Annotated in this window: 54 protein-coding genes and 1 tRNA gene (1 of these 55 running past the window's edge); 48 read left to right on the top strand and 7 right to left on the bottom strand. The window is 46.2% G+C overall.

Going from position 1 to position 57,671, the window contains the following annotated elements; genetic code table 11:
- Nucleotides 1-718, bottom strand: partial view of a chromosomal replication initiator protein DnaA gene (gene dnaA / locus A6049_RS25860; protein WP_024629513.1) — the 5' portion only. The gene continues 629 nt to the left of window position 1, outside the view; the window shows 718 of its 1,347 coding nt (coding positions 1-718); its start codon is at nt 716-718; its stop codon lies beyond the left edge, outside the window.
- Between the two features lie 590 nt (nt 719-1,308).
- Here dnaA and A6049_RS25855 point away from each other — a divergent pair.
- Nucleotides 1,309-1,506, top strand: a complete 198-nt coding sequence (locus A6049_RS25855; RefSeq protein WP_063567392.1) for a hypothetical protein — start codon at nt 1,309-1,311, stop codon at nt 1,504-1,506.
- Here A6049_RS25855 and gntK read toward each other — a convergent pair.
- The 3 genes from gntK to A6049_RS25840 all read right to left on the bottom strand — a co-directional run bounded on the left by gntK (nt 1,494) and on the right by A6049_RS25840 (nt 5,416).
- Nucleotides 1,494-3,029: a gluconokinase gene (gene gntK / locus A6049_RS25850; protein WP_063567403.1), complete on the bottom strand. Its 1,536-nt coding sequence runs from the start codon at nt 3,027-3,029 to the stop codon at nt 1,494-1,496. The genes A6049_RS25855 and gntK overlap by 13 nt on opposite strands.
- Nucleotides 3,030-3,128: 99 nt before the next feature.
- Entirely contained in the window at nt 3,129-4,490 is a 1,362-nt protein-coding gene (locus tag A6049_RS25845; RefSeq protein WP_063567391.1) for a GntP family permease, read from the bottom strand.
- Between the two features lie 251 nt (nt 4,491-4,741).
- Entirely contained in the window at nt 4,742-5,416 is a 675-nt protein-coding gene (locus tag A6049_RS25840; RefSeq protein WP_063567390.1) for a GntR family transcriptional regulator, read from the bottom strand.
- Between the two features lie 783 nt (nt 5,417-6,199).
- On the opposite strand from A6049_RS25840, the gene rpmH reads away from it, so the two are divergent.
- The 12 genes from rpmH (at nt 6,200) to A6049_RS25780 (ending at nt 18,437) form a co-directional block, all read left to right on the top strand.
- A complete protein-coding gene (gene rpmH, locus A6049_RS25835; RefSeq protein WP_024629517.1) occupies nt 6,200-6,334 on the top strand; it encodes a 50S ribosomal protein L34 in 135 nt (44 codons plus the stop codon).
- A gap of 316 nt (nt 6,335-6,650) precedes the next feature.
- Nucleotides 6,651-7,001, top strand: coding sequence for a ribonuclease P protein component (rnpA, locus tag A6049_RS25830; RefSeq protein WP_024629518.1), 351 nt, complete (start codon nt 6,651-6,653; stop codon nt 6,999-7,001).
- A 74-nt stretch (nt 7,002-7,075) separates the two neighbouring features.
- On the top strand, nt 7,076-7,957 hold the full coding sequence (locus A6049_RS25825) for a YidC/Oxa1 family membrane protein insertase (protein ID WP_063567389.1): 882 nt from the start codon (nt 7,076-7,078) through the stop codon (nt 7,955-7,957).
- A complete protein-coding gene (gene jag, locus A6049_RS25820; protein WP_063567388.1) occupies nt 7,954-8,655 on the top strand; it encodes an RNA-binding cell elongation regulator Jag/EloR in 702 nt (233 codons plus the stop codon). The genes A6049_RS25825 and jag overlap by 4 nt, the downstream gene beginning before the upstream one ends.
- A gap of 223 nt (nt 8,656-8,878) precedes the next feature.
- A complete protein-coding gene (gene mnmE, locus A6049_RS25815; protein WP_063567387.1) occupies nt 8,879-10,255 on the top strand; it encodes a tRNA uridine-5-carboxymethylaminomethyl(34) synthesis GTPase MnmE in 1,377 nt (458 codons plus the stop codon).
- Nucleotides 10,256-10,479: 224 nt separating this feature from the next.
- Nucleotides 10,480-12,369 carry a tRNA uridine-5-carboxymethylaminomethyl(34) synthesis enzyme MnmG gene (gene mnmG, locus A6049_RS25810; protein WP_063567386.1) on the top strand — a complete coding sequence of 630 codons (1,890 nt, stop codon included), beginning with the start codon at nt 10,480-10,482 and terminating at the stop codon, nt 12,367-12,369.
- A complete protein-coding gene (gene rsmG, locus A6049_RS25805; protein WP_063567385.1) occupies nt 12,369-13,091 on the top strand; it encodes a 16S rRNA (guanine(527)-N(7))-methyltransferase RsmG in 723 nt (240 codons plus the stop codon). The genes mnmG and rsmG overlap by 1 nt, the downstream gene beginning before the upstream one ends.
- Before the next feature lie 692 nt (nt 13,092-13,783).
- Nucleotides 13,784-14,602, top strand: a complete 819-nt coding sequence (noc, locus tag A6049_RS25800; RefSeq protein ID WP_063567384.1) for a nucleoid occlusion protein — start codon at nt 13,784-13,786, stop codon at nt 14,600-14,602.
- A gap of 185 nt (nt 14,603-14,787) precedes the next feature.
- Complete coding sequence (locus A6049_RS25795; protein ID WP_024629525.1) at nt 14,788-15,549, top strand: ParA family protein; 762 nt, start codon at nt 14,788-14,790, stop codon at nt 15,547-15,549.
- The gene (locus A6049_RS25790; protein WP_024629526.1) at nt 15,542-16,387 is read left to right on the top strand and encodes a ParB/RepB/Spo0J family partition protein; all 846 of its coding nucleotides are present in this window, start codon (nt 15,542-15,544) and stop codon (nt 16,385-16,387) included. The genes A6049_RS25795 and A6049_RS25790 overlap by 8 nt, the downstream gene beginning before the upstream one ends.
- Nucleotides 16,388-16,539: 152 nt before the next feature.
- Nucleotides 16,540-17,700: an aminotransferase class V-fold PLP-dependent enzyme gene (locus A6049_RS25785; RefSeq protein WP_063567402.1), complete on the top strand. Its 1,161-nt coding sequence runs from the start codon at nt 16,540-16,542 to the stop codon at nt 17,698-17,700.
- Nucleotides 17,701-17,936: 236 nt separating this feature from the next.
- Complete coding sequence (locus A6049_RS25780; protein ID WP_063567383.1) at nt 17,937-18,437, top strand: DUF4446 family protein; 501 nt, start codon at nt 17,937-17,939, stop codon at nt 18,435-18,437.
- On the opposite strand, the gene yyaC is transcribed toward A6049_RS25780, so the two are convergent.
- Entirely contained in the window at nt 18,412-19,017 is a 606-nt protein-coding gene (gene yyaC, locus A6049_RS25775; RefSeq protein ID WP_024629529.1) for a spore protease YyaC, read from the bottom strand. The two genes, A6049_RS25780 and yyaC, sit on opposite strands and share 26 nt — an antisense overlap.
- 116 nt (nt 19,018-19,133) lie before the next feature.
- On the opposite strand from yyaC, the gene A6049_RS25770 reads away from it, so the two are divergent.
- The 4 genes from A6049_RS25770 (at nt 19,134) to A6049_RS25755 (ending at nt 20,749) form a co-directional block, all read left to right on the top strand.
- A complete protein-coding gene (locus A6049_RS25770) occupies nt 19,134-19,397 on the top strand; it encodes a putative Se/S carrier protein (RefSeq protein WP_029880815.1) in 264 nt (87 codons plus the stop codon).
- A gap of 14 nt (nt 19,398-19,411) precedes the next feature.
- Complete coding sequence (locus A6049_RS25765; protein WP_063567382.1) at nt 19,412-20,347, top strand: mechanosensitive ion channel family protein; 936 nt, start codon at nt 19,412-19,414, stop codon at nt 20,345-20,347.
- Nucleotides 20,337-20,546, top strand: a complete 210-nt coding sequence (locus A6049_RS25760) for a DUF951 domain-containing protein (RefSeq protein WP_063567381.1) — start codon at nt 20,337-20,339, stop codon at nt 20,544-20,546. The genes A6049_RS25765 and A6049_RS25760 overlap by 11 nt, the downstream gene beginning before the upstream one ends.
- 112 nt (nt 20,547-20,658) lie before the next feature.
- Nucleotides 20,659-20,749 (top strand) — tRNA-Ser (locus A6049_RS25755).
- Between the two features lie 418 nt (nt 20,750-21,167).
- Here A6049_RS25755 and A6049_RS25750 read toward each other — a convergent pair.
- Nucleotides 21,168-21,362 (bottom strand): YjzC family protein, encoded by a 195-nt coding sequence (locus A6049_RS25750; protein ID WP_063567380.1) that lies wholly within the window; start codon nt 21,360-21,362, stop codon nt 21,168-21,170.
- Between the two features lie 201 nt (nt 21,363-21,563).
- On the opposite strand from A6049_RS25750, the gene rpsF reads away from it, so the two are divergent.
- The 27 genes from rpsF (at nt 21,564) to A6049_RS25615 (ending at nt 53,482) form a co-directional block, all read left to right on the top strand.
- On the top strand, nt 21,564-21,857 hold the full coding sequence (rpsF, locus tag A6049_RS25745) for a 30S ribosomal protein S6 (RefSeq protein ID WP_024629534.1): 294 nt from the start codon (nt 21,564-21,566) through the stop codon (nt 21,855-21,857).
- A 48-nt stretch (nt 21,858-21,905) separates the two neighbouring features.
- Nucleotides 21,906-22,394, top strand: coding sequence for a single-stranded DNA-binding protein (gene ssb / locus A6049_RS25740; RefSeq protein WP_063567379.1), 489 nt, complete (start codon nt 21,906-21,908; stop codon nt 22,392-22,394).
- A 56-nt stretch (nt 22,395-22,450) separates the two neighbouring features.
- Nucleotides 22,451-22,723 carry a 30S ribosomal protein S18 gene (gene rpsR, locus A6049_RS25735; protein WP_017691433.1) on the top strand — a complete coding sequence of 91 codons (273 nt, stop codon included), beginning with the start codon at nt 22,451-22,453 and terminating at the stop codon, nt 22,721-22,723.
- A gap of 219 nt (nt 22,724-22,942) precedes the next feature.
- Nucleotides 22,943-23,536: a M15 family metallopeptidase gene (locus A6049_RS25730; RefSeq protein WP_063567378.1), complete on the top strand. Its 594-nt coding sequence runs from the start codon at nt 22,943-22,945 to the stop codon at nt 23,534-23,536.
- A gap of 731 nt (nt 23,537-24,267) precedes the next feature.
- Complete coding sequence (locus tag A6049_RS25725) at nt 24,268-25,266, top strand: ABC transporter ATP-binding protein (protein ID WP_063567401.1); 999 nt, start codon at nt 24,268-24,270, stop codon at nt 25,264-25,266.
- Nucleotides 25,267-25,270: 4 nt separating this feature from the next.
- Nucleotides 25,271-26,203, top strand: coding sequence for an ABC transporter ATP-binding protein (locus tag A6049_RS25720; RefSeq protein WP_063567377.1), 933 nt, complete (start codon nt 25,271-25,273; stop codon nt 26,201-26,203).
- 7 nt (nt 26,204-26,210) lie between these two features.
- Nucleotides 26,211-27,173, top strand: coding sequence for an oligopeptide ABC transporter permease (gene opp4B / locus A6049_RS25715; RefSeq protein ID WP_063567376.1), 963 nt, complete (start codon nt 26,211-26,213; stop codon nt 27,171-27,173).
- A 29-nt stretch (nt 27,174-27,202) separates the two neighbouring features.
- Nucleotides 27,203-28,108: an ABC transporter permease gene (locus A6049_RS25710; RefSeq protein ID WP_063567375.1), complete on the top strand. Its 906-nt coding sequence runs from the start codon at nt 27,203-27,205 to the stop codon at nt 28,106-28,108.
- 19 nt (nt 28,109-28,127) lie between these two features.
- Entirely contained in the window at nt 28,128-29,954 is a 1,827-nt protein-coding gene (locus A6049_RS25705; protein ID WP_063567374.1) for an oligopeptide ABC transporter substrate-binding protein, read from the top strand.
- A gap of 253 nt (nt 29,955-30,207) precedes the next feature.
- Nucleotides 30,208-31,098 (top strand): D-alanyl-D-alanine carboxypeptidase family protein, encoded by an 891-nt coding sequence (locus A6049_RS25700; RefSeq protein WP_063567373.1) that lies wholly within the window; start codon nt 30,208-30,210, stop codon nt 31,096-31,098.
- Nucleotides 31,099-31,219: 121 nt separating this feature from the next.
- Nucleotides 31,220-33,640: a S9 family peptidase gene (locus A6049_RS25695; RefSeq protein ID WP_240321549.1), complete on the top strand. Its 2,421-nt coding sequence runs from the start codon at nt 31,220-31,222 to the stop codon at nt 33,638-33,640.
- Between the two features lie 234 nt (nt 33,641-33,874).
- Nucleotides 33,875-35,467 (top strand): MFS transporter, encoded by a 1,593-nt coding sequence (locus A6049_RS25690; RefSeq protein WP_063567371.1) that lies wholly within the window; start codon nt 33,875-33,877, stop codon nt 35,465-35,467.
- A 320-nt stretch (nt 35,468-35,787) separates the two neighbouring features.
- Nucleotides 35,788-36,822 carry an LCP family protein gene (locus A6049_RS25685; RefSeq protein ID WP_063567370.1) on the top strand — a complete coding sequence of 345 codons (1,035 nt, stop codon included), beginning with the start codon at nt 35,788-35,790 and terminating at the stop codon, nt 36,820-36,822.
- A 185-nt stretch (nt 36,823-37,007) separates the two neighbouring features.
- Nucleotides 37,008-37,433: a CBS domain-containing protein gene (locus A6049_RS25680; protein ID WP_063567369.1), complete on the top strand. Its 426-nt coding sequence runs from the start codon at nt 37,008-37,010 to the stop codon at nt 37,431-37,433.
- Nucleotides 37,434-37,697: 264 nt separating this feature from the next.
- On the top strand, nt 37,698-38,000 hold the full coding sequence (locus A6049_RS25675) for a MazG-like family protein (protein ID WP_024629547.1): 303 nt from the start codon (nt 37,698-37,700) through the stop codon (nt 37,998-38,000).
- Nucleotides 38,001-38,005: 5 nt separating this feature from the next.
- Entirely contained in the window at nt 38,006-38,917 is a 912-nt protein-coding gene (locus A6049_RS25670; protein ID WP_063567400.1) for a DUF2232 domain-containing protein, read from the top strand.
- An 11-nt stretch (nt 38,918-38,928) separates the two neighbouring features.
- Nucleotides 38,929-40,917 (top strand): DHH family phosphoesterase, encoded by a 1,989-nt coding sequence (locus A6049_RS25665; protein WP_063567368.1) that lies wholly within the window; start codon nt 38,929-38,931, stop codon nt 40,915-40,917.
- Nucleotides 40,914-41,357, top strand: coding sequence for a 50S ribosomal protein L9 (gene rplI / locus A6049_RS25660; protein WP_024629550.1), 444 nt, complete (start codon nt 40,914-40,916; stop codon nt 41,355-41,357). Before A6049_RS25665 ends, rplI begins: the two co-directional genes overlap by 4 nt.
- A 1-nt stretch (nt 41,358) precedes the next feature.
- The gene (dnaB, locus tag A6049_RS25655; protein WP_024629551.1) at nt 41,359-42,720 is read left to right on the top strand and encodes a replicative DNA helicase; all 1,362 of its coding nucleotides are present in this window, start codon (nt 41,359-41,361) and stop codon (nt 42,718-42,720) included.
- A gap of 444 nt (nt 42,721-43,164) precedes the next feature.
- Nucleotides 43,165-44,451, top strand: a complete 1,287-nt coding sequence (locus tag A6049_RS25650) for an adenylosuccinate synthase (protein ID WP_063567367.1) — start codon at nt 43,165-43,167, stop codon at nt 44,449-44,451.
- 226 nt (nt 44,452-44,677) lie between these two features.
- Nucleotides 44,678-45,463, top strand: a complete 786-nt coding sequence (locus tag A6049_RS25645) for a hypothetical protein (RefSeq protein ID WP_063567366.1) — start codon at nt 44,678-44,680, stop codon at nt 45,461-45,463.
- 606 nt (nt 45,464-46,069) lie between these two features.
- Nucleotides 46,070-47,602, top strand: a complete 1,533-nt coding sequence (locus tag A6049_RS25640) for a peptidoglycan DD-metalloendopeptidase family protein (RefSeq protein WP_063567365.1) — start codon at nt 46,070-46,072, stop codon at nt 47,600-47,602.
- Nucleotides 47,603-47,865: 263 nt separating this feature from the next.
- On the top strand, nt 47,866-48,588 hold the full coding sequence (gene yycF / locus A6049_RS25635) for a response regulator YycF (RefSeq protein ID WP_062327757.1): 723 nt from the start codon (nt 47,866-47,868) through the stop codon (nt 48,586-48,588).
- Nucleotides 48,588-50,438, top strand: coding sequence for a cell wall metabolism sensor histidine kinase WalK (gene walK / locus A6049_RS25630; protein ID WP_063567364.1), 1,851 nt, complete (start codon nt 48,588-48,590; stop codon nt 50,436-50,438). The genes yycF and walK overlap by 1 nt, the downstream gene beginning before the upstream one ends.
- Nucleotides 50,422-51,702 carry a YycH family regulatory protein gene (locus A6049_RS25625; RefSeq protein WP_063567363.1) on the top strand — a complete coding sequence of 427 codons (1,281 nt, stop codon included), beginning with the start codon at nt 50,422-50,424 and terminating at the stop codon, nt 51,700-51,702. Before walK ends, A6049_RS25625 begins: the two co-directional genes overlap by 17 nt.
- 223 nt (nt 51,703-51,925) lie before the next feature.
- On the top strand, nt 51,926-52,669 hold the full coding sequence (gene yycI / locus A6049_RS25620) for a two-component system regulatory protein YycI (protein ID WP_063567362.1): 744 nt from the start codon (nt 51,926-51,928) through the stop codon (nt 52,667-52,669).
- 6 nt (nt 52,670-52,675) lie between these two features.
- Nucleotides 52,676-53,482 carry an MBL fold metallo-hydrolase gene (locus tag A6049_RS25615; protein WP_062327768.1) on the top strand — a complete coding sequence of 269 codons (807 nt, stop codon included), beginning with the start codon at nt 52,676-52,678 and terminating at the stop codon, nt 53,480-53,482.
- On the opposite strand, the gene A6049_RS25610 is transcribed toward A6049_RS25615, so the two are convergent.
- Nucleotides 53,451-53,663, bottom strand: a complete 213-nt coding sequence (locus tag A6049_RS25610) for a hypothetical protein (protein WP_053781978.1) — start codon at nt 53,661-53,663, stop codon at nt 53,451-53,453. The genes A6049_RS25615 and A6049_RS25610 overlap by 32 nt on opposite strands.
- 737 nt (nt 53,664-54,400) lie before the next feature.
- Here A6049_RS25610 and A6049_RS25605 point away from each other — a divergent pair.
- The 4 genes from A6049_RS25605 to A6049_RS25595 form a co-directional block, all read left to right on the top strand.
- On the top strand, nt 54,401-55,678 hold the full coding sequence (locus A6049_RS25605; RefSeq protein ID WP_063567361.1) for a S1C family serine protease: 1,278 nt from the start codon (nt 54,401-54,403) through the stop codon (nt 55,676-55,678).
- A gap of 298 nt (nt 55,679-55,976) precedes the next feature.
- Nucleotides 55,977-56,498: a hypothetical protein gene (locus A6049_RS34220; RefSeq protein ID WP_240321547.1), complete on the top strand. Its 522-nt coding sequence runs from the start codon at nt 55,977-55,979 to the stop codon at nt 56,496-56,498.
- A gap of 325 nt (nt 56,499-56,823) precedes the next feature.
- A complete protein-coding gene (locus tag A6049_RS32400; protein WP_063870633.1) occupies nt 56,824-56,991 on the top strand; it encodes a CxxH/CxxC protein in 168 nt (55 codons plus the stop codon).
- A 295-nt stretch (nt 56,992-57,286) separates the two neighbouring features.
- On the top strand, nt 57,287-57,671 hold a 385-nt coding region (locus A6049_RS25595), incomplete at its 3' end, for a 23S rRNA (pseudouridine(1915)-N(3))-methyltransferase RlmH (RefSeq protein ID WP_063567360.1).

Here is a 57,671-nt window from a genome sequence, read left to right as displayed (position 1 = left end):
TCCGTTCCTCATGCAGCGCATTAAACGTATGGAAAAATTCCTCTTGCGTCGATTCTTTTCCAGCCAAGAACTGAATATCATCAATGAGCAGAATATCGACACTACGGTATTTGTTACGGAAGCTCTCCCCGCGGTTGTCACGGATCGAGTTAATGAATTCGTTCGTGAATTTCTCAGATGACAAATAAACAACTTTGCTGCCCGGATCATGCTCCAGGACGTAATGTCCGATCGCATGCATCAAGTGAGTTTTGCCGAGACCTACCCCTCCATAAAGAAACAGAGGATTGTATGCTTTGGCGGGCGCTTCAGCGACCGCCAGCGATGCGGCGTGGGCAAAACGGTTGCCCGGCCCAATGACAAATGTATCGAATGTATATTTCGGATTGAGCATGCTGAGTACCGCTTCTTCCTGAACAACTGTAGGCGTTGGCGCTGGCAGTTGAGGGTCCGGTTCAGCAGGCTTGTTCTCCTCGATGACAAATTTCACATCGACCTGTTTGCCAAGCAGCTCATATACCGTCGATCCGACCAGTTTGGTGTAACGGCTCTCCAGCCATTCGACGGCAAACGTGGTTGGTGCGGATATGACGATCGAACGATCATTCAGCTTGGTAGCTTTGGTTGCTTTGAACCAAGTGTCAAAGCTGGGTTTGCTGAGCTTGTTTTGTATGATTGATAAAATTTGCTGCCATAAATCAGAAGTATGGCTGTCCACAGACTGTCACTCCTTTTACATGTTCCAAGTGTGGCTTAAGCCATGATGCAGTGTCGAAATACGAGATATATTGTTGAATTTATCCCCAAACCCCCGCAGGTCGAAAACAAAAAAAGAATGAACAACGGAAAATTGTTCACAACTTTATCCACAGGCTGTTGATAATATTATGGGTCAGATCACATATTCACATCCAAAAGTAATACAATCATAGCAAAAGAAGCCCGGCATTTCAATGTATCACGTGATTTTATCCACAAATTCAATAACTTGTGTATAATTTTTAATCACAACACAATATATTGTTTATAAATTGTTTAACTTTCGACAAGATGACCCAAAAACCCAAATTATTTTATACACAGGTTATTCGTCAAATGATGCTGAATTGTGTGTAAAAGTATTCTCTGTTTGTGAATAACCTCTCTGTGGATAACCGTAAAGTGAAAATGCCCGTTTTGGGGATTTTCAGGAGAGTGACTCTTCATGCCCGTTTTCCTTTTTCGAAGAGAGGAATTGAGGAAATGACAAAATCAAAGGCAGAGGAGATCAAGAAGAGGGCCTGTTGAACGGAAGGAGCGTTTACTGATTTGTATGAAATGAACGTAGAATTTATTCCTAAAAGAGGTAGGATGGATATGCGCGCAAACCTTGGAGATGGATGTGACTTCATTGCAGCAGATTTGTTTTATGCCAAAAAGAGGTTGTTCTTTAAGACCGGAATGGTGGTCAAAGAGAACAACCTCTTTTTGGTTGGTGGTTATAAAGGGATGATTTACTCGTTATGAGCGGAAAATTTACGTTGGAATTCCGCGATATCTGCATATTCTTCTTCCAATTTTCGCGAAATGCGAATAAAGATGGGGAGCAGCTCCTGGTAGATCGATGCATGTTCTTTGATAGGGGTATGCTTGTGCGTTGTACCTACCATAGATGAAACAGCATGAAGCGACTGAATTCGCCCTGTAGCATAAAGACCGAGCACGACGGCCCCCAGACAGGAACTTTCGAAGCTCTCGGGCACAATGACTTCCTGGTTGAATATATCGGACATCATCTGACGCCAGAGCGGGGAACGAGCGAAACCACCCGTTGCCTGAATGGAGGTAGGTTGTCCGATCTGTTCTTCCATGGCCAGCAGTACCGTATATAGATTGAAAATAACCCCTTCCAAAACGGAACGGATCATATGCTCTTTCTGGTGGTGAAGGGTCAAACCAAAGAAGGAACCTCGGGCGTCCGGATTCCATAAAGGGGCGCGTTCCCCTGAAAGGTACGGATGGAATAGAAGCCCTTCCGAACCGGGGCTGACGCGTTCAGCAATCTTGGTGAGTACATCATAGGAATTGATACCGAGCCGTTTGGCTGTTTCCACTTCGGAGGCAGCGAATTCGTCCCTTACCCAGCGGAAAAGCATGCCACCGTTATTCACAGGTCCGCCGATAACCCAAAGATTCTCGGTGAGGGCATAACAGAACGTTCTACCTTTTGGATCGGTAACAGGACGGTCAACGACGGTGCGAATCGCGCCGCTGGTGCCGATCGTTGCTGCAACAACGCCAGGCTCAATGGCGTTCACACCGAGATTGGATAATACCCCGTCACTTGCACCGATGACGAAGGGAGTAGAGAGGGAGAGAGCCATTTTTTCAGCCCATGTACGATCCATTCCCTCTATAGTATGTGTGGTCGGTACGAGCTGCGATAGATGGTCAGGTGTAATGCCTGCAACCTCAAGTGCTTCGGCATCCCAATCCAGTTGTTCCAGATTAAGCAGACCGGTACAGGATGCGATGGAGTGATCCACGACATATTGACCGAACAGACGGAAGAACAAATATTCTTTGATAGATATAAATTTGGCGGTACGTTGAAAAAGTTCAGGTTCATCATGGCGCAGCCACATTAATTTGGTCAGTGGCGACATGGGGTGGATCGGTGTACCTGTTCGCAAATAGATACGATGCCCGATTCCGTTCTCTTGCAGTTTGGCGGCCCAGGCGGCGCTCCGGTTGTCAGCCCAAGTGATGCAGCGAGTGAGGGGCATACCATCTTGTCCCATCGCAATAACACTGTGCATGGCAGAGCTGCAGGACACGAACATAATTTGTTCCGCAGCTACGCCACTTTGCTCCATCACGCCACGTACGGAGCGAAGGGCAGCTTGAACAATTTGTTCTGGATCCTGCTCAGCGACATCCGGAGCTGGGGTGTATAAAGGATATTCCTGAGTCGAAGTGCTTACAACTTCACCCTGTTCCGTAAAGAGTACGGATTTGGTACTGGTTGTACCGATATCCATACCAATCATATAGTTGTTCACTTTACATAAACCTTCTTTCTTTTGAACCCATAAAATTAAAACTCTAATGGTGTGGATTTATTTTCTTCTTCTATATAGGTAGTCAATTTATACGACTGTACTCAGCAGCAAAATAAAGATCAGTCCAACAACAGATAATAGTGTTTCCATAACGGTCCACGTCTTCAGCGTCTGAGAGACACTCATATTGAAGAATTCTTTGATCATCCAGAAGCCTGCGTCGTTCACATGAGAAAGTACAAGTGAACCTGCACCGGTAGCGAGTACGACCAGCTCAATATTGGCACCTGGCGTTAGTGCAAGAACCGGAGCTACAATACCAGCTGCTGTCGTCATGGCCACAGTTGCTGAACCGGTAGCAACCCGAATGAGTGCGGCTACAAGCCAGGCGAACAGGATCACGTTAATGTTGGCATGTGTGGCGACCTCAGCAATGGCATTACCTACGCCACTATTGATCAACACCTGTTTGAACGCACCGCCACCGCCAATGATGAGAATGATGGTCGCTGTAGGCGCCAGACATTCACTGGTGAAGCGGGAGATGTCATGTTTGTTGAACCCGCGTGAGAATCCGAGTGAAAAGAGGGCGAACACGACGGAGATCAGCAGGGCTATAATTTCATGGCCGATAAATTCACAGAATACGGTAAATCCGCTTGTGGCGTCAGGATCTACGATATTGGCGATGGAGCCAATGAGCATCAAAATGACCGGCAGCAAAATGGTAAACAAGGTTATGCCGAAACCGGGCAAGTTGTTACTTTTTTTCGTAGCGAATTGTTCAGCCAGCTCTGCAGGTGGTTCGGTATGTATTCTTTTACCGATAAATTTACCAAACAGAGGTCCAGCGATAATAGCAGTCGGAATACCTACAATAAGGGAATACAAGATCGTCTTACCCAAATCGGCGCTGTACGCTTCGATGGCAATCATGGGAGCCGGGTGAGGTGGAACCAGACCATGTACAGTAGAGAGACCTGCCAAAATCGGAATACCGATCTGCAGCAGCGACATATTGGTTTTACGTGCAACGGTGAAAATGATCGGAATCAGTAGAATAACGCCGACTTCGAAGAAAACTGGAATACCGACAATAAATCCAACAATCATCATCGCCCAGTGCACACGTTTCACACCGAAACGATCTACCAGTGTGGTAGCAATACGCTCGGCTCCGCCGGATTCAGCCATCATCTTACCAAGCATGGTACCAAGGCTGATGACGATGGCAATCGTTCCGAGTGTGCCGCCAAGTCCTCCCGTAATGGAAGTAATTACGTCCGCGGGTTTCATGCCTGTAAGTAAACCAAGCATTAATGCAGATATTAAAAGGGTAATGAAAGGATTCCATTTATATTTGGAGATCAACACGATCAGGAATACAATCGCAATTAATGTCCAGACCAATAACGTTGCATTATGGGATAGCCCAAAAAGAGTGCTCATGAGGTATGCTCCTTTTTTTCTGATATATAACGCTTACAACTGATCCATGACCAGGTGGAGGGAAGACACTTTACAATTCATGTAGCGCGGGCGGCTTAATCCCTCTTAATATGCCCCAAAAAATTGAAACAAATCGCATTTTGTATACTTGTCGACAAGTTGGAGGGCAATCATTCACAACGGATATGATTGCGAACCCCTGCACAGATATTCCATGAAGTGATGAATGAATGAAATTCCATTACATGTCATTAGGAATCAAAGCTTTCGTGCAGCGTCTTGCCTGAATCCTGAAAATACGTGCGAACTCCAGATTGAATGCGTGTTTTATCACCCGATTCAAGTGCCTCAATCAGCAAGCGGTGTTTACCTATTACAGCGCTTACTTTCTGCTCGCCCTGAATAAAAACCCTGCGGGTGGTGAGCAGCATAACCGTCATGACAACATAACGAATGCTTTTCCATAGATGTAAAATACGCGAATGCTGGGCGGCTTCGATAATAGTCTCGTGAAAGGTAAGATCCTGATACGCAAATTCAACAGCATCTTGGTGACGTCCAGCCAAGTCCATTTTGTCTATCACATTGCTTAACTGGGTAATCAATTGTTCTGGTACATCCCCCGCAAGTCGCTGCTGCACAAAACTTTCAATCAGGAAACGTACGTCATATAATTCCTCGACATCTTTAATTTTCAATCCAATGACAACCACGCCCATACGCTCCAACCGAATGAGCCCTTCATTCGACAGTGTTCTTAACGCTTCACGTACAGGTGATCGACTGCTGTCAAAATCAGCGGCAATCCGATTTTCTGACAAAATTTCGCCAGGACGAAGGGTTCCGCTAATGATCCGTAGTCTTAATTCGCAGGCAATGGCTTCCCCGCGGGAAGCTCCCTGAAGCCAGGATGAAGGAAACAGCATAATGGCTAACGCTCCTATTATAAGTAATCAGTTCAATACTGATCATAGCACAACTATTTTGCTGATTGAGCGTTTTACACCAATCCTTATAACGAGAATAAATGGCTGTATGCCCTGTGCGTATGCTGAATTTAGGAACGTCATATTGCTTCAAATGGATTTTTCAAAGAGCTAGAGGAATAATTATCTTCCTTATAAATGAGTTTGGATCGGTACTGTGCTTCCCATAAGTATACTTGTATACAAGATGTGATTTTTTTATCCTACACCTTTCTCGAAAACTTGTAAACCATAGAATAAAGCGGATACATTAAATTTAAAGTATGTCATTTTAAAAGCCAAAAAATATTGGTTATCTAATGGATTGCTGCTCCACTGAAGTTCTTCAGAAACGTAGGAATATTAACCAAAAGCAGAGCCAATGAAACAGTCTGTCATCGATAAATATTCCTTATCCACATGTGAATAACTTGAAATGGTAATTAAAAAAAGAATTAAGGGGTTTGAGGGGTGTGGATAACCGTAAAAACTGATTTTTGATGAATGAATCGGAACTGGGGATAACTTTTTGAGCTTCTAAGTGATGCTTTAAAAAGGTAGTAAACAGGAGTACGAATCCATGGCCGTTTAGGTAGGGTGGAATAGGCATTAAAAAGGAGAAAGGAGGCAAGAGGCTCGCAGTTGACTTTTCCAGGTGTTCATGGTTAAATATATAAAGGTGTTTTCTGTGAAGATGAAAGTGATTCATCACATAAGTATTTCCTTGTGAGGAGGTGCAATACATTGAGACCTACATTCAAACCGAACGTTAGCAAACGTAAAAAAGTTCATGGTTTCCGGAAAAGAATGAGCACGAGCAACGGACGTAAAGTTCTGGCTGCACGTCGCCTTAAAGGCCGTAAAGTCCTGAGTGCTTAAATGCATGTGAAGACCACCGAGGTGGTCTTTTTTTTCTTAAATAGGTCATTTCAGACTGGATGCTGGTAAAGGTCAGGTCTGAATTGGCTGCGCAAAAGCATAAGTACACATTTATGTTCAATGAATGAGATGTCCGTTTTTTCGAAAACGTTCCTTATATAAGGATGAATGTTTGCTCAGTTGAAATGACTGATCAACAATCATCCCAAATGAAGTTGCCGCCAAGACGGTTTATCGTTATTCAAGAAAGCCTATACTAAATCAGTAATGAGGCCTTCGTCAATAATGTTGGTGGAAAACAGCAAGGAGAAGCGCCGTGTATAAAAGACTGCGTTTACGAAACCGGGCGGACTTTAGCCGCGTATACCGGTATGGGAAATCGTTTGCCAATCATCAGTTTGTGGTGTATGGCTGTCGTCGTAAAGATACAGAACAATTCCGAGTGGGTGTATCCTGCAGCAAGAAAATCGGAAACGCTGTCGTACGCAACCGGATGAGACGAATGATTAAGGAAATTGTACGTCATCATGAGAAAGAGATTGTCACGCAGATGGATCTGATCTTTATCGTCAGAAAAGGTGCATTGGACATGTCCTATAAGGATATGGAAAAAAGCCTGCTGCATGCAATGCGCAAGGGCTCTCTTTTGAAGTCGGGCAAGCGGTAAGCTTCGGTTTATTTGTCCTCCTAATTATGGTATGATTTACGGTGGAATGGAATGGTTAAGAGAGGGGTTATGAAGTGTCGCGATTGAAGACATCAAAGGGGAAGTGGATTCTCCTCATTGCAGTCATTGCAATGGTCACTGTACTCGCCGGATGTACTCCACAAGGAGCCGGGGTTACTACGGAAGATCTAAAAAACGGATCATTCTGGCAAAGCAATGTTATTTATTGGTTCTCACTGGCGCTCGACACATTTGCCAACTGGTTTAACGGTGAATATGGACTGGCCGTCCTTGTGATGGTGTTAATTGTACGGACGTTAATCTTGCCGCTGACAATGAAGCAGGTTCGCAGCTCCAAGGCGATGCAAGCTATTCAGCCGCAGTTGAAAGAAATTCAAGCCAAGTATAAAGATACACCTGAGAAAGTTCAGCAAGAAACAATGAAGTTGTTTCAGGAGAACAAAGTTAATCCGATGGCGGGTTGCCTACCACTTCTGATTCAGATGCCGATTTACATCGCACTTTATAACTCAATTTACGGAAACTCGAGTCTGAGAACACATGATTTCTTGTGGCTTCAACTCGGAGCGCCGGATCACCTGTTTATTTTGCCAGTGCTGGCTGCCATCACTACATTCGTTCAAACGTGGATGATGATGCGCATGAACCCTGCACAACAGGTTGGACCGATGCAATTCATGCTGTGGGTGTACCCGATATTGATCTTCGTTATGTCGTATCAGTTCCCGGCTGCATTGCCACTGTACTGGTTCTACAGTAACATCTACACGATCGTGCAAAACTATTTCCTTTACCGGAATAATGATAAAGTCGTGGCTGAGGTCAACGTGAAGCAGAGCAGCTCTTCCAAAAATGGAAATGGAGCTAAACGCAAAAACGGTGGCAAGGCAACTGTCTCTGGAAAAGGTTCGAAAGGGGCCAAAAAATCGAAATGACCAAAGTCATTGCGTCAGGAAAAACCGTTGAAGATGCTGTAAACCAAGGATTGGCTGAGCTTGGCGTGAGCCGGGACAAGGTCGAGATACAAGTGTTAGAGCAGCCGTCAAAAGGATTCCTGGGTTTGATCGGGGTTAAGGCCGCTAAAGTGGAAGTGAAACTTCTGCCTGTGCCTGAACCTGTTTTACAACCGATCAAGCCGGCCGCACATATACCTCAGGTTGAAGCAACACTTGAGGGTGTGGCTGCTAAAAATCCCTATGAGGAAGCGGCTGCTTTCTTAAAAGAAGTGGCAGCAGGTATGGGACTGGATGTTGAAGTGCATATCAAAAAACAGCGTGATGGACATATCTTCAATATTGCCGGTGAAGACCTGGGCATGATTATTGGCAGACGTGGACAGACGCTGGATGCCCTTCAATATTTGACGAACATTGTAGCAAATCGTTATTCGGAAAGCTTCGTTCGCATCGTACTCGATGCAGAGAATTTCCGTCAACGTCGACGCAAGACACTGGAGGATCTGGCTGAACGTCTGGCTGGGCAGGCCATTCGCACTGGCAAGGAAGTTGTGCTGGAGCCAATGCCGCCACTCGAACGCAAAGTCATTCATGCGAAATTGCAAAATCACTCGCAGATTAAGACTTACAGCAAGGGCGAGGAGCCCAATCGGCGCGTAGTCATTACGACGAAATAACACGAAATTGAAGACGCAATGGCTTCCTGCCCGGTGCAGAAGCCATTGCTTTTTTCGTACAGAAGTACTTTTCCAAAACGGAAGAGCGACTTCATTAAGAGCCATATCAAGATATGAATGATGCGAAAAGAAGCGTTTTGCAACTGAACAACTGAACTATATATTGAAATTAATATAGCGTCCTGAGGGGCGCAATTTTAAAATAGAGCAAGGAGAGATAACGATGATTAGTGATACGATTACAGCGATATCAACAGCGGTCGGAGAAGCGGGTATCGCTGTAATCCGGGTGAGCGGCCCGGATGCGGTGTCGGAGACGGAGAAGATTTTTCGCAGCAAAACCCCACTAACACAGGCAGCATCCCACACGGTTCATTACGGTCATATTATAGATCCGGGGACTGGTGAGAAGATCGAGGAAGTATTGGTTACGGTGATGCGTGCGCCACGTTCTTTCACAACAGAGGATGTCGTGGAGATTAGCGCTCATGGCGGAGTGGTTTCGGTTAAGCGTGTAATGGATCTGTTGTTGCAGCTCGATATTCGTCTCGCTGAACCTGGCGAGTTCACAAAGCGTGCTTTTCTCAATGGACGGATTGATCTATCCCAGGCGGAAGGGGTTATGGATCTCATTCGTTCCAAATCCGATCGGGCGTTCTCCGTTGCACTCAAGCAAGTAGAGGGCAAATTGTCGTCCAAGCTGCGCGAACTAAGATACACGCTGGTGGAGACACTTGCTCACATCGAAGTAAATATCGATTATCCTGAGCATGATGTAGAGTCACTAACCTCTGAATTTATTAAAGAAAAATCCAGTCAGGTGATGACTGAAATCGATAAATTGCTGGTAACAGCAGAGCAAGGAAAGATACTGCGTGAAGGAATCACAACAGCTATCGTAGGCCGGCCAAACGTAGGGAAATCTTCATTGCTCAATACGTTGGCCCAGGACAACCGGGCAATTGTAACGGACATACCAGGTACAACGCGTGACGTCATTGAGGAGTTTGTTACGATTAACAATATACCGCTCAAGCTGCTCGATACGGCAGGTATTCGGGAAACGATGGATGTCGTGGAAAGAATCGGGGTGGAGCGTTCTCGCTCTGCTGTGAATGAGGCGGATCTGTTATTGATGGTTATCAATGCTGCCGAGCCACTACATCAGGACGAGATTGAATTATTGGAACAAATCCGCGGTAGACAATCAATTATTATTATGAATAAAATGGACTTAGCGCCGCAGGCGGACCGCGAAGTGCTGCTTCGTTATATCCCTGAGGAACGGCTTGTTCCGATGTCGGTGAAAGATGATCTGGGCGTGGACCGATTGGAAGATGCCATCTCGACGTTGTTCTTCAGTGGCAAGCTGGAGTCGGCCGACCTGACCTATGTCAGCAATGTGCGTCATATTGCTTTGCTCAAAAAAGCGAAGCAGTCGCTCATTGATGCCTATGAAGCAGCAGAGCAGCTGATTCCTATTGATATGATCCAGATTGATGTTCGTCTGGCATGGGAGCAACTGGGTGAGATCGTGGGCGATACAGCGCATGATGCGTTGATTGATCAAATTTTCTCTCAATTCTGCCTCGGAAAATAACACCTGACAAACATACTGGCTCTGAAAAGTAGTATGATAATAAAGTCCATCTGTGGGTGGTCAAAGAATCCGCGAATATGTCTGAAGTACCTATAGACTTGATGGCTTAATATAGATCGAAATGCATTCCGTAGAGTGCGGAGCGTGTTTCATCATGATTTTTACTGAAAATAGATCGTTTGCATGAATTTAGGCGTGCAGCGGCAAAAAGGAGGTAAACTGGAATGGCTTTTGATGGCGGCAGTTATGATGTAATCGTCGTTGGGGCAGGACATGCTGGTGTGGAATCGGCACTGGCTGCAGCCCGTATGGGTTCGAAAACACTGATGATTACCATCAATCTGGATATGGTGGCTTTCATGCCTTGTAACCCATCTATTGGGGGACCGGCAAAAGGACATGTGGTACGTGAGATTGATGCACTTGGTGGAGAGATGGGACGGAACATCGATAAGACCTTTATTCAGATGCGAATGCTCAACACAGGTAAAGGACCTGCTGTGCATGCGCTTCGTGCTCAGGCCGATAAGTTCTCTTATCAGCATACGATGAAAGAAACGATGGAGAATGAACGCAACCTGACGATGCGTCAAGGTATGGTTGATCGCCTGATCGTTGAAGACGGACAGTGTGTAGGTGTGGTTACTCAGACGGGTACAGAGTACCGGGCCAAAGCTGTTGTTTTGACAACAGGTACGTATCTGCGCGGTAAAGTAATTATGGGTGAGTTGATGTACGAGAGTGGCCCGAATAATCAACAGCCTTCCCTTAAGTTATCCGAACATCTGCGTGAGCTTGGTTTTGACCTGGTTCGTTTTAAAACAGGTACACCACCGCGTGTTCATAAGGATACGATTGATTTTAGCAAAACGGAAATTCAGCCAGGTGATGATAAACCGAAGTTCTTTTCTTATGAAACGGAATCTTCCGATAATGAGCAGCTGCCTTGCTGGTTGACGTATACGTCTGTGGAAACACACCAGATTATTAACGATAATCTCCACCGTGCACCTATGTTCTCAGGCGTTATTGAAGGTACCGGACCGCGTTATTGCCCTTCGATCGAGGATAAAATTGTGCGTTTCAGCGACAAGCCGAAGCATCAGATTTTCCTGGAGCCAGAAGGCAAAAACACATCGGAATACTATGTACAAGGTCTATCTACCAGTCTGCCAGAAGATGTTCAATTGGCGGTCCTTCGCTCAATTCCGGGCATGGAAAAAGTAGAAATGATGCGTAACGGCTACGCTATTGAATATGATGCGATGGTGCCTACACAGCTGTGGCCTTCACTTGAAACGAAACGTCTGCCAGGTCTGTTCACAGCAGGGCAGATTAATGGTACCTCCGGGTACGAAGAAGCGGCAGGACAAGGCGTAATGGCCGGTATCAACGCTGCACGTAAAGTACAGGATAAAGAGCCTGTCGTATTGGATCGCTCCCAAGGGTACATTGGTGTACTGATTGATGATCTCGTAACAAAAGGTACGAATGAACCTTATCGTCTGCTGACTTCCCGTGCAGAATACCGTTTGTTGCTTCGTCATGATAATGCCGATATGCGTTTGACGGAAATTGGCCACGATATTGGGTTGATTCCTGATGAGCGTTACGCTAAATTCCTGGACAAAAAGGCAAAAGTTGAACAGGAAGTAGCTCGTTTGAAGGCAGCTAAAGTTCGCCCTGTCGAAGTAAATTCGAAGCTGGAAGAGATCGGTTCCACACCGATTCAGGATGGCAGCACACTTCTTACATTGATGCGCCGCCCAGAGATCGGGTATGACTGGATTGAGCAGATCTCACCTTCTGAGGTGGAACTGACTGCTGACATGAAAGAGCAAGTAGAAATTCAAATTAAATATGCGGGTTATATTGAGAAACAATTGATCCACGTGGAACGTTTGCAAAAAATGGAGAAGAAAAAAATTCCGGACACGATTATATATGACGAAATTCATGGCCTTGCTATGGAAGCAAAGCAGAAGCTCGCTAAGATTCGTCCAATCTCGATAGGACAGGCGTCCCGTATTGCCGGGGTTACTCCTGCGGATATCTCCATTCTGCTGGTTTACCTGGAGCATTATAACCGTGTAACCGCAGCAAGGGGACAATAATGGACGATATTCAACAGCAGCTACAACGGCGCCTGAAGAAACATGGACTGGAGCTAGATGAACGCCAGTTGGAGCAATTCGAGTTGTATTTTCAGGAGCTGGTAGCTTGGAATGAAAAGATGAATTTAACCGGGATCACCGAACGTGAACAAGTATATACAAAGCATTTCTATGATTCGGTATCGCTGGCGTTTTATACAGATATGTCTAAGGTAAACAAACTCGCAGATATTGGTTCAGGGGCAGGTTTCCCAGGACTACCTCTTAAAATTTGTTTCCCGCATATTAAGCTGACGATCATTGACTCGCTAAATAAACGTATTGGCTTTCTGCAGCATCTTGTAGATACGCTAGGCTTGACCGATGTAGAATTGATTCATGGTCGTGCGGAGGAACTTGGACGCAAAGAAGGATATCGTGACAGCTATGACCTTGTTACTGCGCGTGCAGTTGCTAAGCTAGCAGTGCTTAACGAATTCTGTCTGCCATTTGTTCGCAAAAGTGGATTATTCGCTGCAATGAAGGGTGGAGACCCGCGCGAAGAAATGAAGGAAGCTGAATTCAGCTTTAATCAGCTGAAAGGACGGGTAAAAGCAGTTCATCCGTTCCAGCTACCGGTTGAAGAGTCGGCACGTCATATCATTCTGATTCAGAAGTTTGATAAGACACCTTTTAAATATCCACGTAAACCAGGGACACCATTAAAAACACCTTTGGTATAGTTCTTGGCGCAACATCGTATATATTAAAAAGGTAAGATGATCATTCTTCATTTATTTAATGGAGAACTTTGAATAAGAGTAAAGAGGATGTTTCACGTGAAACATCCTCTTTTTGTTTTTTTGATTTTTTATCTAGGTATAGATAACATCCGCATTACGATTACATTGAGCAGAGAAAAGTGAAATCGATAATATTTATTTTGAAATAGAAGTTTTCTTGATGAATAACTATTGTTCTTGTTCAAGCTAAGGGAGATACGTAAGAAAGAGGTTTTCCTGCCACCGAGTTATTCTTTTGAAAAACCATTTTCACATGGTATCAAATGAGTACATAATGTAGCTACTATGAGCAGGTCCTGTCTACATAGATTCTCTATATCTTATTGTGTACAAGCAGTCATATAGCTAATGTTCATGAAGAAAAAGCAGGAAAATTAGGAGAGTTTAAAGAATAGGTAAACATAGGATTATGGAAGAAAAGATGATAGAATAGAAGTATCCGGTCCTGGATTACAGAGATCATAGATTATATGTATAGATAGATTTTTTGAGCATTAATGTATAGGTTACAGAAAGCGTCATGGAAGGCAAAACTTATTCGAAGAACGACAGCATTTGAACAGGTCGCATATTGAATAAGAAGCACCTGCACCTTGCGGGAGCTATTACGAAACTAGGTGGTAATATACGGAATGAAAGAACAATTTTCGAAGTTGTTTGGTTTGGCGGAGCGCAATAACGGAGATGAGATTAAACAGATTCCGGTCAATGAAATTGTGAGCAGCCCATATCAACCCCGTACTATTTTTAATGATGATAAAATTGATGAGTTGTTGCAGACGATCAAGACACATGGAGTTATACAACCGATTGTCGTCCGCGTACGAAATGGATCATATGAGATTATCGCCGGGGAACGTCGCTGGCGTGCAGTTCGAAAACTTGGTTTGGATCATATCCCGGCCATTGTACGTGAATTCAACGACTCTCAGGCAGCGTCCATCGCATTGATCGAGAACTTGCAGCGTGAGGGACTCACTTCCATTGAAGAGGCTGTTGCTTATCAGAAATTGATTGACCTGCACCAACTTACACAGGAAAGTCTTGCGCAGCGATTAGGCAAAAGCCAGTCGACGATCGCCAACAAAATTCGGTTGCTACAGCTTCCAGATGGCATTAAGACAGCGCTGATGGAACGTAAGATTTCGGAGCGTCATGCCAGAGCTTTGCTTTCATTGGATACGGAAGAGTTGCAAATGAAATTGCTCGGCGAAATTATTGATAAAGAGTTGAATGTAAAACAAACGGAAGCGCGGGTTGCCTTTTACAAGGAATCCTCGAAGATCAAAAAATCCAAACGTGTCTCATTCACCAAGGACGTTAGACTTGCACTTAATACGATTCGTCAATCCATTGATATGGTATCGGGCTCCGGTCTAGACATCAAAACCAAGGAAGCGGACCATGAGGACCATTACGAGATCGTTATCCATATCCCGAAACGCAAATAATTGAAGCTTAAGGCGGCAATGGGCCGCTTTTTCTGTCTATAAAGTTGAGAGTGGCATGAACAACGTAGAATAGCACCATGAAGAAACGGTAGTTGATGTTTGTGTGGATGATAGCCACCTGCTTTTTGTTAACTGTAGCTCACAACCTACAAGAAAAGACTCCTATTTTATTTGAGGTGAAGTAATTGTCTAAGATTATGGCCGTAGCAAATCAAAAGGGCGGTGTGGGGAAAACGACGACATCTGTTAACTTGGGTGCAGGACTGGCTTCGCTCGGGAAAAGGGTATTGCTTGTCGATATTGACCCCCAGGGGAATACAACCAGTGGAGTCGGAATCAACAAAGCAGATGTGGCCAATTGTATATATGATGTCATCATTAATGAAGTTCCCCCTCAGGAAGCGATTGTGGAAACTCAGATTGAAGGCCTTCATATCATACCTGCAACGATTCAGCTTGCCGGAGCCGAGATTGAACTGGTATCCACGATATCACGGGAAGTTCGCCTGAAAAAATCACTCGCCATGGTGAAAAAAAACTATGATTACATACTGATCGATTGTCCACCTTCTCTAGGCATGTTAACGATCAACTCGTTGACAGCTTCAGATTCGGTGATTATTCCGATTCAGTGTGAGTATTATGCGCTCGAAGGGTTGAGCCAATTGCTCAACACGGTACGTTTGGTGCAGAAACATCTGAATACATCCCTGCAGATTGAAGGGGTATTGCTGACGATGTTCGACGCTCGTACGAATCTGGGCATTCAAGTGATTGAAGAAGTGAAGAAGTATTTTCAACAAAAGGTGTATCAGACCATTATTCCGCGCAATGTGCGGCTTAGTGAGGCACCTTCTCATGGTCAGTCTATCATTACGTATGATCCTCGATCCCGAGGGGCTGAAGTTTATTTAGAGCTCGCAAAGGAAGTGATTTCTTATGAGTAAGCGGCTTGGAAAAGGTCTTGATGCCCTCATTCCTTCGCTTTCAATTAATGACGATGATAAAGTCGTAGAAATCCCGATTAGTCAACTGCGGGCAAACCCTTACCAACCTCGTAAAGTATTTGATGAGGATGCGATACATGAACTCGCTGAATCAATCCGTCAACATGGTGTTATACAACCTATTATTGTAAGACCTGTTTTGAGAGGTTATGAGATCATTGCTGGTGAACGTCGTTTCAGAGCTTCCCAATATTGCGGTAATGCCACTGTGCCTGCCGTAGTTCGTAATTTCAGTGATCAGCAGGTTATGGAGATTGCTTTAATCGAGAACTTGCAGCGGGAAAATCTGAATGCGATGGAAGTTGCAGTTGCTTATCAGGGGTTGATGGACCAGTTTGGATTAACCCAAGAAGAGCTCTCCGTAAAAGTGGGTAAGTCACGTTCTCACATCGCTAACTTCCTACGTTTGTTATCATTGCCTGAAGAAGTGAAGGATCATGTTTCACGTGGAACATTGTCAATGGGGCATGCACGTGCTATCGTCGGTGTTAAGGATGAAAGCCTTGTGAAGCAGCTGGCAAAACAAACTATTGATCAGCAGTGGAGTGTACGTGAACTGGAAGAGGCTGTTCAACAATTGGATCGTTCCAAAACGGGTGAAGCGAAAGCCAAATCCAAGTTGAAGAAAAAAGATCCATTTATTGATACATTGGAAGAGTCTTTACGTGAACGGTTCAAAACAACGGTGAAAATTAAGCATAACAAAGATAAAGGCAAAATTGAGCTCAACTACTACAGCAAACAAGATCTGGAGAGACTGTTGGAACTGTTGCAATAATAGTCGTGATTCCATGATCGATGAACAACATGCGGGGCTTTTTCATGTGATGACATATCGCCTCTGTACCATGGAGAAACGATATGTCATTGTTTGTTTATAGGGAATTCATCCAAACAGAACGATCAATTAGGGACAGAGGTGGTCATGAGGTGGAGGGAGTTATCTATCTGGATCATGCAGCGACATCTTGGCCTAAGCCACCTGCTGTCGGGGAAGCCATGATGCAGGCTCTGGATATGGCAGGGGCCAACCCAGGCAGAGGAAGTCATCGGATGGCTGTACAGGCGAGCCGAGTTGTATTTGGTGCCAGAAAAGCGTTATCCACTCTTTTGGGTGTTCGTAATGCCAATGATATTGCACTGGGTTCTAATACCACAGAAGCTTTGAATCTAGCTATTCAAGGGTGGTTAAGAGAAGGCGATCACGCCATTGCTACGATGGCTGAACATAATTCAGTAAGACGGCCCTTGGAGTACATGCGCAGATCTCGTAATGTAGAGGTTGATTATGTGCCTGTTAATGCAGCCGGGGAGATCGATCTGGTCGAATTCGCACGCTTGTTTCGTTCCAATACAAGATTGGTTGTCTGCACGCATAGTTCGAACCTGCTGGGGAGTATTCTGCCCATTGGTGAAATTGCACTGATGTGTCAAAAACACCAGGTGGCTTTGCTTGTTGACGCTGCTCAAAGTGCTGGAATTATCCCTGTGGATGTGAAGCAGCTTGGCATCGATATGCTTGCCTTTCCCGGGCATAAAGGACTGTTGGGACCGCAGGGAACGGGTGGGCTGTACATCGCTCCTGAGCTGGATGTGCAACCATTGCTTCACGGAGGGACAGGAAGCCAATCCGAGGCGATTGAGCAGCCACTTGTTCGTCCTGATCGCTATGAGGCAGGTACGCCGAATACCGTGGGTATAGCAGGTCTAGCAGCCGGAGTGCAGCATGTGCTTGAACTGACGCCTGAATTCATATATAAACAGGAGTGGGATTTGACTCAGCATATGATGGATGGGTTATCATCAGTACAGGGGATTCGAATGCTTGGTCCTGAAATTGGACAGCCGCGCACCGGATTGTTATCCTTTACTGTTGAAGGATATGATTCGGCCCAACTCGCTTTTCAATTAGACCGAAATTATGGCATCGCTGTGCGTTCAGGTTTTCATTGCACACCACTTGCCCATGAGTCGGCTGGCACAAAGGCAAGTGGGGCTGTCAGAGCGAGCGTGGGATATAGTACATCAAGAGAAGATGTCGATGCGTTGATCGAAGCAGTTATCGAATTAACAGCATCCAAATCTGTATGAAGCAACCCTAATGAAATGTGAATTTCAATCGCTTGAATAAGCAAAAAGCAAAAGAGGCAAGAAGCCAAAACGAGTGATTAACCGTAGGGGTTATCTGGTGAATAAATAAGGGTAAGCTTGAGGGTTATATTAGTGCGTTGGATGGCTTTACTTGGCTGAATGGATCGATGATGTGGAGTACGTTTGAAGCTACAAACGTTAACCTGAACAAACCAACAGAGGGGTAGTTGCACTACATGGCTGAATTAAATGAGCTGATTCTGGAACAGCTGATATGGATTATTGGCGGCATGGCATTACTTTTGGTGATTTTGCTTATCATAAGTATTGCTCAAGGCGCAAAGCTACGGAAGTTTAAACGGAAATATGAGGCCATGATGGCTGGCAGTGGAGTGGAAGATCTGGAGTCGCTGTTAATCAATCTGAAAATTCAGATGGACAGCATTGAGGATGAGCATACACTGCAAACGGATCAGTTAAAGACTGTCATGCAGAAGCTGACCCGCATCCAGGGTAAAGTGGGCGTGAAACGGTACAACGCTTATGGGGAGCTTGGCAGTGATCTGAGTTTCTCCATGGCGATGGTTAACGATAGCCAGGACGGTATGGTACTGACTGGTATCTATAATCGAGACGGTTCCTATGTATATGCTAAACCTCTTAAAGGGGGAGAGTCCACGTATACTCTTTCCCCTGAGGAAAAGGAAGCCATTACTCTGGCACAGCAAGCAGAGTAGAACGGGTATGCCATTCGCGAATGGCGGAGTAGAGACTGCTGGATATAATCTCGGACATGCGCATGACGAGACTGAGACGTGTGTTCTGCAAAACAAAGTATTCCATAAAGCCGCCGACGTTAACGATACCTGTAAGATGGATATCGCCGACCGGCGGTAATTCTTTATTTACACCCGCTCCTGGTTTGAGAGGTCCATTCACGACCTGGATACACCCAACACTCGAAGACTGTCCGAGACAGGCATCAATACCGATCACATAAGGGTTGTGATGTGTGGTGTGTATTTTGTGAAGGGTGTCCTGCAGGTTCATCGCATGTACGGGTTCATCCAATGTGCCATAGAGATGAAATAGAGGGCTGTCCCACTTGGCAAGCGACGAGCCGACGAGCGGGCCAAGACAGTCCCCAGTAGAGCGATCTGTACCGATACAGACGACAACTACATTTTGCAAAGAATGGGCTTTATAGAGATGAAACATTAAACGATGAATGATGGCTGAGTGAATGCCTGGATCTGTATGTGGGATTTTCAAACTGGCCATGTCTTGAGATGAGAAGGAATGCGAAATGGGATTCATAGGATCTATCCTTTCCCTTGGAATAGTAGTAACAGTATATGGAAGGATAGAACGTTTTATACTTCGTGGGGACAAGCTTTTTCAAAGGGATGAATGTATCGTGAAAGGAGCCGGACATGGACGAGTGGATAGATGATTGGATGCTGATTGCTTTTGATTCCACCCAGCAGGCGCTGCGGGCAGAAATGCTGCTGGAGTTTGCCGAGATTGAGATCGACTTATTTCCTACCCCAAAAGAGATCACAGCGGGCTGTGCTCTATGTATTCAGTTTCCAAAAGAAGATCTGGAGAGAGTGAAACAAATCATTCGTAACGAATTTGTGGAGATCCGTGGCCTTTATTTCAAAACCGCTGACAGCTATGATAACATACCCATGTAGAGGAGGTTTGATCTATGTTGCCTTTTAAGTTTGCTGAGACCTCGCCTGATCCAGGGAAGACTATAAAGGGAGCCATTCGCTGGACAGACCAATTATGGGATAAAGTCGCTGATGCAGATATGTGGTTTAATATTCTGTTCAGCTCAATCCGCATCGTTATTATTTTCATTATTACGCGTATTGTGATTAAGATTGTATCTCGTATTATAGATCGCACGATGGCACGTAAGCAGGAAGGTAAGATTCGCGTCAATCCGCGGAGATTTATAACGGTGGGAGAGTTGATGAAAAATGCGACCTCCATAACATGTAATTTCATTATGATTCTGTTACTGTTATCTGAGATCAACGTGAAAGTTGGACCATTGTTAGCGAGTGCGGGAGTACTTGGACTGGCTATCGGTTTTGGTGCCCAAGGATTGGTGAAGGATGTTATTACGGGTTTCTTCATTATATTGGAGGATCAATTCGCGGTGGGCGATGTTATTCAAACAGGTACCTATAAAGGAACGGTTGAGGTCATTGGCCTGAGAACAACCAAGCTGGTTAGCTGGCAGGGTGAGGTGCACATCATTCCAAATGGTACGATTGCAAGTGTAACTAATTACTCGATGTCTAATTCCCTTGCAGTTGTGGACATTCCCATGAAGGGTGAACAGACCCTGGACGAGTCAGTGCACTTGGTGAAACGAGCTTTGACTGGGATTGAGGATCGAGATCTGAACATCGTTAAAGTACCTGACGTGCTTGGTATCCAGTCGATGTCTACCTCGGAATATGTGGTTCGCATTGTTGCTGAGTGCTTGCCGAACTCCAGGGCATCTGTAGAGCGTCAAATTCAGAGTGATGTGAAGAAAACACTGGAGTATCATGAGATGAGCAATCAGGCAGCATTAGAGCAAGCAGCAGCTCAGGAGAAGGATGAGGGGGATGGCATAGGTGGAGCGTAAAAGTTTCCAGCTTGGGGACATTGTGCAGATGAAGAAGCAACATCCATGTGGCAGTAATGAGATGGAGATTATTCGGATGGGCATGGATATTCGCATCAAGTGTGTAGGATGTAAACACAGCGTATTAATTCCCAGAGCGAAATTCGAGAAAAACATGAAAAAAGTACTTCGTTCGACAGAGGATTCTTCTGAATCCTAATGAAAAAATGCGGTAATGTTTACTCTATTTGCACTCCATAATAACGTTTACATGAAGGCATAGCTTAAGTATTGCGTTCTGTAAATGATCATGCTATAATCATTATTGCTGCGGAAAGGTACCCAAGAGGCCCAAGGGGGCTGACTCGAAATCAGTTAGGCGTGTCACAGCGTGCGTGGGTTCGAATCCCACCCTTTCCGCCACTAATAGATATTGCTTTGTAATTGTAATTGAACAACTTACTCAACGTGTGTTGAGTTCTATACATGCAAGAAGACCTTCCAGCTGGAAGGTCTTCTTATTTTTTTTGTTGTCTAATAACTCTTCTTAATTGAAAAAACAAAGAGCCCCTAAGGGCCCTTCATTCGGCGATGCATTCGGTTTGTTAGGAAACAATCGGTCGTAACGATCAGAAACTTGGTGTACTGCAAGTAGCAATACTCGTGCTTCAGACAAAGGCCTTACACACAACCATCTTGCTTCTTAAATTACGTGATGAATCTCCAACAGTGAATGTTCGGCTTCGTTGTCCAACGGAACCACACCTCTCTCGTGCATCGCCTGATTGTATTATGTGCATTAGTACGTTTTATATACAGCAGTCTGAAAAAATCTTTACGCTTAGTGGACGCGGGCTTTGGTAAGCTTTTTCCACTTGCGATTCTGATTGCTTGTTTCAGGGAAAGCTTCACCCTTTTGGAGGGTTATCCGTTTCGGATTGTTAATCTCCGTATGAAAGCTCTTCTCACCAACCTCGGTGTACTCACCATCGTTTGGAGCTTTGTCTCCTGGTTCAAACTCGGTTCTTTCACCCATGATAAAACCTCCTCGGCGTAATGGATTCCAATGTTGCTTCTGTAGTGTGCTCCATTGGAGTTATGATCATGTGTTTTAAGAAGAGGGAACGTTTGCTTGCATTGAGACATCATATTTGTTATATTAATATAGTTCGAGTTTGTGCTCGTTCCTTGCTCTCAACATAGATTGAGGGCCAGAGTCCATAAGGAGGTGAAAATTATGCGCAAATATGAAGTGATGTACATTATTCGTCCTGATGTTGAGCAAGAAGTTGTTCAAGCTACAGTCGATAAATTCCAAGGCATCATCTCCAACGGCGGTGGTGAAGTTACAGCTCACGACGTTATGGGTAAACGCCGTCTTGCGTATGAGATCAAGAAATTCCGTGATGGTGTTTATGTTTTGGTACACTTCACTGCTGAACCAGCAGTAGTTACTGAACTTGAGCGTCTCATGAAGATTTCTGACGAAGTAATTCGTTATCTCATTACAAACGACGTTAAGTCTGCTTAAGACAACTCGTGATCAATGCACCAATACGCTCTGAAGGAGGGGATTACATTGTTGAACCGTGTCATTCTGATCGGCCGGTTAACCCGGGATCCTGAGTTGCGTTATACTCCAGCTGGAGTAGCAGTTACGCAATTTACTTTGGCAGTGGACAGACCGTTTACAAGCCAAGGTGGAGAAAAGGAAGCGGATTTCATTCCGGTCGTAACCTGGAGACAGCTTGCTGAGACTTGTGCAAACTATTTGCGCAAAGGACGCCTAGCTGCAGTCGAAGGACGCATTCAAGTACGGAATTACGAGAATAACGAAGGAAAACGTGTATACGTGACCGAAGTCATTGCCGATAACGTCCGTTTCTTGGAGTCAGCTAACCGTGATAATAACGGTGGCGGCGGTGGTGGTCAACCGATGCGTGAAGAGCCTTCTTACGGAGGCGGCGGGCGCGCGAACAATAACAATAATTCGCGTAGCAACAATCAGGATCCTTTTTCCGATGACGGAAAACCGATTGATATATCGGATGATGATTTGCCATTTTAACGTGAGCCGATACTCTAATGAGATATGGGTTACATGATAGGAAAGGACTGAAAAGCATGGGCTTCAAGCAAAGAGAAGGCGGAGACAACGATAAAAGACCGGCACGTCGTGGCGGCCGTAATAAACGTCGTAAAGTGTGCTTCTTCACAGCTAACAAAATTACTCACATCGATTATAAAGATACGGACTTGCTTCGTAAATTTATCAGCGAGCGCGGAAAAATTTTGCCACGCCGTGTAACAGGTACTAGCGCTAAATATCAACGCATGCTGACGATTGCCATCAAACGCTCCCGTCAAATCGCATTGCTACCATACACAACTGAGTAGTCTTACTCAGCATGGATACAAAGCAGTTGGCTTATAGCCGACTGCTTTTTTGCATCTAAAAATAATTAAGGTTGGTTCTCTCCTGGTAATTGGATTTCGCAAAGAGCTGCGGCGATAGAAGCAATTAAGGCGTAAATGATTTATAATAGAGTCTATTATATTGCTGATATCAGATAGCGTGAGTATAAACGAATAAAGATTTCACCATCAGGAGAGAGCATGAATACATCCAAACGTAAAGTAAAACAGAGACGCAAGAGTAGTCTGCGATTTTGGATCGTAGCTACGTTTTTGCTTTCCATTATATATGTATGGTTACAGCAAAAAGGAGATACCTATGATATTTGGCCACGGACCAATGTACAAGAAGCAGTGCCGATCACTGGACTTCACCCGGTAGTCGCGGAAAGTGAGAAGTTGTTGGTTCGAAAGGCAGCTAGACGAGGAATTGAAATCGTGATTACACATGATTTTCGCAGCATAAACGAACAAGATGCCCTCTATAATCAAGGACGCTCTCTTTCCGGAAATATCGTTACCAACGCCAAAGGGGGAGAGTCCTATCACAACTATGGTTTAGCCATTGATTTTGCGTTGCGGACTCCTGAAGGAGATGTAGTGTGGGATATGGAACGTGATGATAACGGCAATGGAAAGCCAGATTGGCTGGAAGTTGTGGAACTTGCCAAAGAACTAGGGTTTACGTGGGGAGGAGATTGGGATAACTTTCCGGATTATCCTCACTTGCAGATGGACTTTGGATTAAGCATCAACGATTTGAAGCGTGGGAAAAGACCTCCGGTTACGCAGTAATTACAATATTATATATACATCTATATGTATAAATATTAGAAAAGCCTTGCATTTTGCAGGGCTTTTTGCTTGCTTTTGTAAAATAAATGATAAAAGATGACAATTTGTTCTTTACATAAGCGATTAAATGAAACTATACTATAATAACTAGAAATTTAACTTCAATCCTTTAGTAATATCTAAATCACACCTCTAAAAGCACAAAATCTGGCTAGAAACCAATTTCACTTCCAAATAAAATATTTCCTCTACAATTCCCTCATACCTAACATAATAGTTTGTTATATCTATATTTATAACATTTAACTACACATACTGTGTAATGCTAATGTCATGTATTTAGATAATCGGTATATTTAAGTTTCAAACTCTACCATTGAAAGTATCTGACTGGCTCTGAAATTCCTTGATCTATTCCCTTTAAAGTATAACTAATACCCAGAACTGTGCTATAAAAAACATTTATACCATAAATCTCAAAATAAGCATTGACGTCACCTAAATTTACACGTATGATTACATTAATTATTTTGCTTTATTATCCCGCTAGGAATTGTCAGTATTAATTGACCAACGGTCTAAATAGCAGTATAAAAAATAGATTCTCCTAATGATTTGGTATTTTGTATACACTTTCGTTCGTTATCTTCAAGAACATGGAAATATACAGTGGATGCATTCTTCTACACATGAATACAGTCCGCAGAAATTATGGGGTTAGGGTGATTGATTTGAATACAGAGCTATTGGAAGTCAGAAATCTAACTACATCATTCAGAATTGAAGATGACTATTATGCAGCAGTTGATCACGTTAATCTTACGGTTAAAAAGAATGAAGTATTGGCTATTGTGGGAGAATCAGGATCAGGCAAAAGTGCCTTTGCTTTTTCAATTATGGGCCTGCATAACAAAGCCAAAATTGATGGTGAAATTCTGTACAAAGGGCAGGATATAGCGAATATATCTCCCAACAAGTTAAACAAACTCCGCGGTAAAGAGATGGGGATGATCTTTCAGGACCCACTTTCCGCATTAAATCCTCTGATGCTGATCGGTGAACAGATCGAAGAGATTCTGACACTGCATCAACCCAAGCTATCTTCGAAAGAAAAGAAAGACAAAGTAATTGATTTACTCAATCAAGTAGGGATTCCGCGTCCCGAACAATTATACAAGCAGTATCCTCACGAATTATCGGGTGGTATGAGACAGAGAGTTGTTATCGCGATTGCGATTGCCAATAAACCTGAATTGCTGATTGCCGATGAACCAACGACAGCGCTTGACGTTACAATCCAACTACAAATTCTGGAGCTTATCCGCGACTTGAAGAACGAGATTAACGCAGGAATCATCCTGATCACGCATGATCTGGGTGTCGTTGCCGAGATGGCTGATCGCGTGGCAGTTATGTATGCAGGTGAAATTGTTGAGATTGCCGATATCTATACTCTAATGACGGATGCCAAGCATCCATATACACGTTCTCTACTAAACTCTATTCCTACCATTTCTGAAGAAAAATCGAAGCTTCATGTCATTCAAGGCATTGTTCCTTCACTGAAAAACCTTCCTCGCCAAGGGTGCCGATTCAAGGCCCGAATTCCATGGATAAGTGATTCGGCTCATGAAGAAAACCCACAGATGCATGAAATTGCGCCAGGTCACTTTGTACGGTGTACCTGTTATCAGCACTTTCATTTCCCTGATCAAGCTGAGGAGGAATAACATAATGGCATTACTCGAAGTAGAAGGACTAAAAATTCACTTTCCGATTCGCGGAGGGTTGATCAAGCGTGAAATTGGTAACATCAAAGCGGTTGATGATGTGAGCTTCTCCATTGAGCAGGGTCAAACGTACGGCCTTGTAGGTGAGTCAGGCTCAGGCAAAACGACTACGGGTAGAGCCGTTATTGGCTTAAACCATGTGACGGCCGGGAAAATTCTTTTCGATGGAAGAGATCTGGCTACAGAGCGGCGGAAAGATAGACAACTACAGCGTGATGTGCAGATGATCTTTCAAGATCCGTACTCTTCGTTAAATCCCAAGAAGCGTGTTATCGACATCATTGCTGAGCCACTCCGTAATTATGAACGGCTGACAGCTACGGAAGAGAAACGCCAGGTCCGAGACCTTCTGGAGAAGGTTGGATTGAGTCCCGAATCGATCTATAAGTATCCTCATGAGTTTTCCGGGGGGCAGCGGCAACGGATTGGCATCGCTCGTGCGATTGCATTGAAGCCGAAGCTAATCATCGCAGATGAGCCAGTATCTGCGCTCGATGTATCTGTACAAGCCCAGGTGCTCAACTTCATGCAGGAAATTCAAAAAGAGCTGAATCTGACCTACCTGTTCATCAGTCACGATCTCGGCATTATCCGTCATATGTGTGATCAGATCGGAATTATGTATAAAGGTCGATATGTGGAGCAAGGCACAACGGATGATATTTTTGAGAATCCACAACATATCTATACCAAGCGTTTAATTGCAGCCATTCCGGATATGGACCCAACCAAACGTGAAGAAATGGTAGCCTTCCGTCAGCAGGTCAAATCCGAGTATGAAAATTCATACCGAAATTTCTTTGATGAGGAAGGGCTGGCATACTCGCTCCAATCCATTTCCGATACTCACCGAGTAGCTCTACCTCAGAAAGGTTGAAGACCATATGTGGAAAACGATAGTACGCAGAATTATCATTATGATCCCTCAGATCTTTTTGCTTAGCCTGTTGGTCTTTCTGATGGCCAAGGCGATGCCTGGGGATGCACTTACCGGATTACTCGATCCGAGTATTGATCCAAAAGCGCTGGATGAACAGCGGGAACGACTGGGATTAAACAATCCATGGTATGTACAGTATTGGGATTGGATCAAAAATGCTGTACAAGGCGATTTCGGACAATCTTTCCGGTTCAAAATGCCAGTATCTGATTTGATTGGTCAGCGTGTAGCCAATACGTTCTGGCTTGCACTGGCGACACTGGTGTTTACTTATCTGATTGCCATTCCACTTGGCATTATCAGTGGTCGTTACAACGATACCTGGTCTGATCGGTTGATCACAGGTTACACCTACTTGGGCTTTGCAGCCCCGTTGTTTATCTTCGCACTGGTGATGTTATGGATTTTTGGATTCCATTTTGGCTGGTTCCCAACCGGGGGAAGCGTGGAACCTGGACTTACACCAGGTACATTCAGCTATATAACAAGCAAATTCTATCATTTGTTATTACCGTCACTATCCATGGCATTAATTGCAACGGTATCTACCGTCCAATACTTGCGTAGTGAAATTATCGATATCAAGCATAAGGAATTCGTTCTTACTGCGAGAGCCAAGGGCGCCTCGGAATCTCGGATATACAACAGACATATTTTAAGAAACTCCCTGTTGCCGATCGCCGCATTTTTCGGTTATGAGATTACGGGACTTATCGGAGGTACCATCTTCATTGAGAGCATATTCAGTTATCCAGGTATGGGACAGTTGTTCCTGAATTCTATTTCTCTTCGGGATTTCAGTGTAGTAACTGCACTCGTCTTGTTATATGGCATAGCTACAATCCTAGGATCGTTGCTGTCTGACATTATTCTGGGTATTGTTGATCCGCGTATACGGATCAAGTAAGAACTTGAAGATTTCGGGGTGAAAATAAGATGAGCAAGGCCAATGATGTCGTTATAACTTCACAGAAGATTGATAAGAGCCCCTCCAGCTTGAGTATCTTGTGGCGGGAGCTTGTCAGAGATAAGGTGGCACTAATCTCGCTCATATTTTTGGGACTGGTCATACTGCTGGTCTATGGTACTTCTTTGATCCTGGATCAAGCTGAAATTGTTAAGGTAGATTTATTTGCTTTGTATGAGCCGCCTTCCGCGCAGTATTGGCTGGGAACTGATTACGGTGGTCGTGATGTTTTCGGACAACTGATCATCGGTACACGTAACTCTCTAACCATTGGTATTATCGTCACCTTAATGACTGGTTGTATAGGTATCCTGGTTGGTCTGTTATCCGGTTACTTCGGTGGAATGATCGATAACTTGTTTATGCGCGTTGTTGATTTCTTCATGATTCTTCCGATGCTGATGATTGTAATCGCGTTTGTTACTGCAGTACCCAAATATAATATTGTATCTTTCTCATTAATCATGACAGCTTTTCTCTGGATGGGGATTGCCAGGTTGATCCGCTCCAAAGCATTACAGGAACGGGAACTGGACTATGTAAAAGCTTCAAAAACATTAGGTTCGTCCCATCTGAAGATTATGCTCTCACAGGTACTTCCTAATCTTAGCTCCATCATCATCGTAACGATGACGTTGAATCTCGCTGCCAACATTGGCCTCGAATCGGGTCTGTCCTTCTTGGGATTTGGATTCCCGGAAAGTACACCCAGTCTTGGAACACTCGTAAGCTATGCTCGTAATCCGCAAACACTGGAATACAGATGGTGGATATGGCTACCTGCGTCAGTACTTATTCTGGTATTGATGTTGAGTATAAATAATGTCGGACAGGCCCTGAAGCGTGCGACTGATGCAAGACAAAGAAGAGGTTAAAAAAAGGGAGGAAAGGTTCATGAAAAAGGGATTATTTTCACGGGGACTATTTTTCACGATGATGTTGGTCTTCGTACTTGCGCTTGCGGCGTGCTCGGAGAAAGAGGCGGCAACACCAACGCCTTCTACGAACACAGGGGAAAAGAAAACAGAGGAGAAGCCTACTAAAGAAGAGGGCGTTTACTCTATCGAAGATTTCAACAACGTCAAAACGAATGAAGGCACTGCAATTGAGGGTGGGTCCATCACATATGGACTGGTATCCGATACTGCGTTTGAAGGAACATTGAATTTTAACTTCTACTCCGGTAATCCGGATGCAATGGTTCTGCAATGGTTTGACGAAGGTTTGCTGACTTGGGACAAAGACTATGTATATACCAATGATGGTGCAGCAACGTATGAAACATCGGAAGATGGCAAAACGTTCACACTGACCATTCGTGATAATGTAAACTGGCATGATGGCAAGCCTGTAACGGCTGAAGATTTGCAGTTTGCTTATGAAGTTATCGGTAACAAGGCTTATGATGGTCCACGTTACGATTCCAACTTTACAAGTGTAGTAGGTATGGATGATTATCACGCTGGAAAAGCAAAAACGATCTCTGGGATCAAGGTTCTTAGCGAAAAACAAATCAGCATTACGTACAAGGAATCTACACCTTCCTTGCTGACAGGTGGCGTATGGACATATCCACTGGCTAAACATATCTTCGGTGATATGGATGTAGCGAAAATGTCTTCTTCCAAAGAAGTACGTGAAAAACCAATCGGTTTTGGTGCATTTAAAGTGGAAACAATCACTCCAGGTGAGTCTGTAACTTTCGTTAAAAACGATGACTACTGGCGTGGAGCTCCAAAACTGGACAAAGTGACTTTGAAAGTAATCAACCCAACAACGGTTGTTCAAGAATTGAAATCTGGCGGGGTAGACCTCGTGGATTCATTCCCGACAGATCAATATAAAGACAATGCCAATATGTCCAACGTTGAATTCCTGGGTGCAATCGATCGTGCTTACACCTATATCGGTTTCAAACTGGGCACATGGGATGCTGACAACGGCAAAGTTGTAACAAATGCTGAAGCAAAAATGGGAGATAAGAATCTGCGTAAAGCCATGTGGATGGCTGTAGATAACGATCAAGTGGGCAAACGTTTCTATAACGGTCTGCGTTGGAATGCAACAACATTGATTCCGCCGTCTCACCCAGAATTCCATGATTCTAACAATCCGGGTGTTGCATATGACCCAGAAGCAGCGAAAAAATTGTTGGATGAAGCAGGTTACAAACTGGATGGTGAATTCCGTACGAAACCGGACGGTTCCCCACTTGAAATTAACTTTGTATCGATGACAGGTGGCGACACAGCTGAACCACTGGCACGTTACTATGTTCAATCGTGGGCAGCAATCGGTCTGAAAGTAAACCTGGAAATGGTTGAGTTCAACAATTTCTATGACCGTGTAGGTAACACAGGTAAAGATGATCCAAATATTGATGTATATCAAGCTGCTTGGGGCGTAGGTATTGACGTAGATCCAGCAGGTCTGTATGGCCGTGATGCACTGTATAACTTCTCCAGATTCTCTAGCGAAGAAAATGACAAATTGCTCGCACAAGGTGTATCTGCTGAAGCGTTTGATGTAGACAAGCGTAAAGAGATCTACAACCAATGGCAGCAGTACATGGTTGATGAAGTTCCTGTATTCCCGACATTGTACCGTGCTGTTGTAGCACCGGTTAACAAACGTGTAATGAACTATGCGATTGGTGACGGAACAGGTTTATATCTGAATGACATTCAAGTTAATGCAGATAAAGCGGTTGTAGCAGAGTAATAAAAAAGCATTAGCAACAATAAGGATTGGGGTCCTTTTAAGAATTCGGTTGCTAGATCTAATTGAAAAGATTCTTCTAGGTATGAATAGAAAAAGTCTTGTAAAGCATGGATTCCGTACACTCTGGCATGGGGGTATGGGGTCCATGCTTTTTTTTGGTAACAAAAAAATAAAAAAAATTTAACTTTTTTTATAAAAATTGCAGACAAAATGCCTCTTCACTTCGTCTATATCTGTAAGAGGTGATTTTCCGATGAAAAAATGGTGGATACGGGCAGGAATGCTGCTGGCTCTACTGGTTATTATATATTTGGGTGTAAAACCGGACATGCTGGTGGGCAAACCGGGGATTAAGGCTGAATCGGCTGTATTAATGGATATGAACTCTGAGCAGATTCTAATCAACTTTAACGGTTCCGAAGAAATTGCAACGGCAGGGATTAGCAAATTGATGACAGAACTACTTGTAATGGAGGCTGTGATCAACGGAGAGTTGCGTTGGGACGACCCTGTTAATATAAGCTTGTATGCAAGCTCAGTAGGTGGCAGCCACCTGGGTTTGAAACAAGGGGAGCAATTCACTGTGCAGGAGCTATTCCAGATTGTAGCCGTCTATTCCGCGAATGATGCCGCTATTGCTCTGGCTGAACATATCAGTGGGACAGAGCAGACTTTTGCACAAAAGATGAATCAGAAGGCAACAGAGATCGGATTGTCTGACAAGACGGTGTTTACGAATGCAACAGGTTTAAGTGAAAAACTACTTGGTCCGAGTCATCCGAAGGAAATACAAGGGCAGACCGTAATGACCGCCGTAGATGCATGCAAGCTTGCACGTTATCTGCTGAATAACTACCCCGAAATATTGAGAGTTTCCAGCCAAATGCAGGTGTCGATGCACCAAAAAGGAATGTACATGAGCAACACCAACTGGATGCTGTCCTCTATTGGCGGACCCTATGCTTACGATGGAAACGATGGATTGAAGACCGGATATGATGAGGATTCTGGCTATCACTTCGTTGGAACGGCTGAGCGAAATGGCAAGCGACTGATCTCCGTTGTACTGGGTTCGGATAGTCGTGAGGGACGTTTTATCGAGACACGAAAGCTATTCAATTATGGATTTTCCGGTTCAAAGTAAGGGGTAATGGAACTTGAGTGTTCTACGCTGTTAACCTATGGTGGATCATGGTAAAATAATTTACGTATAATTCCAAATTATTGTGTAATTCACTTTAAAGGGGGAAAATAACTTGAACGTAGTGAGTAAAAAAGTATATGCTCTCACGCTTACCATGGCGATGTCAATCGCTCTGATTCAACCAGCGGTCCAGGCAGCAGAATCGGTGAAGCCTACGGCGACAGTCGCTGAATCCATTGCTTCGAAGGCAACACAGACACTACAGAAACTGGGATACATAGATGGCACAACAGATGGAATGAAAGAGTCACAAACGCCAATTACTCGTGCTCAGGCCGCAATCATCCTGCAGCGTGTACTTAAACTGGATGCTCCAGCGTCTCTTACAGGTTTTGCAGATGTATTAGCTAAGGATGAAGCTGCTCCTGCCATTTACGCACTGAAGCAAAGTGGTCTTATTCAAGGGCAAGCCAAAGGATATGCACCAGATGCACCTCTCACAAGAGCACAGATGGCATCGTTGTTTACTCGGGCATTTGAACTAAAGGATAATGGCATTCAGGTTGTATACAGTGATATGGCGCAAATTCCGAAGGTACATACGGAGGATGCGATTCGTCTGAAGCAGCATTTTATTATTGAAGGCAGTGCGTTTAACGCCAAAAATTCAGTGACCCATGGTGAGTTTGCTGATGCGCTGTACCTCGCTCTTGGACTTGATGTGCAGTCAGAAGATCTAACACCTCTGGAAGACTTCTTCAAACAGCCGGCTCAAGCAGGATTCCAGATGTCTCCGGATGGTAAACATCTGGCTTACATGGAGCCTTGGAACAACCGAATGAATATCGTGGTGAAACAGAATGGTCAGGACAAGTCGGTACGTATCACGAGTGAGACAGAACGCAATATAGCGGGATTTGTATGGGCGACAAAGGATAAGCTGTTGTATGTAAAGGATGAAGCAGGGGATGAGAACTATCATATTTATGTAACGGATATTGATGGTAAGAACAGCAAGGATCTGACGCCATACCCGAATACAAGAGCGATCCTGGTAGACTCCCTGGAGAATATTCCGGATGAAATTCTAGTAGGTATGAACAAACGTGATCCACGGATCTTTGACGTGTACCGGATTAACATCAAGACTGGTGAGGCTGTGCTTGCTGCAGAGAACCCGGGCAATATTACGGGCTGGCTTACGGACCATGAGGGTAAAATCCGTGTGGCCATATCGAATGATGGTAATGTCTCTTCGTTAATGTATCGTGAATCGGAAGATAAACCATTTGAGAATTTGATGACCACCAAGCTCGGAGAAACATTTGCTCCAGTGATGTTCACGTATGATAACAAAAACATCTATGCTGTATCCAATTTAGAGCGGGATAAAACAGCGATTGTCGAATATAGCCCAAGCAGCAAAAAAGTAACGAAAACCATCTATGAAAACAAGGATGTGGATGTATCCAGTTTCGTTCCTTCTAAAGAAAAAGGCACAATCCTTGCAGCTGTCTATGAGACGGACAAGGTTAACTATGAATACTTCGACAATGATTTCAAAAAATTGATGCAGGATATCCAGGCGAAAGTTCCGGGTAAAGAAGTAAGCATTTCAAACATAAGTGAAGAAGGTCAGGTTCTGTTCGTTGCGTATAGCGATAAATCCATGGGTACGTATTACTTCTACGATTCCAAGACAGGTAAGCTGGATAAATTAGCTGACGCCGCACCTTGGATTGATGAGAGTAAAATGTCGGATGTAAAACCCATTACGTACAAGTCACGTGATGGTTTAACCCTTCATGGTTATCTGACGCTCCCGCAAGGAGCCGAGGCTTCCCAATTGCCACTGGTTGTTGTTCCGCATGGTGGACCATGGGCCCGAGACTCATGGGGCTTCAATCCCGAAATTCAATTTCTCGCAAGCCGTGGTTATGCCGTACTACAGGTGAATTTCCGTGGCTCTACTGGATACGGTAAGGAATTCCTGGATGCGGGCAACAAAGAGTGGGGTAAAGCGATGCAGGACGATCTCACAGACGGCGTAAATTGGCTGGTTGAAGAGGGAACGGTTGATGCGAAGCGTGTAGCTATCTACGGTGGATCTTATGGTGGATATGCAGCTCTGGCAGGACTGGCATTCACACCAGAAGTCTATGCAGCAGGAATTAGCTATGTTGGACCATCCAATCTGTTCACGCTGCTGGATTCACTGCCACCTTACTGGGAGTCGGAGCGCAACATGTTCTATGAACGTATGGGTGATCCGGAGAAAGACAAGGAGCTGCTGACAGCTGTCTCACCACTGTTCCATATCGACCAGATGAAAGCCCCATTGTTCGTGGTCCAGGGCGCAAATGATCCACGTGTGAAACAGGCTGAGTCTGATCAGATCGTGGAGGCTCTGCGCAAACGTGGAGTAGATGTGCCATATATGTTAAAAGCCAATGAGGGACATGGCTTCGGCAATGTTGAAAATCAATTGGATTTGTATCGAGCAATTGAGAAATTCCTGAATCGCCACTTGATGCAGCAATAGTAGTTAAGTTCAACAATAAAACCGTCCCACGGGTTCCATCGAACCTGAGGGACGGTTTTATTTGGTGGAGCAGGGAATTGAATGAGGTATCCAAGCATATAAACAAATTGACATATGTAATCATTTTGTTTTAAAATGACCAGTGAGTCATTATTGTTCGGTTCGGTTTAATATATATGTTTCATTACAGCCTTACGCTACTGGATTGCAATCTGATCGGGGAGGAAACGTGTAATGCAAAAACAAATGAAATGGCCGCTTATCCTATTTGCTATCGGGGTGTTTATGGCTGCGCTGGATAACGGGATTATTACGTCGTCCCTGACGACTTTAAATGCGTCATTTGGCGTGTCGCCGACGTGGGGAGCATGGACAATCACGCTTTATACGCTCGGACTTGCGGTGAGTGTGCCGATTGCGGGTAAGCTCTCCGACCGTTATGGACGCAAGAAGCTGTTTCTGATTGAAGTGGCTTTGTTCGGAATTGGGTCTTTACTCGTTGCACTAAGCACATCGTTTACGTTTTTCCTGCTTGCTCGTGTCGTCCAGGCGTTGGGTGGTGGCGGGATCTTTATCATTGCGAGCTCTTATGTATTAAGCAAGTTCCCAGCGGAGCGTCAGGGCACAGCCTTGGGTCTTCTGGGAGGTATGAACGGGGTTGCGGCGATTCTAGGGCCGAATATCGGTGCTTTTATCCTCGACATTACGGGGAATTGGCATTGGTTGTTCTTAATCAATGTACCGATCGCCATTTTGCTGTTTATTGCAGGCATCCGTTATATTCATGAAGAACAGGAGCTGAGCCGTAAGGCGGTGGACTGGAGTGGTATCGCGGTCATGACGCTCGGTGTGCTCAGTCTGATGTACAGCTTTAGCAATCTGGATGGCGTAAATATGCTGCAAAGTCTTGGCTCACCGATGTTCTATGGCTTCTTCCTGGCAGGTGTGGTCATTCTGGTTCTCTTCTACTTTCTTGAAAAAAGGCTGGAAGGATCACAACGTGAACCTGTTGTATCTACACAGCTTCTGGGCATTGCGTCCTTTCGTTGGACGCTGCTGATTGCCTTTTTCTCAGGAGCCATTCTGGCATCCGTGATCTTCATTCCAGGTTTTGTTGAGCAATACCTCGGGGTATCCAACACAGCCTCCGGCTACTGGTTTACACCGCTTGCTCTGGCTTCAGGCATTGGTGCAGGTGGTGGCGGTTATCTGGTTGACCGCAAAGGGCCAATCTGGACGTTATCTGTAGCCGGATTGCTGTCGGCTATCGGCTTCCTGCTCTTCCCGCTGTGGGTAGAGCATATCTGGCAATTCGTGATTGCGAGTGTACTTGTGGGGATTGGCTTCGGTATGATGCTGGGAGCTCCAGTGAACGTGCTCGTTACTGAGCAAGCGGGTGAGAACAACAAGGGCATTGCGGTAGCGACCAGTTCCTTGTTCCGTCAGATGGCTATGGCGATCGCGCCAACCATTTTTGCCGGTTTCCTGGCTCGTGCCTTCTCCAACCTGGGCTCCAATATTCAGCAGGGTCTCACAGATCAGGGCATCCAGGTGCCGCCCGAAGCGCTTCAACAATATGCGTCTGGCGGCGGTGCAGCTTCAGGAAGCGATATTTCCAGATTAACCGAAGGACTATCCCAAATTCCTGATCCGGGCATTCGAGATGTGTTGCTACAGGCTCTTCATCAGACAATCGGCGAGGGTTATAGTGGACTGTTCTGGTCTGCGGTTATTTTCAGTGTACTCACGCTGGTCGCTGCGTTTATTACAGGGCGACAGCGTCATAAAGAGAAGAGGAATCGGGTGGAGACAGCATCAACAAACTGAATGGATGGACATTCCACATGAAGAGAACAGTGCACCTTTTGCCAGTAAAAAAGGAGCACTGTTCTTTTCAATTTAACCGTATTGTAACTTTTCATCATCCAGCAATGATTACAATAGAACGAGCGTGAGCGGCGTTTTCTTTTGAGATAGAGAAAACTTCAGAGAACACCGTGTCACAAGCCATTGCGCACGTTTAATGGTAATTATATAAGTTGAACGGATCATTAACACTGTACCGTTGCGGGGTCAGGATAAGTTAAATTCAACTTATATAGTAGTAGTATCGAATTTCATTTTGACAGTGAAGAAGGAATCGATGGATGACAAGCAGAACTAAAGATAAGAAGAAGAAGAGAAGAAAAGGTCTATATATAACGCTCGTATCGCTCGTTGTTTTGTTAATCGGGGGCTATTTGTTTCGTCAGCAGCTTGCTGTAGCGGCCTTCGATCTGTTTCTCGCTGGTTCAGTTGAAGACCAATTGTCTCGTTCCTATGTCCCTCAGGAGGGCAACAATACGCCTGACCCAACAGTATATCGCAAAGAACCGTTCTCGGTATTGCTGCTAGGCTCAGACAAACGTGCCTATGAGAAAACACGTGGGCGCTCAGACACGGTTATCTATGCCGTTGTTCGTCCGAAAGAATCCCGCGTACTCCTGGTATCCATACCTCGTGACACCTATGTGCAGATTGTTGGACGTGATGCCAACAAGGATGGTGAGGATGATTATGACAAGCTCGCGCATGCCTACGCCTTCGGTGGGGAGAATATGTCTATCAATACGGTGGAGAAATTTCTCGATGCGGATGTAGGTTATTATGCAACGATTAACTTTGACGGGATCAAAAAAGTCGTTGATGCACTTGGTGGCGTGAAGCTGCCGATTGATGAGGACATAGTGAACAAGAACCCGGAACATGTGCAGTTCACAATAGAAGGCGGTAAGCCGATCTATGACGGGCAGGAAGCACTTTACTATGTAAGATACCGTGAGGATAGCGATTTTAATCGCACCAAGCGGCAGCAGATTTTCCTGAATGCCATGGCGAATGAGATGCTTAATCTGAACGCCATCAGCAAAATTCCAGAATTGATTCAGATTATGGGAGACAGTTTCCAGACGGATATGCAGCCTTCATTCATTATTGATCTGGCCAAACAGGTACTGACTCAGGAAAAACCGCAAATCTCAAGCTTCACTATTTTGGGCGAAGGAATGCGGAAAAACGGAATTTATTATGGCAAGGCAGATGAGAAAGACGTCCAATATGCCAAAGAGCTGATTAACAACTGGATGGATGAGTCGACCCCAGCCGGTGAAGTGATGATTCCTGACCGGCAGAAGATCGAATAACCAATTCCATACAGACGTTATGTTTTAGACAAGGATCAGCAGTGCGTTTATTGGCGGGCTGCTGTTTTTTTTACTTTGTAGAAGGAATCATGTCCTTTTGGAACATCTTGCGTTCTAATGCGTACTATGTAAGTTGAATGTAATAAGCTGACTGATGAAATTTCACAAGGAGGATACGTAAGGGTATGAACATCGCATTTTTTTTGCTGCCCAAACAAGAAGTTACGTGCGTAACGTCGGATTCTACTCTGCGGCAGACGTTGGAACGGATGGAATATCATCGGTTCACGGCGGTGCCCATTTTGAATAAGGAAGGCAAGTATATCGGCACGGTTACCGAAGGTGATCTGCTGTGGTATATGAAGAACGCCGAGGGAAAGATTACATTTGAAAACGCTTCAAAATTCCTGCTTAAGGACGTTCCACTTCGGCTGGATATCAAACCGGTATCCATTGAAGCCAACATGGAGGATTTGATTAATCTGGCGAAAGTGCAGAACTTTGTGCCGGTTGTCGATGATATGGAGCGCTTCATCGGGATCGTAAGACGGAGTCAGATTATTGAGTATTGCGAGGGTATTGTAGCCAAGGAATCCATGAAAGTGAAGTAAGTCGAAACAAAATTCGATATTGATGCAACTGCGTGGATAATCACAGCCGTCCGGTATCATGTTAAACTTAAGAAGAACTGAACAAGAGCGAACTTAAATGAATTTTCGACAAGATAAAATACGAATTCGTTGTACGGGGTCCCCGCAAAGTACCTGAGATAAGTTTCGGAGGACTTCTCCGCTTTTTGGGGTAATTTTGCGGCCCCCCTTTTTATGCTATAATGGAGAATAAAGCTTTTTCGGGGGAGAGTGACTTTCGCCAATATGCCTAAAGAACTGGATGTAGCCAAACGCGCTAAAGTGATTGAATGGCTTAAAACCGAAGTGCTTGATCAGGTATCCCGATTATTCAAAGCGTTATGGGAAGGCAGTACAACCCGAATCGGGGACAGTCTCGCCAGTTTGATGATGAGTAGTTACATATTGGGCCGCAGGCTCGGTATTCCTTTCAAGGATCTGGATGCACTGCTTGTTGAGAAATTGAAAAAGCATAAACAGGAAGGTCACCAGTTGGAAGATTGGTACCAAGATATTTCCGCGCTAGAAGATCACATGCGTAAGAGGTGAATTTGTTGAAATTTAGCTTTAAATCAGCTGTCTGGAGCGTAGTTTATCTGCTCTTGCTACTTTCGCTGTTAACTCCTTTATCGGTTTTGGCCATATTTTTCATGATGATACCTGGAGTTATTTTGTTTGCTTCATTACCGGTAAAATCATTTATATGGCATCTCGTCCCAGTGGCGATCATTTTGGTCATATTTAGTCCTATTTATTTGTTATTACTGCTTTTGTTCACCCTGCCCGCCATTGTTATGGGCAATGCTTACAAGAAAAAGAAATCGGCCCTGTTCGCCCTAATGGCAGGAAGTGGAGCCATGCTGGCCGAGTATCTGTTGCTCCTGTTGATTGGAAGTGTAATCTTCCAATTTGATTTGTCGAGTTATATTGATGATGTGGTCAGATTGACGATTGAACCCCTGACGAATACATCCAGTCAGATGGTAAATGGGTTTGTATGGACACCTGAAATGACTCAGGATGTCGCAAGACAGACGCAGCTTATGATTCCATTCGCCTTGGTGGTCACGTCTCTGGTCATGGCTCTAATCACACATCTCATTGCACGTCCGATTCTAAACGTAATGGGCGTGGTTGTACCGAAATTTCCACCTGCGCGTGAATGGCGTATGCCGCGTGCCCTGATCTGGTATTACTTCCTGGCATTGTTGTTCGAAGTGATATCCAGGCAGAGTGACGGAACGTACTGGACCATGATCGCCATGAACTTGTCGCCTCTAATCAATTTGGGCTTCATGATTCAAGCCATCGGATTCTTCTTCTTTCTCTCACATGCAAAGAAATGGAATCCGGTTGTACCGTATTTGCTGGCGGCAGCAGTCTTCTTCATTGGACCGCTGCGGATTATCGGGATTATCGATCTGGCGTTCCCGCTTCGCGAGGCAATATCGAAACCAAAACGATAGGGTGATGAGTCATGCCTAAATTTCTGAAGAAACGCTGGCACGGCTACTATACCGTATGGGCGTTCATACTGCTGCTTCTGCTTGTTATGTTCGTGACCATCTACAACTGGACGCTTGGTTTGATTAGTCTGATACTGGCTTCGGCGCTGGGAATCGTCATGATTAAGGCGGAGCTCGCGTTCCGTCGTGAGCTTAACGACTACATTAATGGCCTTTCCATTCGGATCAAACGAATGGAGGGGGAAGCGGTCAGCATGCTCCCATTCGGTATTGTGCTGTACAGCGAAGATCGTACCGTAGAGTGGCATAATCGCTTCGTCGCGGACATGTTCCAAGAGAAGACGATGGTAGGTAATCCGCTGCAAAATTTGTTTCCCAAACTTCCTCAACCGAAGGAAAAAAAGGATGGGACCAAGGAGCCGTCTAAGGAGCTTCACGACGAATTCCAATTGGATGATCGATATTATGGAGTTATTCATAATCCGCAAGAGCGGTATGTATATGTTTACGAGATTACGGAGCTAGCCATTCTTCGTGATAAATATGAGAATGAACGCATGGCACTGGGCATTCTGGTTCTCGACAACCTGGACGAAGCAGCCCAGGGCATGGACGACCAGCAGCGGACTGCGCTTATTGCCCGTGTAACAAGCGAGATTACGTCTTGGGCGAAACGGTATGAGGTATACCTGCGCCGCCTCTCTTCTGATCGTTATCTCATGATGTTGAATTATAAGTCTTTGCAGGAACTGGAGCAGAGCCGATTTGTCATCCTGGATGAAGTCCGGGAGATGACGGCTGATCTTAAGGTGCCGATGACACTAAGTGTTGGACTGGCATTTGGCTCGGATACCATCAGTGAGATGGGAGAATTGGCTCAGTCCAGTTTGGATATGGCACTTGGCCGTGGTGGTGATCAGGCTGCCGTAAAATCTGGACAGCGGTTGTCCTTTTACGGTGGAAAGTCCAACGCGGTGGAGAAACGTACTCGGGTAAGAGCTCGGGTTATCGCACATGCATTGCGTGATCTGATGCAGGAGAGTGACCGAGTGATTATCATGGGTCACAAAATGCCTGATATGGATGCGATTGGCGCGTCTATTGGGGTATGGAAAGCGGCGAGTCTGTACAATGTGGAGGCACGAATTGTACTGGATGGACCCAACCCTTCCATTGAACGCATGATGGAACAGGTGAATAAGGATGAGAAGCTGTCCAAAGCCTTTGTGTCGCCGGAACAGGCAACCCAGATGATGACGGAGCATACGCTGCTTGTTGTTGTCGATACACATAAGGCATCCATGACAATGGAGCCGAAGCTGGTTCAATCCGCTACGCGTGTCGTGGTTGTGGATCACCACCGTCGGGGTGAAGAATTCATTAACGATGCAGTTCTGATCTATCTGGAACCATATGCTTCTTCGGCAGCAGAATTGGTGACTGAGCTTCTCCAATATATTCATGACAAGGTACAATTCACTCCACTGGAAGCGACGGCGTTATTAGCCGGGATTACGGTGGATACGAAGCATTTTGCACTCCATACGGGATCGAGAACGTTTGAAGCGGCAGGCTTCCTGCGTCGCAGTGGTGCAGACACCATTATGATCCAGCGGCTTATGAAAGAAGATCTGTCAGAATATATTGCTAAGGCAGAAATCATAAAGCATGCTAAAATGGTATACGGGAACATTGCGCTGGCGGTCACGGACCCTGGCAACAAGATTCCACAGATGATGATCGCCCAAGTGGCGGACACATTGCTTAATATGACCGACGTGGTCGCTTCATTTGTCATTAGTGAACGCCCGGATGGACTGATTGGCATCAGCGCGAGATCGCTGGGGCGCATGAATGTTCAGGTGGTCATGGAACGACTGGGCGGTGGCGGACATTTAACGAATGCTGCCGTGCAGCTTGAAGGAACGCTTGGAGAGGCGGAAAAACGGCTGACGAACGTACTGGCTGAAATCGAAAAGGAAGAGGGTTTGTTCGAATGAAAGTCATTTTTATAAAAGATATGAAGGGTCAAGGCAAAAAAGGACAAGTGAAGGAAGTGTCCGAGGGATACGCACAGAACTTTCTTCTGCCACGGGGAATCGCACGTCCAGCAACAGACGGAAACATGAAAACACTGGACAACCAGAAGGCAGCGGAAGACAGACGTAAGCAGGAAGAGAAAGCAGAAGCGGAAGCTCTGGCTAAAAAGCTTGAAGCTGAAGTGACTGAACTGAAAGCAAAATCCGGCGAAGGCGGCCGTCTGTTCGGTGCAATCACGAGCAAACAAATCGCAGAAGCTCTGGCAGCGAAAGGTCTGAAAGTCGACAAACGCAAAATTGAACTGGACGAGCCTATCCGCACACTCGGCGTAACGCAAGTCACCGTCAAGGTTCACCCTGAAGTGAAGGCTACCTTGAAGGTACAGGTAACGGAGGAGTAAGATGGGCGGCGAAATGTTATTCGACCGGATTCCCCCACAGAACCTGGAAGCCGAACAGGCCGTGCTGGGTGCAATCCTGTTGCAGGGCGAAGCCCTGATTACAGCGATGGAACGGGTGCAAACCGAGGATTTCTATGATAAACCCCATCAATTAATTTTTGAAGCGATGATCCAGCTTGGCGAGGGAAATCAACCGATTGACCTCGTGACACTGACTTCGCTACTGAAGGATAAAGGCGAGCTTGAGGACATCGGCGGCGTCAGTTATCTGGCGAAGCTGGCTCATGGTGTTCCGACTGCCGCGAACGTGGATTATTACGCTCAGATTATCGAAGAGAAATCCATGCTGCGTCGCCTGATTCGTACAGCTACGCAAATTGTGAGTGAAGGATACACGGGCGGTGAGGATGTCGCGGCTATGCTTGGAGAAGCAGAGCGGCGCATTCTGGAGATTTCCAACCGACGTTCCAGTAGCGGTTTTATAGCCATTCAGGATGTTCTGATGGAAGTATTCGACCGTGTGGAGACGTTGCATCAGAACAAGGGCACCACAACGGGCATTCCGTCCGGGTTCATCGATCTGGACAAGATGACCGCCGGATTCCAGCGGAGTGACTTGATTATTGTAGCGGCACGTCCATCTGTAGGTAAGACCGCCTTCGCCCTGAATATCGCTCAGAATGTAGCCATTCGGGCGCAGGAGACAGTTGCGATATTCAGTCTGGAGATGTCAGCCGCACAGCTCGTACAGCGTATGATCTGTGCAGAGGCCAATCTGGATGCGGGTGTCATGCGTATGGGTGACTTTAAAGGTGATGAAGATTGGCAAAAGCTGACGATGGGCATTGCAGCCTTGAACGAAGCTAATATCTACATTGACGATACACCAGGGATCACCGTAGCTGACATTCGTGCTAAATGCCGTCGTCTCAAGAAAGAGAAAGGCCTTGGCATGATTCTGATCGACTACCTTCAACTGATTAGTGGACGTGGTAAAGCCGGCGAGAACCGTCAACAAGAGGTATCCGAGATCTCACGTACCCTGAAACAGATTGGCCGGGAACTGGAAGTTCCGGTTATTGCCCTGTCTCAGCTGAGCCGGGGTGTAGAGCAACGTCAGGATAAACGTCCGATGATGAGTGACTTGCGGGAATCGGGTTCGATCGAGCAAGATGCCGACATCGTTGCGTTCCTGTACCGGGATGACTACTATAACCAGGAAACCGAGAAGAAAAACATTATCGAGATTATTATCGCCAAACAGCGTAATGGTCCGGTGGGTACGGTGGAACTGGTCTTCCTGAAAAACTTTAATAAATTCGTTAACTACGAGCGGGCACATAATGATGCCTTTGCCATGTAGGGGACAGGCACAGACTGCTTCGATAGGGAAGTGAAATCGTCTGTCCCCGACATCAACCATTAGATCATATGAACTCATAAATACGTTGTGAATACGACATATAGCGTTGGATTTAAACGCGTAGCGAGTAACCGGGGTTAGCTGTCAAGCAAGATTTGACTGGCTTCGCCGGTTTTTTGCGTCGCAATATGGAGTCAATTCCGAACATTAGAGTTTGACTATATCTAATTGTTCGCCATTTGATTTGACTTTGAAAAAAGGGACTGGTACACTAGTACTGCTGCGTTAAAGCAGCGAAAACCTTCCCTTGGATGTAAACCGAGGGGGATTTTCACTGTCCGTTAGCACGCTTCTCCGCTGGTAATTTCACTTCAAATTCCTGCCGAGATAGAGGACGGACAGACCAATACAAAGGTGCGCAAGGCACCCACGGAGGTATGTACTATGTCAACGGTAGTTGTAGTGGGAACGCAATGGGGAGACGAAGGTAAAGGCAAGATTACGGATTATTTGGCGGAATCCGCAGACGTGGTTGCTCGTTACCAAGGTGGTAACAATGCAGGACACACGATTCTGATCGATAACAAAAAATATAAATTGACGATGATTCCATCGGGTATCTTCTACACAGACAAAGCATGTGTAATTGGTAACGGTATGGTTATCAACCCGAAGGCACTCATCGAAGAAATTAACTATATTCATGACAATGACTTTACGACCAAAAACCTGTCCATCAGCGAACGCGCACACATCATCCTGCCATATCACATGGTATTGGATGCATTGGAAGAAGAGAGCAAAGGCCCGAACAAAATCGGTACAACAGGCAAGGGAATTGGCCCATGTTACATGGACAAATCAGCTCGTATCGGTATTCGTATGGTTGATCTGCTTGATGCGGAGGAGTTCGAACTGAAACTGCGTCATTTGGTAAAAGAAAAAAACCGTGTAATCGAGCAGGTCTATGGCGGCGAGCCTGTAGATGTAGAAGAAATTCTGAAAGATTACCTGGGATACGCAGAAATTCTGCGTCCTTATGTGCGTGATACATCAGTTGTGCTCAATGAATACATCGACGAGGACAAAAAAGTATTGTTCGAAGGCGCACAAGGCGTTATGTTGGATCTTGACCAAGGTACTTATCCATTCGTTACTTCATCCAATCCGTCTGCAGGCGGCGTATGTATCGGTTCTGGCGTTGGCCCAGCCCGTATTCAGCAGGTTATCGGTGTGGCTAAAGCCTATACAACACGTGTAGGAGATGGTCCTTTCCCGACAGAATTGCATGATGCAATTGGTGACCAAATTCGTGAGACCGGACATGAGTACGGCACTGTAACTGGACGTCCGCGTCGCGTCGGCTGGTTCGACAGTGTTGTTGTTCGCCACGCTCGTCGTGTTAGCGGAATCACGGGTCTGTCCCTGAACTCGCTGGATGTAATGACAGGTCTGGAAACGGTGAAAATCTGCACAGGATACAAATTCCGCGGCGAGGTTATCACTCACTATCCGGCAAGCCTGAAAATGCTGGCAGAATGTGAAGCGGTATACGAAGAGCTTCCGGGCTGGAGCGAAGATATCACAGCAGCGAAGAAACTGGAAGATTTGCCTGTGAACACACAGAATTATGTGAAACGTGTTTCCGAACTGACAGGCATTCCAATTGCCATCTTCTCTGTAGGCCGTAACCGTGAGCAAACGAATCAGGTTCTTCCTATCTACGAATAAGCAGCTAGGTTAACTCGGCAATACGAAGTAAACGTTCATCCAAATGATATGCCTATATAGGCATCATAGAGCCCCAGTTATCGCTTAAATAGCGATGGCTGGGGTTTTTCGCACGCCTTCCTGATATAATCCACGGATTTCCGTCAATACTGTTTAACAGTAGACTCATAGATCCTGAAACATCGAATGTGATATGGGGTCGGAATAACGGAGGGAGAGAACGGGAATGAAGTTGCTTCAATGGTTCATTAAAATATTGCTTACCGTGATGCTGGTCAGTTCACTGACCCTGCTGACAACCGGATTAATCGTTCAGTCATATGTAAAATCGCTGCTGGCGAGTTTTAATATTCAGTGGGAAGGCCAGCCCATGGGATTAACGGCCATGTTTCAGGGTGCATTAGGTGGTAAGTCCGGTGAAGAGAAGAAGCCGGGAACGGGCACGACAGATCAGCCGGCAGGAGCGGAGGAGGAACACGTTCCAGAAGATGCGATATCTGTCATGGGCAATGGAACAGAAAGTGGAGAAACAGGCCCGAATACAGGCAACAGCTCTGAACAGGGTATGGGAACAGACGATGGTCAAGGAGCAGGCTCAGGAACGGACTCTTCTGCTACGGGATCTAGCCCAGGGGGCAGCTCAGGCACGGGAACAGACGCAGATGCTGGCACAAATGCGGGTACCGATTCTGGGACAACGCCTGGCAACAGTACAGCATCGGGCAACGGATCAGGTACGAATTCCAATGGCACGCCTTCTTCAGGGAATGATGAGATTGTAGTATCTCCGGATGACATCACAGGTAAGAAGGATAAGCTGCCGTTGGAGGAAAAAGAAAAAATTTTCAGTCTACTGATGAACAAGCTGCCCCAGAAAGAGATGCAGCAAATCTCAGGCGCTATGGAAGGCGGCCTGACTGAGCAGGAGCTGCGCGATATTGAGCAGGTGATCTCCAAGTATCTGACGAGCGAAGAATACGATAATCTAATGGAAGTCCTTCAGGCGGAATAAACTAAGTTCATATAGGGAAATCCGTAAATCTGCGACCCTTTGCTGAATATTCATAAAGGAATCGAAAGATCGAATCCTGAGCGGTAAATCAGAGAAATTTAATTTATGAGGCCATTCGGGCAATGAAATAAAAGCAGAAATTGGTTAGCATACAATCCAGCCAATATGAGGCACTCTATAGCAAGAGTTTAACGAAATCCCTCACCAGAGATGATCTGGCGAGGGATTTCAGTTTGTATTTTTATGAAAAAGAAAACACATTTCAGTGGGTCTTAGAACCTAGTCTTAAAAAATGATCAAAAGTACATAGTATACCTGAAGTAGAGGCGTTATGGGGAAGAGTTCTGCTCTGCCATCTTATGGATAATACAGGAAAACCAAGCGTGGCGCGGCTTTGCGCTATGACGTGTACAGTTGAAATGAGTGTAAAACCTGTGTTAAAGTATACGGGTGTGATAAAAGGTTAAAATTTTGACACTTTTACGAGCGCAGCTAAAGTCCTGATTTGCGGACACCCGAATACAAATATCGACAAGCATGGGACAGACACAGTGGGTGATGTCTTGACAGAAATGCGAACTGAGAAGTGCTGAAAAGGAGAGAATCATGAAAGGTTTCAGAGGCATACGCCAACCGGGCAAGAACCGGGAACACGAACAATCCGGGGAACACCGGACGGCCGAAGACAAAAACAACATGAGCATGTCCAACTTCAGTAGTAATAAAAAGCGCGTTCTGGCCTCGCGCAAATGGATCATTACAGCAGCATGTGGTTTATTTATCGCTGCATCGATCGGATTCGCAGGCAAACAATACGTTGCTGCAAACACCGTCCCATATTATAAAGTGATGGTTAAAGGAAATGAGATTGGCACCATCACGGATGAGACGCAATTACAGAAATTATTTGCAGACAAAACTGAGGAATTCCAAAATAAATATCCAGAAGCGGAAATGGTGCTGAACACAGATGGCATCACGACCGAAACCATTAAAGCATACAAACCCGTAGTGAACAGCGATGAGACGCTGGACAAGCTCGGCGACATGCTTACCGCCTATGCCAAGGGTGTAGAGCTCAAGGTAGACGGTGAAGTAATCGGCATTGTGAAGGATCAGGCAACAGCAGACGCGATTCTGGAACAAGTGCAGAACAAGTACATATCGGCATCGGCTGTGCGCAGTTCGCTCAAGACGAAGTCGGTATCGGCAAACTCATCGAAGAAAGCCGAGGGGCCGAGTACTACGCTGAAGTCGGTGGGCATCAAGGAAGATGTAGCGACAGATGTGGTGAAGGCTGATCCAAACAAAATATGGGATGTATCCGAGGCGGTTGAAGCTTTAACCGTTGGTAAAGACGCGCCTGTAACTTATGTCGTGCGTGAAGGAGATACGATCTCTTCCATTGCTGCCAAATACGAAATTACGCAAAGTGAGATTCGCAAACATAATCCGGGCATCAAAGAAACGTCGCTGCAAATTGGGGACGAGCTTACACTGACGGTGCCAAAACCAGCCGTTACTGTTAAATCGGTAGAGCAGGTGGTTGAACAGATTGAGATTAAACCACAAGTGGAAGTACGCAAAAGTGCTGAGCTCAAAGCAGGCACAACCAAAGTGGTGCGTCCAGGTCAAAGCGGTCTAAAAAGCATGCAATATCGGATAACGAAGGAAAATGGTGAAGTCGTTCAGGAAGAATGGCTTGGCCAGGAAGTCATCAAATCAGCGGTTACTGAAGTAGTTCTGAGTGGAACCAAAGTGGTCGGTGAAGGTACAGGTGAATTTGCTTGGCCGGTATCGAACGCTACGATGAGCAGCAGCTTTGGACAACGCTGGGGTCGCCAGCACAAAGGTGTCGATCTTGTCGGTAACCGTGACGTGAAAGCGTCTGATGAGGGCGTGATTACTTTTGCAGGACAGAAGAGTGGTTATGGCAATGTTATTATTATTAACCATCGTAATGGATACGAAACACTTTATGGGCACTTGAACAGCATTGGTGTTAAGGTTGGACAAGTCGTTGAAAAAGGTGAGAGCATCGGCGTAATGGGCAACACGGGCCGTTCGACCGGAACGCATCTGCATTTCGAGATTATCAAGAACGGAACGGTGGAAAATCCGTTGACATACTTGAACTAGTTATATCGCAATCCAGGGCAAGGTTGGCAGTTGATGCTGGCCTTGTTTTTTGCTGCTGTAAAAATTTTTCAGTTTGGGCTGCACATTGGCCCTGATCGGGATGTGACGGTGCTTCAGGTATGTTAAACTATAGACTATAGGCAACAAGCCATATGATATGAACTATATTCAATGAAAACGTAGGAAACACAATTTATATAAGTTGATTAAGAGAGATAGACCGCTAAGGCGGATTAAGCAGGATATAGGGGTGAAGACAGCCGATGCAGGGGAAGATTTTGGTGGTGGACGATGAACAGCCCATTGCGGACATTCTGAAGTTTAATTTGGAAAAAGAGGGGTACGAGGTCATCTGCGCATTTGATGGCATTCGTGCGGTTGAATTGGCGTTATCCGAGAAGCCGGATCTGATGCTGCTGGACCTGATGCTGCCAGGTAAGGATGGTATGGATGTGTGCCGCGAGGTGCGTGCCCATCTGGAGATGCCGATCATTATGCTGACCGCAAAGGATGGGGAGATCGACAAGGTGCTCGGTTTGGAGCTAGGTGCGGATGATTACGTGACGAAGCCTTTCAGTACGCGCGAGCTGCTCGCCCGGGTGAAAGCACAGATGCGCAGACGGCAGAAGCCTGCCATTACGGCTGAAGCGCCGGAAGACGAAGAGAAACAGGTCATGCGTTTATTTGATCTGGCGTTTGATATGGACATGTATACAGCTTACAAAGGCGGCGAACCGCTGGATCTGACTCACCGTGAGTACGAACTTCTCTATTATATGGCGAAGCATTCCGGCAAGGTAATGACACGTGAACATCTGCTGCAAGCTGTATGGGGATATGAATATTTCGGGGATGTACGTACCGTTGATGTTACGATTCGTCGTCTGCGTGAGAAGATTGAGGAGAACCCGAGCAAACCAGAAACGATTCTGACTCGCCGCGGGCTGGGTTATCTCGTGCGCAGTCCCAAAAGCGTGGGGATATAATGGGGCGTTTCTCGCGATTTTCGTTCTTTCGAACGATTCAGGCGAAACTGATTATTATCTATGTACTGCTGATTCTGATTGCGATGCAATTGATCGGCGTTTATTTTGTGAGTGCGATGAAGAACTCGCTGACCAGCAACTTCACTGAGGATTTGCAGGCACGGGCTGAGATGCTGTCTGTGCTTGTGGGAGAGACGATGGCTGGTGGAGAAGCCGAGGCTGGCGAGGACAAAACGGAAAACCTGCGTGTGTTGGTAAACAACCTGTTCAACATTAACGGCGCCGAGATTCAGGTGCTGGATGCCAGTGGCAAAGTGCTGACCACCTCGCTAAGTTCCCATTCAGACTATGTTGGACGCAAAAACACCCAGACCGTTGTCAGCCGTGCGCTTCAAGGCATTCGGGACAATGAGGAATATATCGTGGACGAGGATAATGTTCGCAAAAAGGTCGTTGCCAAGCCGGTGCTGTCCGGCGGCAAGATTATCGGCGCGGTCTACATCGCCGCCTCGATGAATGAGTTATATGCCACAATGGAGGGCATTAACAAGATTTTTATCTCCGGCATTTTGATTGCCTTGGTATTAACCGCAGTGCTTGGTGTCATTCTGTCACATACGATAACGCAGCCGATCAAGGAGGTTACCCGAAGGGCGACGGCGGTCGCAGAAGGAAACTTTGATCAGCAGACCCCTGTATTCGGAACGGATGAGATTGGACAGCTTAGCCGGGCATTTAACTATATGACGAGCAGGCTCCGGGATGCACTCTCCCAGAACGAAGAGGAGAAGGAGAAGCTCACGTCCATTCTGACCAACATGAGTGATGGCGTGGTGGCCACGGACGAATATGGCAAAGTCATTCTGGTGAACCGCCGTGCCAGCAGCATTCTGGGCATGCGTCCGGCGGACATTGAAGGAAGGCATTTTGCGGTATTGCTGGGCATTGATCCGGAAGATGCGGAAGCGTTAGCGAGTGGATTTACGGGTTCGACGCTGCTTCAGATTGCGCCTGCGGGACAGGAAGATCCCGTTGTCATCCGCATGACGTTTACACCGGTTCATCGCCGGGAGCTAGGCATTACAGGTACGATCGCTGTGCTTCAGGACGTTACGGAGCAGGAAGAACTGGAAGCTTCACGGCGTGAATTCGTGGCGAATGTCTCTCATGAGCTGCGTACACCGTTGACCACCATCAAGAGCTACGCAGAAGCGCTGGATGATGGAGCTCTGGAAGATCCGCAGCTCGCTGGGAGATTCGTTGGAGTAATCCAGAATGAGACGGAGCGTATGATTCGCTTGGTTACGGATTTGCTGCATCTGTCCAGGCTCGATTCCAAGGAAGCGATGCTGCGCAAACAGCCAACCGACATCATGGAGATGTTGGAAGAAGTGTCGGATCGTTTTTCGTTTCAGATGCATCAGAAGGATATTCAATCTGTGCTTTCTGTAGAGAACGGGATTCCAGCGGTTCCATTGGATCGCGACCAAATTGATCAGGTGCTTGATAATGTTGTGTCCAATGCGCTGAAATACACGCTTGAAGGTGGCACGATTACAATCGCAGCCAGACGCAATGATGATCATACTCTCGCCATATCAGTGACCGATACGGGGATGGGGATTCCACAGCGGGATCTGGACCGCATTTTTGAACGGTTTTATCGGGTAGACAAGGCTCGCTCCCGCAGTATGGGCGGTACAGGGCTCGGATTGTCCATTGCCCGGGAAATTGTGAAGGCCCATGATGGCAATATCTCACTGGAGTCCGAGGTGGACGTGGGGACGACGGTAACGTTCACACTGCCCATGCGTGAGGAAGGAGGTGAGCACCTTGAAAGAGCGGATTAAATCTCTGGTGCTTGCTTCCCTCGTCGTTGCCAGTTTGGTACAAAGTTACTTCTTGATCTATCGTTTGCCCGGTGGGGGCGATTCGATTGTGACGTCAGAGACGAACTATGTGAAAACCGAGAATATGGGCCAGGAGCGCAATATTGAAGATTTAATTTTCCCTGATCAGATGGTTATTCATCTGGGAGAGGACAAACATACGGTGTTTTATCCGGGCAATACGTTCTATCAGTTGATCTATTCACGGTTGCAGGGACGTACGTTTGATGATTTCCAGCGTCGGAGTGTGCAGTCGGTCAACTGGAATCAGATTCGTAAGGAGAATCCTGGCTTTGAGCTGTCGTTCAAGGAAGGCATCCCTGTAGCGTTGTTACAGCGCGTGATGCGACTCGGGACAGACTCTCTCTTCCAGGGGGAAACGATTAACCGGATCTCGATCTATACGGCCAAAAATGAAACAAAGGCACACGCACTGTTCTTCAGCGCCAAAGGCGACGTGGTCTACGAGGCGACGCAGGCGGATCTGACAGTACAGGACGTGCAGCAGCATGTCGACTTCGGCAGCAGCTGGACACCTTATACGCTGATGGACGGCGGATATTATATCCCGGCTGAAGCACTGGAAACGATTGAGGCTGACGTGCCTACAGGCCAGTTCACTGTCGAACAAATGCAGCGCAGCCTATTCTTTGATCCAAGCATGACCCGAAACATTCGGGAAAAAGATGGCTCGGAGATCTATACAGACAGCAAACGCAGTCTGCAAGTGAAGCAAGAGCAGCGCTGGATTAGCTACACCGATCCAGCGGCGCCGCCTGCGGGACAGATTGACGCAGCGAAGGATGCGCTGTCCGCGGTTGATTTTGTGAATCAGCATGGCGGCTGGAAAGGTCGTTCGCGCATGATGCTGGATACAACCGATACAAAGACGAAACTTCAGTTCCAGCAATATTACAGCAGCTTCCCGATTATGGACTCGATGCAGTTCCGGTTCGGCACGATCAGCATGGAGATGCAGCAGGAGACGGTATCCAGCTATGAACGTTCGCTCGAATATCTGAACGAAGGCGCGGAGACGAAGAAATCGGTCACCCTGCCCGGTGGGGACAAGCTGAAGGCGCTCATCCAGAAGGTGGCGGGTACTAATCGTAAGGTCGTAGACGTGTATCCGGCTTACCGTCCATCCAGCATTGAGGATGGACTGAAGCTCATCCCGGTATGGGTAATCCGCTTTGGGAACGGGGAGGAAACCACCGTTTCTTGATGGGTTATAGGATATGAAGTCATTTGATATCCGGGCGAGGTTTAGAATCACACGTTAACGGAGGGGGCAGAAATAACCTGAAGAAGCGAAGCGCTCGCCTTTATCCCCGGATTTCTCCCTTGGGAAAAGGGAATCAAGAAATCTGGGGATAACAGCGATCGGAAGGTTGTTCTGACCACGGAGTGGTAAGTGTGATAGTAGTCTAATGATGGAGGTGGATGTTTTGGATTGGGGACGGGCGAAAAATGTGTTGATCTATGCCTTCCTGCTGCTCAATCTGGTGCTGGGATACCAGATCTGGATGGATGCGCGGGAGACGGCCGGAGCCAATCTGGACTTCACCTCACTGGCAGATAATACACAGCAGGCGATGGAAGAGAAGGGCATCCAGGTGCTGGCTCCTATTCCGAATGAGACGCCGAAGCTGCCGAAGCTGTCGTATGAGTTCATTGAAGATAACAAGACAGGCATTGAGGTTGAACTGGAAAATAAAGTGGACAGCAAGCTGATCTTCTCGCAAAGCGAGCTGGAGGATGCACTACAGGACGAGATTCCCCAGATTGGTACGTATCGATGGGATCAGCTGATGGCGGAGGATGGGGCATTTGTGCTTCATCCGTTGGTGGATGGCAAATGGCCGCTCTTCAATGTTAGTCTGGAGCTATTCTACAGCGATCAGAAAATTACGGGTTATCGTCAGACTCCGGTGCGGATTACGACAGCGGAGGAAAGCGATCAGCAGGTGCTTCCGGCGTCGAAGGCGCTGGGTACGCTGATCGAGAACTTTTTGCCAAATGATGCGATTGTCAAAGATATTCAGTTGGGCTATTACGGCCAGTTGTTCAATTCAGATATGCAGGTGGCGATGCCGGCATGGCGGTTCGTGCTGGAAAGTGGCGAAGTGTTGTACGTGCAGGGCATCAGTGGGGATGTATTCAGTCCCAAGACAGACAAACCAGGGGAGTAATGCGTTATGGGGATTTATTTTACCGTGTTATCCAGCGGTTCGACAGGGAATGCCACGGTTATACAGCATGGGGGCACATCCCTCATGATTGATGCAGGTCTCAGTGCGAAGCGGCTGGAGGCATTGTTTCTGGAACGGGAGATTTCGGGAACGGAGCTGGACGGGATTCTGGTTACACATGAACATTCCGATCACATTAAAGGACTAGGCGCGATGTCTCGGAAATATAATTTACCAATCTATGCAAATACGAATACGTGGGCGGCACTGGAGAAGTCCGTTGGGGCGATTCCAGAGGAAAACCGAAGGGTATTTGAGACGGGTGAAAAGCATGATTTTGGCTCCCTGCGCGTGGAATCCTTCGGCATCTCCCATGATGCAGCGGAACCGGTAGGTTACACATTCGATGATGGCAGTGAGAAGCTGTCCGTTGCGACGGATCTCGGATATATGAGCGACAAGGTTCGCGATGCGATCTCGGATTCGGATGTACTTGTGCTGGAGGCGAATCATGATGTCGAATTGCTGCGTATGGGGCGGTATCCATGGAACACCAAGCGCCGCATTCTGAGCGACATTGGGCATTTGTCGAACGAAGCGGCGGGAGCTGCGCTTAGTGAACTGATGAACGGACGCATCAAGCGCACGTATCTGGCACATTTGAGCCGGGATCATAATATGATGGACTTGGCGAAAATGACCGTGCGTGATGCGATGGAGAGCCGTGGTTGCTTTTATCGGGATCATGAGTTCAAGCTCTGTGATACGTATTATGATCGGCCTACGCCATGGGATAGGGTGGGTGAGCCATAAAGCTGTCGAGTTCGGTAGCTTTGCGCTCTACTTCTTCGCGGGTCAGAATGCCTTTGTCGACGAGCAGTTCAATAATCGTGCTTAGGGCAAGGGTGTTGCGGTAATGCTCTTCCTTGAGATCGGCCAGCTTGGCCGCCATATGAACTTCATCCATGGCTGTGAGTGTACGCGTGCGATCCATAATGTGAATCCTCCTTCTATGAAGCTTCGAATTGTCTTTTACTATTATTGTAGTCAGGCTTGATGGAAAACATTCCTCTTTTTGCCGCTATAATTACACGTAAGGGACGTGTATGCTGAACCAGGGGCTGCATTTTGCTTAAGAAGATGAAAAAGTTCACGGGAATAGGCAAAATTGCGCTTAGCCAACTGGATTTTGTGGTGATAGATACTAGGGACTTTTATTGTTAAGCGCGTTATAGCGGAAATTTCCGTTAATCTTCGTAATTATGCAACTTTTTAAGATTTGGCGTGTTTAGTATATAAGGAGCTTTTATAGTAGAGGCTGTTTTGCGCGCAAAAAGGCATGTCGTAGAATGCGAGAGCATTTCTGATAGAGTCACAGACAGAATGGGATATTCGTTCTGTTGTACATAGACGCTTCATTCCGAGTTAGCGGGAATGGCAGCGATATGCAAAACGAGTTTTTATGCAGGAACGCATGGAAGAATGAGTTGGTATTTACGGTACACGCGTAACGGAGGACACAGAACGAAGCTGGAGAAGCGAAGCGTTCGCCTTTATGAACAAATTTTCACCTTATTTAGAGGGTAATTAATAAAATTTGTGAGTAACAGCGATCGGAAGCTCGGCTGTGGCCGGAGTGGGGTAACGTAAGGACACAGTCGTTGGCCATGCGACAACGATCGGGCGGCAGTCAGGGTCTTGATGCGTGACAACGAAGGGGAGAGGATCACGATGGGATTGTTTGGAGACGATTTTTATTCAACCAAAGTATCAAGACGCGCCGAACCTGAACAGAAAGGTAAACTTCAGATCATTCGCCCTGGAGGCAGGGGCAGGGGACGGGACCGCTGGCAGAATCCACGCAAGTCACGCTCGGGTTTTAGCTCCACGGTCAAGGTAGCCGTGATCAGTTCGGTAATCAGCTCCATCGTGACCGTTACGCTGTTCAGCTTTATTATGCAGCCTGCATCATTACCTCTAGCGAACGCTGCAGGGAACGGCGGAGGCGGTACACAGACAGCGCAGGCGGCTGATCCGTACGACCGGATTATCCAGGCAGCTGCGAAGGTTCGCCCTTCCGTGGTGAGCATCGTGAACCATAAAACGGGCAGCAGCCTGTCGATGGAAGATTCTGCGCTGGGATCAGGGGTCATTTTCAAAAAGGAAGATGGCAAAGCTTACATCATGACCAACCATCACGTCGTGGAGGGTGCGAGTGATCTGGAGATTGTTACGGTGGACGGGGAAACGCATAAAGCGAAGCTGGTGGGCAAAGACCGGGTTAGTGACATTGCGGTATTGTCTGTGCAAGATGATAAGGGCATCGGTCCAGCCGCAGAGCTTGGTGATTCCAGCAAACTTCAGCGCGGTCAAACGGTGCTGGCGATCGGGAATCCGCTCGGTCTGGGCGGTACGCTGACATCCGGTATTGTCAGTTACACAGATCGGATTCTGCCGGTATCCATTAATCAGGACGGTGTGTATGACTGGGAACAAAACGTGATCCAGACGGATGCGGCGATTAACGAAGGCAACAGTGGCGGGGCACTGGCCGATCTGAACGGCAAACTGGTCGGCATCAACACGATGAAGATCTCGGATACAGGCGTTGAAGGCCTCGGCTTTGCGATTCCGATGAACGAAGTGATGAAAACGGTGGATTCCTTGCTGCTGAACGGCAAAGTATCTCGTCCATATCTGGGCGTATATACTGTCGATCTGAGCAATCCATATGCTCCGCTGGATGACGAGCAGCGTAAAGACCTCAAGCTGCCATCCCACGTGGACAGCGGTGTGGTTGTACTGGAAGCGTCCGGTCCGGCGTCCGAAGCGGGCATGAAGCTGAATGATGTCATTACGGAATTTGATGGGCAAAAAATTACCTCTACGCTTGATCTGCGGAAATATCTGTACGATAAGAAGAAGATCGGCGATACGATTGAAATCACCTTTTACCGGGATGGCAACGCCGAGAAGGTGTCGGTGAAGCTGACGGATAAACCGGAGTAAGAGAATTGCTTTCATGTACATGGCACACAGAAATAGGGTAATAAAGGAGAGTCGATCAACTTGTTGATCCGCTCTTTTTTATTGCACTAATCTTGATTTACATATAAACCACATTCATGAGGTTACAGTGGGGATTTTGTCGTTTCCCAATGATAGGTTAGGACCAGAGCCAAAGTCTCTGTTATAGAGGGTTTCAGTTATGGTAAACTGTTGGGAATGTGTTGGTGATGGGCGGCTGTGCGAGTAACATCTGTTTGTTGATCTGTACTCTCAATCTGGATTGGAAGGGGTTAATTCAATGAAACGTTTGACGAAAACCATGTTGGGGGGAACAGGCCTGGTATCTGCGCTGTTTGTTTTGTCCGCATGTACTTCTGAGGTGTCCCCGTCAGGGACTGCTGATGTTAGTGGTTTACAGGAGAAGATTACAGGTTTGGAGAAGAAGCTTGCGGACCAGAGCGAGAAGAATAGTCAACAGAACAAGAAGATCGCGGATCTGGAGAAAAAGCTGGAGGAGCTGAGCACCACCGTGATTGCGGTGAATGAGCCTGGAGGTAAAGCACCTGTTGGCTCGGGAAACAACGGATCGGCTGGAAAGGGAGATGGGGTGCTGATTACGTTTGCCCAGTATGAAAAGCTAGAGGTTGGCATGGCGGTAGAGGAAGTTATCGATATCCTTGGTGGTGAAGGCGAGGCATTGAGCGAAGCAGAAAATATGGTGGTCTACAATTATAAGGGTACCGGCGGTTCTGGTGCCAATGCGGTTATTGCGTTTCAAGGTGGCAAGCTGCTGACGAAAGCGCAGTTGGGGCTGGAGTAAGATCGATATCCATTGAGTATGGATTCGAATACAATAGGACGATGGCTTTCATATGTGCGGTAATCTGAATAGTAACGAATGAGTGGGATAGATTCGGAATTGGGAGAAGTGTTACTTTGGGATGCCAACGGGGTGTCGAGAAGTGACGCTTTTTTGTTTTTTTTTGTGCTGAAATGAGAGGACTGGTGGAAGTTGGACACGATAAATGGGGGCTAGGGGTTTCTTTTCCGCGGCAGGTGTGATAGAACAGAGAAGTGGCTATCCTGTATGGATAAGCGGTTGTGAATCGGGAGCATAGCTGGATACAGAAAGGATGCTTGAACGGATGTACGTTGTATGCAAAGAACACGTGGACATCGCCATCGACATGTTTGTTGATGAGTATGAGGACGCTCCAGATATCGTTGATCTGAAGGAGACGGAATTTGCCGATTGGGACCCGCCTGCGAAGTGCGCCGAGTGCGAACAAAAGGCCGAGTATCTAGTCGTCTAGCGTACTGTGTAGGCATCCGCAGTTGGTGCGTCTGTCATGGATGCACTCGCTCGCCTGCCATCCGGTATGAACATCACAGGCAAGAAGCAAAGAGAGCGTGTCGGAGCGCTCTTTTTGTGTTTTTGGCATGTTTTGCCTGAAATAGGGTGTCTCATTTATTTAGATACTATGGTAGCCATAATGGGGCTGGATAAGGTGTGTGGAGTTCGTTAGCTTTAAATATTGGAACAAACGATGTGTTGAAGCATCTTACTTATAGATTATTTCGCAGGACAATTAGGAGGAATGAATCTTCATGTTGATTCAGATTATTGGTGTAGGCAAACTGAAGGAAAAATATTTGACGCTGGGCATTCAGGAATATGCCAAGCGGCTCGCCCCGTACATCAAGTTTCAGATGATCGAGGTCGCAGACGAAAAGGCGCCCGACACCCTGAGCGAAGCTGAGGTGCGGGCGGTGAAGGAGCGCGAGGGTGAACGCATCCTCGCGCATGTGAAGAGCGAGGCGCATGTGGTTGCGCTCGCATTGGACGGCCAGCTCTGGAGTTCCGAGGAGCTGGCAACAGAGATCGACAAGCTCGGCACGTATGGGACGAGCCATGTCGTGTTTGTCATCGGAGGAAGCCATGGGCTCTCCGATGAGGTGCTGCGCCGCGCGAAGCAGCGCTTGAGCTTCGGGC

Origin of the sequence: Paenibacillus sp. O199 (genome assembly GCF_001636635.1) — a bacterium.
In the GTDB taxonomy this organism is placed as follows: Bacteria; Bacillota; Bacilli; order Paenibacillales; family Paenibacillaceae; genus Paenibacillus; species Paenibacillus marchantiae.
This window is presented reverse-complemented; position numbering and strand designations above follow the sequence as displayed.

Bases quoted from the DNA above. Each gene is read 5' to 3' on its own strand.
- gntK (WP_063567403.1), bottom strand. From the start codon at position 3,029: ATGATTGGTATGGATATCGGTACAACCAGTACCAAATCCGTACTCTTT.
- A6049_RS25845 (WP_063567391.1), bottom strand. From the start codon at position 4,490: ATGAGCACTCTTTTTGGGCTATCCCATAATGCAACGTTATTGGTCTGG.
- A6049_RS25840 (WP_063567390.1), bottom strand. From the start codon at position 5,416: ATGCTGTTTCCTTCATCCTGGCTTCAGGGAGCTTCCCGCGGGGAAGCC.
- jag (WP_063567388.1), top strand. From the start codon at position 7,954: ATGACCAAAGTCATTGCGTCAGGAAAAACCGTTGAAGATGCTGTAAAC.
- mnmE (WP_063567387.1), top strand. From the start codon at position 8,879: ATGATTAGTGATACGATTACAGCGATATCAACAGCGGTCGGAGAAGCG.
- mnmG (WP_063567386.1), top strand. From the start codon at position 10,480: ATGGCTTTTGATGGCGGCAGTTATGATGTAATCGTCGTTGGGGCAGGA.
- rsmG (WP_063567385.1), top strand. From the start codon at position 12,369: ATGGACGATATTCAACAGCAGCTACAACGGCGCCTGAAGAAACATGGA.
- noc (WP_063567384.1), top strand. From the start codon at position 13,784: ATGAAAGAACAATTTTCGAAGTTGTTTGGTTTGGCGGAGCGCAATAAC.
- A6049_RS25790 (WP_024629526.1), top strand. From the start codon at position 15,542: ATGAGTAAGCGGCTTGGAAAAGGTCTTGATGCCCTCATTCCTTCGCTT.
- A6049_RS25780 (WP_063567383.1), top strand. From the start codon at position 17,937: ATGGCTGAATTAAATGAGCTGATTCTGGAACAGCTGATATGGATTATT.
- yyaC (WP_024629529.1), bottom strand. From the start codon at position 19,017: ATGAATCCCATTTCGCATTCCTTCTCATCTCAAGACATGGCCAGTTTG.
- A6049_RS25770 (WP_029880815.1), top strand. From the start codon at position 19,134: ATGGACGAGTGGATAGATGATTGGATGCTGATTGCTTTTGATTCCACC.
- A6049_RS25765 (WP_063567382.1), top strand. From the start codon at position 19,412: ATGTTGCCTTTTAAGTTTGCTGAGACCTCGCCTGATCCAGGGAAGACT.
- A6049_RS25750 (WP_063567380.1), bottom strand. From the start codon at position 21,362: ATGGGTGAAAGAACCGAGTTTGAACCAGGAGACAAAGCTCCAAACGAT.
- rpsF (WP_024629534.1), top strand. From the start codon at position 21,564: ATGCGCAAATATGAAGTGATGTACATTATTCGTCCTGATGTTGAGCAA.
- rpsR (WP_017691433.1), top strand. From the start codon at position 22,451: ATGGGCTTCAAGCAAAGAGAAGGCGGAGACAACGATAAAAGACCGGCA.
- A6049_RS25730 (WP_063567378.1), top strand. From the start codon at position 22,943: ATGAATACATCCAAACGTAAAGTAAAACAGAGACGCAAGAGTAGTCTG.
- A6049_RS25720 (WP_063567377.1), top strand. From the start codon at position 25,271: ATGGCATTACTCGAAGTAGAAGGACTAAAAATTCACTTTCCGATTCGC.
- opp4B (WP_063567376.1), top strand. From the start codon at position 26,211: ATGTGGAAAACGATAGTACGCAGAATTATCATTATGATCCCTCAGATC.
- A6049_RS25710 (WP_063567375.1), top strand. From the start codon at position 27,203: ATGAGCAAGGCCAATGATGTCGTTATAACTTCACAGAAGATTGATAAG.
- A6049_RS25705 (WP_063567374.1), top strand. From the start codon at position 28,128: ATGAAAAAGGGATTATTTTCACGGGGACTATTTTTCACGATGATGTTG.
- A6049_RS25700 (WP_063567373.1), top strand. From the start codon at position 30,208: ATGAAAAAATGGTGGATACGGGCAGGAATGCTGCTGGCTCTACTGGTT.
- A6049_RS25690 (WP_063567371.1), top strand. From the start codon at position 33,875: ATGCAAAAACAAATGAAATGGCCGCTTATCCTATTTGCTATCGGGGTG.
- A6049_RS25685 (WP_063567370.1), top strand. From the start codon at position 35,788: ATGACAAGCAGAACTAAAGATAAGAAGAAGAAGAGAAGAAAAGGTCTA.
- A6049_RS25680 (WP_063567369.1), top strand. From the start codon at position 37,008: ATGAACATCGCATTTTTTTTGCTGCCCAAACAAGAAGTTACGTGCGTA.
- A6049_RS25675 (WP_024629547.1), top strand. From the start codon at position 37,698: ATGCCTAAAGAACTGGATGTAGCCAAACGCGCTAAAGTGATTGAATGG.
- A6049_RS25665 (WP_063567368.1), top strand. From the start codon at position 38,929: ATGCCTAAATTTCTGAAGAAACGCTGGCACGGCTACTATACCGTATGG.
- rplI (WP_024629550.1), top strand. From the start codon at position 40,914: ATGAAAGTCATTTTTATAAAAGATATGAAGGGTCAAGGCAAAAAAGGA.
- dnaB (WP_024629551.1), top strand. From the start codon at position 41,359: ATGGGCGGCGAAATGTTATTCGACCGGATTCCCCCACAGAACCTGGAA.
- A6049_RS25650 (WP_063567367.1), top strand. From the start codon at position 43,165: ATGTCAACGGTAGTTGTAGTGGGAACGCAATGGGGAGACGAAGGTAAA.
- A6049_RS25645 (WP_063567366.1), top strand. From the start codon at position 44,678: ATGAAGTTGCTTCAATGGTTCATTAAAATATTGCTTACCGTGATGCTG.
- A6049_RS25640 (WP_063567365.1), top strand. From the start codon at position 46,070: ATGAAAGGTTTCAGAGGCATACGCCAACCGGGCAAGAACCGGGAACAC.
- yycF (WP_062327757.1), top strand. From the start codon at position 47,866: ATGCAGGGGAAGATTTTGGTGGTGGACGATGAACAGCCCATTGCGGAC.
- walK (WP_063567364.1), top strand. From the start codon at position 48,588: ATGGGGCGTTTCTCGCGATTTTCGTTCTTTCGAACGATTCAGGCGAAA.
- A6049_RS25615 (WP_062327768.1), top strand. From the start codon at position 52,676: ATGGGGATTTATTTTACCGTGTTATCCAGCGGTTCGACAGGGAATGCC.
- A6049_RS25610 (WP_053781978.1), bottom strand. From the start codon at position 53,663: ATGGATCGCACGCGTACACTCACAGCCATGGATGAAGTTCATATGGCG.
- A6049_RS25605 (WP_063567361.1), top strand. From the start codon at position 54,401: ATGGGATTGTTTGGAGACGATTTTTATTCAACCAAAGTATCAAGACGC.
- A6049_RS34220 (WP_240321547.1), top strand. From the start codon at position 55,977: ATGAAACGTTTGACGAAAACCATGTTGGGGGGAACAGGCCTGGTATCT.
- A6049_RS32400 (WP_063870633.1), top strand. From the start codon at position 56,824: ATGTACGTTGTATGCAAAGAACACGTGGACATCGCCATCGACATGTTT.